The organism is Microbacterium suaedae, assembly GCF_003254645.1.
Lineage (GTDB): Bacteria > Actinomycetota > Actinomycetes > Actinomycetales > Microbacteriaceae > Microbacterium > Microbacterium suaedae.
This window is the reverse complement of the sequence record NZ_PNFD01000001.1, coordinates 974,152-1,031,822: the sequence shown is the minus strand read 5'-3', so window position 1 is coordinate 1,031,822 and position 57,671 is coordinate 974,152. Positions and strand designations below refer to the sequence as shown.

General features: G+C 69.0%; 38 protein-coding genes (2 of these 38 only partly in view). 28 read left to right on the top strand and 10 right to left on the bottom strand.

Features of this window, described 5'->3' with window-relative positions; genetic code table 11:
* From C0012_RS04615 to C0012_RS04550, 14 genes are all read left to right on the top strand, one after another.
* Window positions 1-2,688 carry the 3' portion of an immunoglobulin-like domain-containing protein gene (locus C0012_RS04615; protein WP_110589542.1) on the top strand. 966 nt of this gene lie to the left of the window's left edge, so 2,688 of the gene's 3,654 nt are visible here — the last part of the coding sequence; the start codon falls outside the window, past its left edge; the stop codon is at window positions 2,686-2,688.
* A 113-nt stretch (window positions 2,689-2,801) separates the two neighbouring features.
* Entirely contained in the window at window positions 2,802-3,830 is a 1,029-nt protein-coding gene (locus tag C0012_RS04610) for a LacI family DNA-binding transcriptional regulator (protein ID WP_110589543.1), read from the top strand.
* On the top strand, window positions 3,827-5,371 hold the full coding sequence (locus C0012_RS04605) for a sugar ABC transporter ATP-binding protein (protein WP_110589544.1): 1,545 nt from the start codon (window positions 3,827-3,829) through the stop codon (window positions 5,369-5,371). Before C0012_RS04610 ends, C0012_RS04605 begins: the two co-directional genes overlap by 4 nt.
* 156 nt (window positions 5,372-5,527) lie before the next feature.
* The gene (locus C0012_RS04600; RefSeq protein ID WP_110589756.1) at window positions 5,528-6,517 is read left to right on the top strand and encodes an ABC transporter substrate-binding protein; all 990 of its coding nucleotides are present in this window, start codon (window positions 5,528-5,530) and stop codon (window positions 6,515-6,517) included.
* Window positions 6,518-6,765: 248 nt separating this feature from the next.
* Window positions 6,766-8,331 carry a sugar ABC transporter ATP-binding protein gene (locus C0012_RS04595; RefSeq protein ID WP_110589545.1) on the top strand — a complete coding sequence of 522 codons (1,566 nt, stop codon included), beginning with the start codon at window positions 6,766-6,768 and terminating at the stop codon, window positions 8,329-8,331.
* The gene (locus C0012_RS04590) at window positions 8,328-9,401 is read left to right on the top strand and encodes an ABC transporter permease (RefSeq protein ID WP_110589546.1); all 1,074 of its coding nucleotides are present in this window, start codon (window positions 8,328-8,330) and stop codon (window positions 9,399-9,401) included. Before C0012_RS04595 ends, C0012_RS04590 begins: the two co-directional genes overlap by 4 nt.
* Window positions 9,398-10,435 (top strand): ABC transporter permease, encoded by a 1,038-nt coding sequence (locus tag C0012_RS04585; protein ID WP_110589547.1) that lies wholly within the window; start codon window positions 9,398-9,400, stop codon window positions 10,433-10,435. Before C0012_RS04590 ends, C0012_RS04585 begins: the two co-directional genes overlap by 4 nt.
* A gap of 92 nt (window positions 10,436-10,527) precedes the next feature.
* The gene (locus tag C0012_RS04580) at window positions 10,528-13,410 is read left to right on the top strand and encodes a LamG-like jellyroll fold domain-containing protein (RefSeq protein ID WP_162621882.1); all 2,883 of its coding nucleotides are present in this window, start codon (window positions 10,528-10,530) and stop codon (window positions 13,408-13,410) included.
* Window positions 13,403-16,903: a family 43 glycosylhydrolase gene (locus tag C0012_RS04575; protein WP_162621883.1), complete on the top strand. Its 3,501-nt coding sequence runs from the start codon at window positions 13,403-13,405 to the stop codon at window positions 16,901-16,903. The genes C0012_RS04580 and C0012_RS04575 overlap by 8 nt, the downstream gene beginning before the upstream one ends.
* 125 nt (window positions 16,904-17,028) lie before the next feature.
* A complete protein-coding gene (locus tag C0012_RS04570; RefSeq protein ID WP_110589550.1) occupies window positions 17,029-20,517 on the top strand; it encodes a family 43 glycosylhydrolase in 3,489 nt (1,162 codons plus the stop codon).
* A gap of 221 nt (window positions 20,518-20,738) precedes the next feature.
* On the top strand, window positions 20,739-21,371 hold the full coding sequence (locus C0012_RS04565; RefSeq protein WP_232527772.1) for a hypothetical protein: 633 nt from the start codon (window positions 20,739-20,741) through the stop codon (window positions 21,369-21,371).
* Window positions 21,372-21,468: 97 nt separating this feature from the next.
* A complete protein-coding gene (locus C0012_RS04560; protein WP_110589551.1) occupies window positions 21,469-22,506 on the top strand; it encodes a WxL protein peptidoglycan domain-containing protein in 1,038 nt (345 codons plus the stop codon).
* A 473-nt stretch (window positions 22,507-22,979) separates the two neighbouring features.
* On the top strand, window positions 22,980-23,132 hold the full coding sequence (locus C0012_RS15380) for a hypothetical protein (RefSeq protein WP_162621884.1): 153 nt from the start codon (window positions 22,980-22,982) through the stop codon (window positions 23,130-23,132).
* A gap of 165 nt (window positions 23,133-23,297) precedes the next feature.
* Entirely contained in the window at window positions 23,298-25,658 is a 2,361-nt protein-coding gene (locus C0012_RS04550; protein ID WP_232527771.1) for a family 43 glycosylhydrolase, read from the top strand.
* Window positions 25,659-25,835: 177 nt separating this feature from the next.
* On the opposite strand, the gene C0012_RS04545 is transcribed toward C0012_RS04550, so the two are convergent.
* A complete protein-coding gene (locus tag C0012_RS04545; protein WP_110589552.1) occupies window positions 25,836-27,542 on the bottom strand; it encodes a thiamine pyrophosphate-dependent enzyme in 1,707 nt (568 codons plus the stop codon).
* Between the two features lie 153 nt (window positions 27,543-27,695).
* Here C0012_RS04545 and C0012_RS04540 point away from each other — a divergent pair, with 153 nt between their 5' ends.
* From C0012_RS04540 to C0012_RS04530, 3 genes are read left to right on the top strand one after another with little or no spacing between them, the layout of a single operon-like run.
* Window positions 27,696-28,103 carry an arsenate reductase ArsC gene (locus C0012_RS04540; RefSeq protein WP_110589553.1) on the top strand — a complete coding sequence of 136 codons (408 nt, stop codon included), beginning with the start codon at window positions 27,696-27,698 and terminating at the stop codon, window positions 28,101-28,103.
* A 13-nt stretch (window positions 28,104-28,116) separates the two neighbouring features.
* Window positions 28,117-28,758: an arsenate reductase/protein-tyrosine-phosphatase family protein gene (locus tag C0012_RS04535; protein WP_110589554.1), complete on the top strand. Its 642-nt coding sequence runs from the start codon at window positions 28,117-28,119 to the stop codon at window positions 28,756-28,758.
* Window positions 28,759-28,785: 27 nt separating this feature from the next.
* A complete protein-coding gene (locus C0012_RS04530) occupies window positions 28,786-29,652 on the top strand; it encodes a metalloregulator ArsR/SmtB family transcription factor (RefSeq protein WP_110589555.1) in 867 nt (288 codons plus the stop codon).
* Between the two features lie 126 nt (window positions 29,653-29,778).
* Here C0012_RS04530 and C0012_RS04525 read toward each other — a convergent pair whose 3' ends face one another.
* Both C0012_RS04525 and C0012_RS04520 read right to left on the bottom strand, forming a co-directional pair.
* On the bottom strand, window positions 29,779-30,987 hold the full coding sequence (locus C0012_RS04525; RefSeq protein ID WP_110589556.1) for an MFS transporter: 1,209 nt from the start codon (window positions 30,985-30,987) through the stop codon (window positions 29,779-29,781).
* 1 nt (window position 30,988) lies between these two features.
* Window positions 30,989-32,281: an FAD-dependent oxidoreductase gene (locus C0012_RS04520; protein WP_110589557.1), complete on the bottom strand. Its 1,293-nt coding sequence runs from the start codon at window positions 32,279-32,281 to the stop codon at window positions 30,989-30,991.
* A gap of 81 nt (window positions 32,282-32,362) precedes the next feature.
* Between C0012_RS04520 and C0012_RS04515 the strand changes: the two genes are divergently transcribed.
* Both C0012_RS04515 and C0012_RS04510 read left to right on the top strand, forming a co-directional pair.
* Window positions 32,363-32,713: an ArsR/SmtB family transcription factor gene (locus C0012_RS04515; RefSeq protein ID WP_110589558.1), complete on the top strand. Its 351-nt coding sequence runs from the start codon at window positions 32,363-32,365 to the stop codon at window positions 32,711-32,713.
* Window positions 32,714-32,819: 106 nt separating this feature from the next.
* Window positions 32,820-33,479: an aquaporin gene (locus tag C0012_RS04510; RefSeq protein ID WP_110589759.1), complete on the top strand. Its 660-nt coding sequence runs from the start codon at window positions 32,820-32,822 to the stop codon at window positions 33,477-33,479.
* 186 nt (window positions 33,480-33,665) lie between these two features.
* Here the strand turns inward: C0012_RS04510 and katG are convergent, their stop codons facing one another.
* Window positions 33,666-35,891 carry a catalase/peroxidase HPI gene (katG, locus tag C0012_RS04505; RefSeq protein ID WP_110589559.1) on the bottom strand — a complete coding sequence of 742 codons (2,226 nt, stop codon included), beginning with the start codon at window positions 35,889-35,891 and terminating at the stop codon, window positions 33,666-33,668.
* Between the two features lie 191 nt (window positions 35,892-36,082).
* Here katG and C0012_RS04500 point away from each other — a divergent pair, with 191 nt between their 5' ends.
* From C0012_RS04500 to C0012_RS04485, 4 genes are all read left to right on the top strand, one after another.
* Window positions 36,083-37,192, top strand: a complete 1,110-nt coding sequence (locus C0012_RS04500; protein ID WP_110589560.1) for a 5-methyltetrahydropteroyltriglutamate--homocysteine S-methyltransferase — start codon at window positions 36,083-36,085, stop codon at window positions 37,190-37,192.
* 119 nt (window positions 37,193-37,311) lie between these two features.
* Entirely contained in the window at window positions 37,312-37,785 is a 474-nt protein-coding gene (locus C0012_RS04495; protein WP_110589561.1) for a glutaminase, read from the top strand.
* A 138-nt stretch (window positions 37,786-37,923) separates the two neighbouring features.
* Window positions 37,924-39,492, top strand: coding sequence for a sodium-dependent transporter (locus C0012_RS04490; RefSeq protein ID WP_110589562.1), 1,569 nt, complete (start codon window positions 37,924-37,926; stop codon window positions 39,490-39,492).
* Window positions 39,489-39,629, top strand: coding sequence for a methionine/alanine import family NSS transporter small subunit (locus C0012_RS04485; RefSeq protein ID WP_110589563.1), 141 nt, complete (start codon window positions 39,489-39,491; stop codon window positions 39,627-39,629). Before C0012_RS04490 ends, C0012_RS04485 begins: the two co-directional genes overlap by 4 nt.
* A 20-nt stretch (window positions 39,630-39,649) precedes the next feature.
* On the opposite strand, the gene C0012_RS04480 is transcribed toward C0012_RS04485, so the two are convergent.
* A complete protein-coding gene (locus C0012_RS04480; RefSeq protein WP_110589564.1) occupies window positions 39,650-40,360 on the bottom strand; it encodes a LysR family substrate-binding domain-containing protein in 711 nt (236 codons plus the stop codon).
* Window positions 40,361-40,574: 214 nt separating this feature from the next.
* On the opposite strand from C0012_RS04480, the gene C0012_RS04475 reads away from it, so the two are divergent.
* Window positions 40,575-41,534 (top strand): acetylxylan esterase, encoded by a 960-nt coding sequence (locus tag C0012_RS04475; RefSeq protein ID WP_110589565.1) that lies wholly within the window; start codon window positions 40,575-40,577, stop codon window positions 41,532-41,534.
* Between the two features lie 153 nt (window positions 41,535-41,687).
* On the opposite strand, the gene C0012_RS04470 is transcribed toward C0012_RS04475, so the two are convergent.
* Window positions 41,688-42,095 carry a transferase gene (locus C0012_RS04470; protein ID WP_110589566.1) on the bottom strand — a complete coding sequence of 136 codons (408 nt, stop codon included), beginning with the start codon at window positions 42,093-42,095 and terminating at the stop codon, window positions 41,688-41,690.
* Between the two features lie 190 nt (window positions 42,096-42,285).
* Between C0012_RS04470 and C0012_RS04465 the strand changes: the two genes are divergently transcribed.
* Together C0012_RS04465 and C0012_RS04460 are read left to right on the top strand one after the other, a co-directional pair.
* Window positions 42,286-43,551, top strand: a complete 1,266-nt coding sequence (locus C0012_RS04465; protein WP_198411055.1) for a winged helix-turn-helix domain-containing protein — start codon at window positions 42,286-42,288, stop codon at window positions 43,549-43,551.
* Window positions 43,548-44,312, top strand: coding sequence for a phosphotransferase (locus C0012_RS04460; protein ID WP_232527770.1), 765 nt, complete (start codon window positions 43,548-43,550; stop codon window positions 44,310-44,312). Before C0012_RS04465 ends, C0012_RS04460 begins: the two co-directional genes overlap by 4 nt.
* A gap of 61 nt (window positions 44,313-44,373) precedes the next feature.
* Here C0012_RS04460 and C0012_RS04455 read toward each other — a convergent pair whose 3' ends face one another.
* From C0012_RS04455 to C0012_RS04445, 3 genes are all read right to left on the bottom strand, one after another.
* Window positions 44,374-45,345: a helix-turn-helix transcriptional regulator gene (locus C0012_RS04455; RefSeq protein WP_162621885.1), complete on the bottom strand. Its 972-nt coding sequence runs from the start codon at window positions 45,343-45,345 to the stop codon at window positions 44,374-44,376.
* Window positions 45,346-45,374: 29 nt separating this feature from the next.
* Entirely contained in the window at window positions 45,375-47,180 is a 1,806-nt protein-coding gene (locus C0012_RS04450) for an acetolactate synthase large subunit (protein WP_232527805.1), read from the bottom strand.
* Between the two features lie 703 nt (window positions 47,181-47,883).
* Entirely contained in the window at window positions 47,884-50,385 is a 2,502-nt protein-coding gene (locus C0012_RS04445; protein ID WP_110589569.1) for a helix-turn-helix transcriptional regulator, read from the bottom strand.
* Between the two features lie 305 nt (window positions 50,386-50,690).
* On the opposite strand from C0012_RS04445, the gene C0012_RS04440 reads away from it, so the two are divergent.
* Window positions 50,691-56,669 carry a DUF7507 domain-containing protein gene (locus C0012_RS04440; RefSeq protein ID WP_110589570.1) on the top strand — a complete coding sequence of 1,993 codons (5,979 nt, stop codon included), beginning with the start codon at window positions 50,691-50,693 and terminating at the stop codon, window positions 56,667-56,669.
* 217 nt (window positions 56,670-56,886) lie between these two features.
* Here C0012_RS04440 and C0012_RS04435 read toward each other — a convergent pair whose 3' ends face one another.
* Window positions 56,887-57,291 (bottom strand): rhodanese-like domain-containing protein, encoded by a 405-nt coding sequence (locus C0012_RS04435; RefSeq protein WP_110589571.1) that lies wholly within the window; start codon window positions 57,289-57,291, stop codon window positions 56,887-56,889.
* A gap of 123 nt (window positions 57,292-57,414) precedes the next feature.
* Between C0012_RS04435 and C0012_RS04430 the strand changes: the two genes are divergently transcribed.
* Window positions 57,415-57,671, top strand: the beginning of a protein-coding gene (locus tag C0012_RS04430; protein ID WP_198411054.1) for a PadR family transcriptional regulator. The gene runs 304 nt beyond the window's last position; only the first 257 of its 561 coding nucleotides appear in the window; its start codon is at window positions 57,415-57,417; its stop codon lies beyond the right edge, outside the window.

Below are 57,671 nucleotides of genomic sequence, written 5' to 3'. Positions count from 1 at the left end.
GTTCGCGGAGAGACCGCGACGCGCACGTTCGAGGTCACCGTGGCGGCGGCGCCTACCGACGTCGAGCAGGCGCGGCGCGACCTCGACGCGATCCGGATCTCGAACGCCGACGACCTGCGCAGCAGCATCAGCCTGCCCGAAACCGGCGCGCGGTACGGATCCGAGCTGATCTGGACGTCCGATGCGCCCGGCGTCATCGACGTCGATGGCTCAGACGGCGTCGCTCCTGGCCTCGTGACGCGGCCCGCCGACGGCGATCGGACGGTCGTGCTCACCGCCGCGGCGCGCGCCGGCGACGCGACTGCGACGCGCGAGATCGAGGTCGTCGTGCGCGCGGCATACGAGATGCCCGAGACGACCGACTACTTGTTCGCCCACTTCACGGGCACCGAGGGCGCGGAGAGCGACGAGCAGATCTACTTCGCCACGAGCCGCGACGCCACGACGTTCACCGACACGCGCCCCGACGGGGATCCGGCGCTCTCCGTCGACCGGACTCAAGGCGACGGCGGCGTGCGCGACCCCTTCCTCGTGCGCTCCCCCGAGGGCGACCGCTTCTACCTCATCGCGACCGACCTCAGCATCTACCATCGCGGCGGCTGGGGGAACGCGGACGCGACGAACTCGGGATCGACGAGGATGGCCGTCTGGGAGTCGACGGACCTCGTGAACTGGAGTGAGCCCCGTTTCCCCGACATCGCCGGTCTCATCCCCGACGCAGGCATGATGTGGGCGCCTGAGGCGATCTGGGACGAGGCGTCGCAGCAGTACTACGTGTTCTGGGCGACGAGGTCGGAAGCGCAGAACGAGATCGGCGACCCGGTCAACATGTACATTGCGACGACGCGCGACTTCGTGACGTTCTCGGATCCTGTGAAGTGGATCGACCGCGAGCACTCGATCATCGACACGACCGTGTTCCAGGTCGGCGACTGGTTCTACCGCGCCTCGGGAGATGGCCAGATCACGATCGAGAAGTCGAAGGCGATCGCCTCGCCGACCGTCTCGGCCCTGCCGCGCGAGACCGGCTCCGAGGACGAGTGGGTGCTCGTCGGCACGCTGCAGTCGATCATGGACGGCACGAACGAGTCGTGCGCGACGGGGACCAATTACTCGGGCGGCTGCCTCGAGGGGCCGGAGTTCTTCCAGTACAACGACGACGACGCGGGCGCGGACGAGGCGCTCTACGGTCTCATGGCAGACCAGTACGGTGCGGGGCTCGGGTACCTGCCGTTCCGCACGGGAGACATCGGCTCCACGTCGGCCGACGACTGGAGCAAGGCGACCGACGTCGACTACGGCGCCCTCAAGAAGCGCCACGGCACGATCCTGCCGATCACGAGCGAGGAGTACGACCGCGTGATGCGGCACTACGCCGGCGTCGGTGATTCTCCCGACGACGGCTACGGGTACCTGATGGCGCACTTCGTCGAGGATCCCGACGGCTACGCGGAGAAGATCTACTTCGACCTCAGCCGCGGTGACGATCCGACGAAGTGGGATCGTCTGAACGGCGGTGAGGCGATCCTCGCGTCCGATCTCGGTTCGACGGGCGTGAGGGACCCCTACCTCGTGCGGAATCCGAACACGGGCACGTACTACCTCATGGCGACGGACCTGCGGGTGTTCGGCTGCCAGCCCTACGAGACGGGCGGGTACTCGTACGACTGCGCCGATCACGACACGTGGTGGCATGGCGCGAATCTGAGCCGCGAGCTCGTGTTCTGGGAGTCGGACGACCTCGTGAACTGGTCGGATCCGTGGACCCTCACGGTCGCGCAGCCCGACCAAGGTATGGCGTGGGCGCCCGAGGCGACGTGGGATCCGGTCTCGGAGCGGTTCGTCATGTACTGGTCGTCGAAGACGTATCCGACGACCCGGTTCCCGAACCAGGATGCGGCGGAGCCTGGCGCGTACGCAAAGGTGCACTACGGCTTCACGACCGACTTCCGCACGGACTACGCCTACGGCGGAGTGATGATCGACGCCGGTCACGATGTCATCGACACGACCGTCTACCAGCACGACGGACGCACCTATCGCATCTCGAAAGACAACGGCGACGCGGCGAAGGCCGTCTACATGGAAGTGGCCGACGCGACGGAATGGTGGTTGCCGGGCACGGAGTGGGAGACCGTCGAGACGGCGATCGGCCAGGCCGACTACGGCGCGGTCGAGGGGCCGCTGATGTTCAAGGACACGACCGCCGACGTCTGGTACGTCTACGTCGACGAGTACGGTGGATCCGAGCAGGGGTATCGCCCGTACCGTGTGACCGGCATCGAGACGGGGAACACGACGGACATCGCGTTCGAGCGGATGTCGCCCGACGAGTTCGAGATGTTCGACGCCACCAAACACGGCGTCGTGCGTCCGCTCGCGCGCGCCGAGTACGACAGGCTGCGGGAAGCCGACGCAGCGCCGCCAGTCTCCGTCGAGGCATCGACGCGGTGCATCGCGGGGAGCGCCTACGTCGTCGCGCGATCGACGAATGAGGGAACCGCGTCCGCCGACATCGAGGTGACGACGGCCTTCGGCTCCCGCGTCTTCGAGGCTGTGGATCCGGGTGCCCGCGTCTCGGTGAGCTTCAACGCCCGCCAGGCGAGCGTCGACGCGGGCGAGGTCCGCGCGGACTCCGGATCACTGGTCGACGCCCGCGCCGTCTACGACGTGATCTCCTGCGGCTGACGATGCGCCCTGCCTCTTCATTTCTGGCACATCCCGTCGCGGACTCCGCCGACGGGATGTGCCAGAAATGACGGGTTGGGGGCGGGATAGGCTGAGCCCGTGGGAGGACCGAGGTGACGGACACGGGGGCGGCGAAGCCGAACATCAGGCAGGTCGCGGCGATCGCGGGTGTGTCGCACATGACGGTCTCGCGCGTTCTCAACGACTACCCCCATATCAAGGAGGCCACGCGCCGCCGGGTCCTCGACGTCATCGAGGAGATGGGGTACCGGCCGAACATGGCCGCGCGCGCCCTCGCGACGCAGCGCACGCAGCGCATCGGCGTGCTCGTCGAGAGCGCGATCGAGTTCGGCCCCACGAGCACGCTGCGGGCCGTCGAATCGGCCGCCCGCGCCGCGGGATACGCCGTCAGCTCGATCGCGGTGGGGGACGAGGACGAGATCAGTCCGCAGGACGCGATCGACAATCTCACGGGGCAGGGGGTCGACGCGCTCTGTATCGTGGCCCCGCGGTCGTCATCGGTCGCGGCGCTGCGCAAGACCTCGATGAGCGTCCCCGTGCTCGTGGTCAAGCCCGACGACGACCCGACCTTCCTCACCGTGTCGGTCGACCAGCATCAGGGCACGACGCTCGCCGTCGACCACCTGGTCTCGCTCGGCCATCGCGATATCCTCCACCTCTCCGGCCCGCTCGACTGGCTCGACGCCCGTGCCCGCGAACGCGCGTTCCACGCGCGGGCGAAGGAATGGGGGATCCGGGAGCGCCCGATCGTCGTGGGCGATTGGTCGGCCGACTTCGCGTACGACTTCGCGAAGGGGCTGCGCGGGCTGCCGGACTACACGGCCGTCTTCGTCGGAAACGACTCGATGGCCGTGGGGCTCATGCACGGGCTGCACGATCGGGGATTCCACGTGCCGGAGGACCTCAGCGTCGTCGGATTCGACGACGTCCCGCTTGCAGGCCACGTCGTGCCGCCCCTGACGACTGTGACGCAGAACTTCCGCGCGCTCGGGACGTCGGTCGTCGACATCCTGCGCGCGGCGATCGAGCGCCGCGAGATCCCGAAGACCACCCGCATCCCGGCGGAGCTCGTCGTGCGCGCCTCGAGCGCCGCGCCACGGCACGGGGCGAGCACCCGATGATGCGTCCGGTCGTCGAGATGGCGGGGATCGTCGTCGAGTTCGCGGGGAGGCGCGCGCTCGACGGCGTCGACCTCACGCTGTTCCCGGGCGAGATCCACGCGCTCATGGGCGAGAACGGCGCGGGGAAGTCGACGCTCATCGGCGCACTGACCGGGACGCACCCGATCCGTTCGGGCACGCTGCGCATGGACGGCGAGACGCGCACCCCCACGGGCGTCGCGGATGCGCGGGCCGACGGCATCGCGACGGTCTTCCAGGAATCGCATCTCAGCCCGAATCTCACGGTCACCGAGAACGTGATGCTCGGCAACGAGATACGCGGCAGGTTCGGCATCGACTGGAAGGCGAATCGGGAGCGCACCAGCGAGGTCCTCGCACACCTCGGCCTGTCGGATCTCGACCCTCGCACGCGCCTGTCGGCGCTGTCGCCCGCCGTCGGGCAGCTCGTCGCCGTGGCGCGTGCACTCGTGCTGCGCCCGCGCGTACTCATCCTGGACGAGCCGACGTCGAGCCTCGATGCCGAGGAGGCGCGGACGCTGCTGCGCGTGGTGCGCCGCCTCCGCGACGAGGGCACGGCGATCCTGTTCGTCTCGCACTTCCTCGAGCATGTGCTCGCAGTCGCCGACCGGCTCACCGTCCTGCGTGCGGGCCGTGTCGTGGCGGAATACGACGCCGAGGACGTCGAGCGCGCCGAGCTGATCTCCAAGATGATCGGCGAGGACATCGGCGCCCTCCGCGAGCTGCGCTCGCAGCGGCTCGCGCACCACTACGCACCGGGCGGCCCCGCGACGCTGCGCGCCGAGGATCTGGGGCGCCGCGGCGCGCTGGATCCGACCGATCTCGAGCTCTCCCGCGGCGAGGTCGTCGGGTTCGCGGGTCTGCGCGGATCCGGGCGCACGGAGCTCGCGCGGCTCGTCGGTGGCGCCGACCGCGCCGACACGGGGGAGCTCTGGGTCGACGGCGAGCGTGTGCGGCTGCGCAGCCCCGGCGCTGCGCTGCGTCACCGCGTCGCTCTGTCGACCGAGAATCTGCGCGAAGAGGGTGTGATCGGCGGCCTCACCGCGCGCGAGAACATCATCCTGGCGCTGCAGGCGATGCGCGGCTGGTCCCGTCCCCTCGCCCGCGGCGAGCAGGATGCGCTCATCGACACGTATCTCGACGCGCTGCACCTGTCTCCCGACGACCTCGACCGCCCCGTCGAGACCCTCTCGGGCGGCACACAGCAGAAGGTCCTGCTCGCGCGCCTGCTGGCGACGCGCCCGCACGTGCTCATCCTCGACGAGCCGACGCGCGGCATCGACATCGGGGCGAAGGTCGAGATCCAGCGCCGGATCGCCAAGCTTGCGGGGGAGGGCGTCGCAGTCGTGTTCATCTCGTCGGAGCTCGAGGAGGTCGTGCGCCTCAGCGATCGGATCGTCGTGTTGAAAGACCGGGAGAAGATCGGCGAGCTCTCGAACGGCCCGGGCGTCACGGTCGACACCATCGTCGAGATGATCGCCGCGGATCTCGCGGGCGAGGGCTTCGGCGACATCGACGCGTAGGGGCGACGTCACGATCGCATCTCGGGCTTGTGCGGAACATTTTGTTCCCGGTAACATCCTGGGAACGACGTACTCGTCGTCACAGCAACCGACAGCGGATCCATGACGGATCCGCATGGCCGGGCACCCGGTGCCCGGCATCTCGAGGAGGAGAACATGTCCGCACGCAACCGCATCGTCCAGGTGGCTGGAGCCGCCGCAGCCGGAGCCCTCGTCTTCGGGCTGGCGTCCTGCTCGAACGACGCCGGATCCGCTTCCGGCGACGAGCTCACCACCGTCGGCTTCGTCGCCGTCGGCCCGGAGGGCGACTGGCGCGCCGCCAACGAGCAGAACATCCAGGACACCTTCTCGGAGGACGCCGGATACGAGCTCAAGTACGCGCCCGCCGCGAACCTCGACCAGAAGTCGCAGATCGACGCGTTCACGTCGTTCGTCGACGAGGGCGTCGACGTGATCCTCCTCTCGGCCACCGAGGGTTCGGGCTGGGAGGACTCGCTCGAGCGTGCGCAGGAGGCCGAGATCCCGGTCATCCTCATCGACCGCGGCATCGAGCCCGACAACACCGATCTCTACGTCACGCGCATCGCGCCCGACAACCAGCAGGTTGCGGCGGGCGTCGCCGAGTGGGCCGTGAGCGAGTTCCCCGACGGTGCGAACTACTTCGTGCTCGAGGGCCCCGCCGGTGTGTCGGTCGTCAACGAGCGCAACGAGGGCTGGGACTCGGTCATCAGCGAGAACGCGGCGTTCGAGAAGCTGGGCGCGCAGACCGCCAACTGGTCGACGGAAGAGGGCAAGAGCGTCTTCGAGACGGTGCTCAAGTCGAACGACAACGACGTGCAGCTCCTGTTCGCGCAGAACGACGAGATGGGCCTCGGCGCCGTCCAGGCCGTCGAGGAAGCCGGCCTCACCCCGGGCGAGGACGTCAAGATCGCGACGATCGACGGCACGAAGGGCGCCATGGAGGCGCTCGCGGCCGGCGAGCTGAGTTTTGTGGCCGAGTACAACCCGCTCTTCGGCGAGACCGCGGTCGACGTGGTCGAGAAGGCTCTCGAGGGCGAGAGCGTCGAGCCGTACATCATCGTCCCGAGCGAGACGTTCGACTCGTCCGAGGCGGCCGAGGCCGCTCTTCCCGACCGTCAGTACTGATCGGTACGTCCGACAGCATCGATATCCGAGGCCACGGCCTCATGAGGTGGGGGGGCCGCGGGCCCCCCCCCCCCCGCACCCACCCCGGCCGCCCCCCCCGGGGGCCCCCGGGGGTGGGAGTTGTGACGGGTCCCCCCCCCCCACTCTCTCTCCGCCCCCCCGGCCCCTGGGGGGGGGGGGCCCGCGGCCCCCCCACCCCTCGAACCCTCCGCGGCGGCGCGCCGCGGTGACCAGATGTGGAGGATGGGATGACCCATTCCAGGCCGATCGTCGAGATGACCGGCATCTCGATCACCTTCCCGGGTGTCAAGGCGCTCGACGGCGTGGACTTCCGGCTCTTTCCCGGCGAGGTGCACACCCTCATGGGCGAGAACGGCGCCGGAAAATCGACGACGATCAAGGCGCTGACCGGCGTCTACCGGATCGACGAGGGCGAGATCCGCATCGACGGCGAGACACGCCGTCTGTCCGGAACCGCCGACGCGCAGGCCGCGGGCATCTCGACGGTGTACCAGGAGGTCAATCTCTGCACCAACCTCACGATCGGCGAGAACGTGATGCTCGGGCAGGAGATCCGGGGCCCGTTCGGCATCGACTGGCGCGCGACGCACCGTGCCGCGCGCGAAGCGCTCGAGAAGCTCGGGCTCGGCCACTTGAACCCGCGGCAGGGCCTGTCGACGCTGCCGCTCGCCCTGCAGCAGCTCGTCGCGATCAGCCGCTCCGTCGTCGCCGACTGCAAGGTGCTCATCCTCGACGAACCCACCTCGAGCCTCGACGCGGCCGAGGTCGAGCAGCTGTTCGGCGTCATCCGGCGGCTGCGCGATGAGGGCGTGGCGATCCTGTTCGTGTCGCACTTCCTCGACCAGGTCTACGCGATCAGCGACCGGCTCACGGTCCTCCGCAACGGACGTTTCATCGCCGAGCACCTCACCCAGGACATCGCCCGCGCCGACCTCATCTCCGAGATGATCGGCCGCGACTCCGCCGCGCTCGCGGGCGTCGGCGCCCGGGGCGACCGCCGCGTGCGCGCCGAGGAGGAGGCCCTCTACTCCGCCGAGGGCATCGCGCGGAAGGGGTCCCTCGATGCCGTGGATCTCGACCTGCATCGCGGGGAGGTCGTCGGCTTCGCCGGCCTGCTCGGATCCGGTCGCACCGAGCTCGCGCGCCTCGTCTACGGCGCCGACAAGCCCGATGCCGGATCCGTGCGGCTCCGCGGGCAGAAGGCCGAGATCTCGAAGCCCGCCGCCGCGCTCGCGCAGGGCATCGCGTTCTCGAGCGAGAACCGGCGCGACGAGGGCATCATCCGCGACCTGAGCGTGCGCGAGAACATCATCCTCGCCGTCCAGGCCAAGCGCGGCTGGGCGCGCCCCCTCCCGCGACGCGAGCAGGACGAGATGGTCCAGAAGTACATCACCGCGCTCGGCGTGCGTCCGGCCGATCCCGAGCGACCCATCCGCAATCTGTCGGGCGGCAATCAGCAGAAGGCCCTGCTCGGCCGCTGGCTCGCGACCAAACCCGACATCCTGATCCTCGACGAGCCGACGCGCGGCATCGATGTCGGCGCGAAGGCCGAGATCCAGGACTACGTCGCGCGTCTCGCCGACGAGGGCGTCTCGGTCGTGTTCATCTCGTCCGAGCTCGAGGAGGTCGTGCGCCTGAGCGACCGCATCATCGTGATGAAGGACCACAGGAAGATTGCGGAGATCGACGGCGGGCCCGACGTGTCGGCCGACTCCATCATCAAGATCATCGCCGAGGACACCTCCGGCATCGAAGACGCGCGGAACGACGCGCGCGAGGAGGTCGCGTCATGAACGACACCGCACCCGGTCCGCTCGGCGCCCTCGTGAGCGTGGTGAAGAACCAGTACATCTGGGGAATCGCCGCGATCGCGCTGCTGCTCATCATCAACCTCATCGGGGATCCGAGCTATCTCGCGATCACCGTCAGCGACTCCGGCGACCTCGTCGGCAACGTCATTGACATCCTGCGCGCGGCCGCCCCGATCATGATGATCGCGGTCGGCATGTGCCTGGTGGTCGCGACGAAGGGGATCGACCTGTCAGTCGGATCCGTCATGGTCGTCGCGGGCGCGGTCGCGATGGAGTACCTCTCGTCGGTCGGATCTCCCGACTCGATCGGGGCCGCGCTCGTCGCCGTCGTCCTCGTCGTCGTGGTGAGCGGCGCGCTCGGCGCCGTCAACGCCATCCTCGTGTCGGTCGTCGGGCTGCAGCCGTTCATCAGCACGCTGGTGCTCATGCTCGCGGGGCGCGGCCTCGCGAAGGTCATCACGAGCGGGCAGAACACCTCGGCGCAGAACGAGGCCTTCTCGTGGATCGCCAATGGGCGCGTTTTCGGATTCCCCGCGATCTTCCTCATTGCGCTGGCGATCGTGATCCTCGTCGGCCTGCTCGTGCGTCGCAGCGCGCTCGGCCTCATGCTCGAGGCGATCGGCATGGACGCGCAGGCGGCCCGCCTCGCCGGCGTCAACCGCCGCGCACTCCTCTTCGCCGTCTACATCTTGAGCGGCGTCCTTGCGGGCATCGCGGGCATCTTCGCGACGGCGACCGTGATGACGGTCGACGTCTCGCGCACCGGTTACCAGCTCGAGCTCGACGCGATCCTCGCCGTCGTCATCGGCGGCACGTCGCTCGCCGGCGGGAAGTTCAATATCACCGGCGCGACGATCGGCGCGATCCTCATCGCGACGCTCGACAAGACGGTCGTCTTCCTCGGCATCTCGTCGTCCGCGACGCCCGCCTTCAAGGCCGTCATCATCATCGCGCTCGTTCTGCTGCAGTCCGAGCGGGTGCGCAGCGCTTTCCGCACGCGTCGGGTCGCGAGACCCCGCGCCGAGAAGAAGAAGGAGGAGGTCGCCGCATGAGCTCGCTCGCCGCGCCCCCTGCCCCGCCCGAGACGGCCGAGCGGCCGTCGCTCGCGAAACGCCTGTCTCTTCACCTTGACGCGCTTCCGACGGTCGCCTCGATCGTCATCTTCGTCGGCATGATCGTGTTCGGGGAGCTGGCCTACGGCCGCATCCTGCAGTTCAACACGATGTCGAACCTCTTCATCAACAACGCGCACCTCATCATCCTGGCCGTCGCGCTGACCTTCGTGATCCTCACGGGTGGCATCGACCTCTCGGTCGGATCCGTCATCGCCGTCAGCAGCGTCGCGGGCGTCATGCTGCTGAACGCCGGGTGGAATCCGTGGGTCGTCGTCGTGCTGATGATCCTCATCGGCTCGGCCTCCGGCGCGATCGCGGGTGTTCTCGTGCAGTACTTCAACGTGCAGCCGTTCATCGCGACATTGGCGATGATGTTCCTCGGACGCGGCCTCGCCTCGATGCTGAGCACCGTGCCCGAGCGCGTCCCGGACGATTCGGCGATGTTGCTGCTCGGCGAGAAGTTCAAGCTCTACGACGGGCCGAAGGTGAACGACATCGTCATCACGCCCGGCGTGATCATCGCCGCCCTCGTCGTGATCGGCGCGTTCTTCGTCCTGCACCGCACGCGGATGGGACGCACCGTGTATGCGATCGGCGGATCCGAGCAGTCGGCCGCGCTCATGGGTCTGCCGGTCGCGGCGACGAAGCTCTGGGTGTACATCATCAGCGGAAGCCTCTCCGGAGTCGCGGCGGTCGTCTACACGTCCCGCCTCGGCAGCGCGCAGAACATCACGGGCATCGGCTGGGAGCTTGACGCGATCGCCGCGGCCGTCATCGGCGGCACGTTGCTCACGGGCGGCGCGGGCTTCGTGCTCGGATCCGTCGTCGGCGCGCTCGTGCTCGGTCTGATGATCGTGCTCATCACCCGCGACGGCTCGGTACCGCCCGAGGCGACGACCATTATCACGGGCGGGATCCTGCTCGTGTTCGTGCTCCTGCAGCGGGCCGTGACGGCCCGCAGACGGGAGTAGCAACAGACGGCCGGCGCGGGTGAACCCCGCGCCGGCCGTCTGCAAGACGCAGCCGGATGGCCTGCTGCACCGACACCGAATCGAGGATGATCATGTCGAAACACTCCCATCGAGCGCGCAGAAGCGTCGCCGCCGGAGCGGCGGGCGCCCTGCTTGTTGCGGCGGCCGTGCCCTTCGGGGCCGCCGCCTCCGCCGCCGAGCTGCCGGAGCCGATTGCGCAGTTCGACTTCGACCAGGCGCCCACGGGCGGCGCCTTCACGTCCGGGGGCGCCACCGCCACCGTGAACGGTACGGCCTCGCTCGTGCCTTCCCGCGACGGGAACGGCACGGCCGCCGAGATCAGCAGCGACTTCTGGCTCGATGTCACGGGCGGCGATGGCGGCTCGCTGCTCGCCGGCCTCGAGCAGGCGACCATCTCGTACGACTCGCTCCCCGCCGAATCGGGGAACGTCGGCTGGACCGTGTTTGCCGCGGCCTCCGCGGATGCGCCCGTCTACCAGCAGGAGCGTTACCTGGGGGTGCTCGACACCTCCGGCGGTATCGATGTCGAACGCTACGACAACGCCGGCGCGCGTGACACCTCCGGCAACCTCTCTGGCCCCGGCGCTGCGGGGGAGTGGAAGCACGTCGACCTCGTGCTCGACGGTCCGGAAGCGAAGCTCTACGTCGACCAGCAGCTCGTCGACACGGCCGCGTCCGGTCCGACGCTCGCCGAGATGCTCGGCGACGCGGGGATCCTGCAGATCGGCAAGGCGAACTGGGGCGGCGGAGAGTACTTCTCGGGTCTGCTCGACAACGTCACGATCTACGACGAGGCGCTCACCTCGGCGCAGCTGGGGCTTCCCGCGCCCGAATCGGTCTCGATCACGGGCGGCGACGTCGCGGACGGCGCCGTGGAGCTCGAGGAAGGCCAGCAGACGGAGCTCACCGCAACCGTCTCGCCGGAGGGCGCGGAGAGCACGGTCACGTGGTCGAGCGCCGATGAGCAGGTCGCCACGGTCTCCGGCGGCACGGTGACCGCCGCCGGACCCGGGACGACCACGATCGTCGCGACGGCCGACGGCGACCAGGCGGTGACCGGGGAGGTCGTGGTGACGGTGACCGAGGTGACGGACGAGCTCCGCGCGCAGCGCGACGCCGACAGTATCGCGACCCCGAACCTCGACGACATCCGCAGCGACATCTCGCTGCCGAGCGTCGGCGCGCACGGCTCCGACATCTCGTGGCAGATCGCCTCCGGGGGCGAGCACGCGACGATCGCGGCCGGCGTGAACGACACGAGCGTCTCGGTGGATGTGAACCGCCCGGCCTCGGGAGACGCCGTCGCGGTGGAGCTCGTCGCGACCGTCACCGCGGGAGAGGCCTCGCGGACGCGCGCGTTCACCGCACGGGTGCAGCCGATGCCCGCAGACGTCGGAGAGGACGAAGCATACGTCTGGGCCTTCTTCACGGGAGAGGGCGTCGGCGGCGAGAAGATCAGCCTCGCGGCCTCGAAGGGCAACGACGCGCTCGACTGGAACACCCTGAATGACGGCGAGCCGCTGTTCACCTCCACGCTCGGCGAGGAGGGGCTGCGCGATCCGTTCATTCTGCGCTCGCCGGACGGCGATCGGTTCTACATGATCGCCACCGATCTGAAGATCGACGGCCGCGAGGGCGGCTTCGCTGGCGCGCAGACGCACGGCTCGCTCTCTGTCGAGGTGTGGGAGTCGAACGACCTCGTGAACTGGTCGGATCAGCGACACATCCAGGTCAGCACGGAGTACGCGGGCAACACCTGGGCGCCGGAGGCGTACTGGGACGAGGAACGGGACACGTTCGTTCTCTACTGGGCGTCGAACCTCTACGACACGACGGACACTGCCGACCGTACGTCGCCGAACTACAACCGAATGATGTACGCCACGACGAAGGACTTCGTGACCTTCTCCGAGCCGCAGGTTTGGATCGACGTGGACCGCCGCGGACAGGCGGGCGCCGGGTCGATCGACGTCACCGTCGCCCAGCACGACGGCGACTACTACCGCGTCTACAAGGACGAGAACAGCATGACGCTCCGCCAGGAGCGCTCCTCGGATCTTCTCGCGACGATCACGGGCAGCTACCCGGGAACGACTGGCGCCGCCGACGAGTGGGTCGAGATGGGCGAGCGCATCGGTGTCGGCCAGGACAACGGCTACGGCGGGACCTTTACGCAGAGCGAGGGCCCCTCGCTGTTCCCCGCGAACCCCGGTGACGTGAACGGCTACGACTACTACCTGTTCGCCGATCAGCCCGACTACCACGGCGGTCCGAACCACTACGTGCCGATGGCGACCCACGACATCACGGACGCGTCCGCGTGGCAGATCATCGGCAACGAGATGCCGCAGTCGCAGTTCCCGCAGAACGCCGATGGCGGTATGCCTCGTCACGGCACCATCGTCCCCGTCACGCGCGAGCAGTACCAGCGCGTGCTCGAGGCCTACGCTCCTGAACTGGCGGTCGCCTCGGTCGACGCGATCGCCGTCGAAACGGCGGCGGGATCCGCTCCGGAGCTGCCGGAGACGGCGCGTCTGAACAAGGAGAGCGGTGCGGCGGAATCGGCGACGGTCGTCTGGGACGAGGTTCCGGAGTCGGCGTACGCCGAGCCGGGCACGTTCACGGTGTCGGGGGTCGCGCAGGACGCCTCGCGTCAGCCCGTCGAGGCGACCGTGACGGTCGTGGAGGCCGCGCCGATCGCGGCGGCGGCGTCCACGCGCTGCATCGCCGGCTCGGCCTACGTCGTCGCGAAGGCGACGAACGCGTCGGCGGATCCGATCGATGCGGAGATCCGGACGAGTTTCGGCACGCGCACCGTGCGCGATCTCGCGCCGGGGAAGAGCGCAACGGCCGCATTCTCGGCACGTTCGGCGGAGATCCCCGCCGGCGATATCGAGGTCATCTCCGGCGACGTCGCCGAGTCCGCCGCCTACGAGGCGGTGTCCTGTGGCTGAGCTCCGAGATGACGACGCCCACACGAACGCGAAGGGAACCATGAGAACGCTCACGCCTCGCCGTGCCGCGACCGCCGTCGCCGTGGTCGGCGCGATGGTCCTCGGCCCCGCGGCGGTCGCCCAGGCCGATGCCCCGACGGACGGGCTCGTCGCCGAGTACCTGTTCGGCCAGGCCGCGGGCGCCGAGGTGCCCAACACCGCCGCCGGATCCGCGCTCGGCGCCGCGACGGTGACGAACGCGGACGACGCCGACTGGACCGGAAGCGCCCTCACGCTGCGCGGAGGGGCGAAGGAGTCCGGCGGCAACTGGGTCGAGCTGCCGGGCGACATCCTCGCCGGCGCCGAGCAGGCGACGGTCGTGGCCGAGGTGCAGGCGTCGCCTGCCATGCTCGACGGCTTCCACTTCCTTTGGAACATCGGCAACGACTCGTCCGACACCGAGTACTTCTTCGCCTCGCTCAACTGCGCGAACGACCGGACTCCGCTCATCGGACTGAAGTCGGGCGGCACCGAGAATCTCGTGGCGTCGGACTCGTGCGGCGTCACGGCCGATCGCTGGGTCAACGTCGCGTCGGTCGTCGACGCCGACGGATCCGCCGAGCTCTACATCGACGGCGCGCTCGCCGCCGAGGGATCGGTCGGGTTCACCCCCGGCGATGTCGTCGACCAGTCACTCAACGCGATCGGCCGCTCACCGTGGCCGGACCCGCTGTTCGAGGGCGCCGTCTCGGCGTTCCGCGTCTACGACCGGGCCCTCGGTGCGGAGGAGGTCGCGGCGATCAGCGCCGACGACGCCGAACGCAATCACGACGAGATCCTCGCCTCGGCGCAGGCCGTGCTCGACGGTCTCGCGCCGTTGCCGGAGAGTGTTGAGGACGACTATCTGGCGCTGCCGACGTCGGGCGGTCAGGTGACCTGGGCGAGCAGCGACGAGTCGATCATCGCGGTCGACGGGCGCGTCACGCAGCCCGAGCTCGGTGCGGATCCTGTGAACGTCACGCTCACGGCGAGCGCATCGATCCGCGGCATCTCCCAGACCGCGAGCTTCGACGTGCAGGTGTCTCCGTCGAGCGCGACGGCGGAGGAACGCGTCGCGCAGGCAGCCGAGCAGTATGTCGTGCCGACGGTGCTCGCCGACGGTGCAGGGCTGCCGGAAGCCCCCGACGGCGTCACGGTGACGCCCGTTGAGGCGACGGGCGTGAGCATCGACGGCGACGCCCTCTCGCTGAACGGTGAAGAGGCGGCAGAGGCGACGGTGACCGTCGAGATCGCACGCGAGAGCGCGCCAGATGTTCCGCTCGCGAAGACCTTCGACGTCACGGTGCTGCCGGAGGGCGAAGCCGCGCGGCTGGCGGCCTACCACCGCACGCCGACGAGCGAACAGGAGGCGAACAACGCCGACGTCGCGTACAGCATGCACCTCGCGCTCGAGGAGACCGAGGGCTGGTCGCCGCTGAACGAGAACTACGGGATCTTCTTCCCGAAGACTTCCGAACCGCTTCCGGCGATGGGGCCGAGCTCGGCCCTCATCCGCAGCCTCAAGGATCCGGCGGTCTTCACGATGCCGGGCGGCGGCTACGGCATCGTCGCGACGCGCATCGCGCGCGGCGGCGGATCCGACGGCACGCAGTCCGATTCCGTGCTGCTCGCGACGTCCGACGATCTGCGCAGCTACGACGAGATCGGCCTGCTCTCGCTCGACGAGGCCGGCGGAGTGAACCGTCCGGCCGCCGTGTACGACTCGGCCGACGAGCAGTTCCGCGTCTCGTGGACGACCGATTCGGGCGCCGAGCGGCACCAGTCGTTCGACGATCTCGTCGCCGCCGTCCAGCAGGGCGAGGAGGGCCAGTCGGCGAGCGGCCGGGCCACCGGCACGACGACGGTGAGCGGCACCGGGATCTCCGACATCGCTTCCGGCGTCGAGCTGACCGTGCCACAGAGCACCGCTGACGGGCTGCTGCAGCGATTCGGCCGCGTCTGGAACACGGGGCACGAGGCGCTGGACGAGGTGAGCGTGTCGGAGGGAACAGGCATCGACACCACGTCGCTGCCGTCGTCGGTGGCACTCGACTACTCCGATGGTTCGACGCGGGAGCTTCCCCTCCACGAGTGGGACCTCTCGGGCGTGGACACGTCGACGCCCGGCACCTATGAGGCGACGGCGACCATCAAGCGCGCCGAGTACCCGACGCCGTTCGCCGACGAGCGGGCGGATCCGTCGGCGTACAAGTACGTCTCGGGCGGCGAGACGCGGTATCTCATGGTGGCGACGAACGATCCGAACCTGGACGTGGTGAATCAGGGCGGCGCGGCATTCCTGCCGATCCGTTCGGCCGACACGCTCGCAGGCCTCGCTGATGCGGCGAACCCGACCGAGGTGCACCTGCTCGACCGTGGTGATGTCGACGCGCACGGCGGCGTGATGACAGGGTGCTTCTGGGCCCCAGAGCTGCACCGGATCGACGGCAAGCTGTCGATCCTGTTCATGCCGTGCTACAACTCCTCGCCTGACTACATGACCGGCCGCGCGTCGATCATGCAGCTGCAGCAGGACGCGAACGGCGACGACTTGGATCCGATGGTTCCTGAGAACTGGTCGACGCCCGAGCACGTGACCCGCGCCGACGGAACTGATCTCAATGCCGTCTCCGGTATCTCCCTCGACATGACGTTCTTCTCGGACGCCGACGGTCAGGCGTATTACGCCTGGCAGCAGGTGTGCGCGACGTGGATCGCCACGGTCGACCCGAGCGATCCGACCCGCGTCACGAGCGAGCCGGTCATGATCATCGAACCGGAATACGCCTGGGACAACGTCTGCGCGGAGGGACCGAACGTCCACACGCGCGACGGGGAGCTCCTCATGCTCTACTCGGGATCCAGCGTGGGCAACACCTACACGACGGGTCTGGCCACGGCGCCGGCGAGCGGCGCCGATCTGACGGATCCGGCGACGTGGCAGAAGCTCAACTACCCGCTGCAGAAGTCGGGCATGTACGACGGCGAGTGGCAGCTCGGCACCGGTCACGGGATGTGGTCGGAGGACGAGGACGGCAATCTGATCTACGTCTTCCACGCCCGCACCGATCACCTCGGGCTCACGGGGCGCGACATGTTCGTGCGCCGCGTCCACTTCGACGCCGAGGGCATGCCCGTGCTCGACATGGAGGCGGACGAGGAGCTCGCCGAGGAGACCGTGAACCTCACGGTCACGGTCACCGCCTCCGACGCGCCGGTCTCGCTCGAGGCATCGACGCGGTGTATCGCCGGGACGGCATACGTCGTCGCGCGGGCGACGAACGACGGCGACGAGCCGGTCGACGTCGACATCGCGACGCCGTACGGATCCCGCACTCTCGCGGATCTCGCGCCGGGCGAGGCTTCGTCGTCGGCGTTCAGCTCGCGGCAGCCGTCTGTCGAGGACGGCGTCGCGACGGGGTCGGCGGGCGGTGCCTCCATCGAGGCGCCCTTCGCTGCCGCCGCCTGCGGCTGAGGCAACCGCGCGGTCCCGCTCTGCGGGGCCGCGCGGCGCTTCCGCGCTTGCGCGATCGGGTCCCGAATCCCTAGGCTTTGATACCGGTAACAATGACTGTCACCACGACCCCTCGAAGGAGAGACATGGTCGCTGCATTCCCCACGACTCGCCTCGCGCAGCGTGCGATCATCGCCGGAGCGGCGACGTTCGGCATCCTCGCGGCCGGCCTCGCGCCCGCGCATGCCGCCGCGGCCGCGCCCACGAGCATCCACGCGGCCGCCGTCACCGAAGCGGATCCCGCCGCGCAGGCGGATCTCGACGCCATCGAGATCCCGAACGCCGACGACATCCGCGGCAACATCACCCTTCCAGCGGTCGGCAGCGTGAACGGCGGCGCGATCTCCTGGTCCGCGTCTCCCGCAGGCGTCATCTCGACGGCGGCCGACGGCGAGGTCGCGCCCGGCGTCGTGACGCGCGGCGCGAGCGACCAGGAGGTCGTGCTCACGGCGGCCTCGGGTGGCGCGACGCGCGAGATCTCCGTCACCGTGCGCGCCGAGCACGAGCTCGACGAGCTCGAGGGCTACGCCTTCTCGTACTTCACCGCGAACACGATCGCGGGCGAGAACATCCACTTCGCCGCGAGCAACGGCAACGACGCGCTCTCCTGGCACGAGGTCAACGGCGGTGAGCCCGTCCTGAGCTCCGAGTACGGCGAGATGGGGCTCCGCGACCCGTTCCTCATCCGCTCGCCCGAGGGCGACACGTTCTACCTCATCGCGACCGATCTCTCGATCGGGCGCGACGGCGACTGGGGCCGCGCGCAGCGGCACGGCAGCCAGCACATCGAGATCTGGGAGTCGCACGATCTCGTGAACTGGTCGGAGCAGCGCCATGTGAAGGTCGCGCCCGACAACGCGGGCAACACCTGGGCGCCCGAGGCCTACTACGACGAGACGCTCGGCGCGTACATCGTGTTCTGGGCGTCGAAGCTCTACGCCGAGGACGACCCCGACCACACGGGCAGCACGTACAACCGCATGATGTACGCGACGACGCGCGACTTCGTCACCTTCAGCGAACCGCAGATCTGGCAGGACGGCATCTCGCGCATTGATTCGACCGTGATCGAGGAGGACGGCGTCTTCCACCGCTTCACGAAGGACGAGGGTGCGGGGACGACGGGCTGCTCCGACATCATTCAGGAGACCTCCGCCGAGCTCCGCGCGCCGCTCGACGAGTGGACGATGGTGGGCTCGTGCATCGGCCGCGACGCCGGCACGAGCGCCGTCGAGGGGCCGACGATCTTCGAGTCGAACCCCAGCGACGTGAACGGCGGCGGGATCCACTACCTCTTCGTCGACGAGTACGGCGGGCGCGGCTACATCCCGCTCGTGACCGACGACATCGCGACCGGAGACTGGGCGGTCGCCGACAGCTACGACCTGCCCGCGAGCCCGCGGCACGGCACCGTCATTCCCGTGACGGCCGCCGAACTCGAGGCACTCTCGGACGCGCCCGACCCCGTGACGTCGAATGAGGACGGCGAGGTGCTGCGCTACGACTTCACCGCCGGTGGGGGCGAGACGCTCGCCGACGTCTCGGGCAATGGGCGGGACGCCTCGATCGTCGGGGCCACCTGGGAGGAGGGCGCTCTCGCCTTCGACGGCGCCGACGACTACGTCGACCTGCCCGACGACGTCCTAGCCGGTGTCGAGGACGTCTCGATCGAGGCGGACGTGCGCGTGGACTCGAGCCAGAGCGGCAACTACTTCATCTGGGGGCTGGGGAACACCGATGCGGACGGCGTCGGCAACGGTTACCTCTTCACGACCGGCGACAGCGCCTATCGCACGAGCATCGCGACGGGCAACTGGTCGACGGAGCAGACGGTGCGAGCCGGATCCGCCCTCCCGCGCGACGAGTGGGTGCACCTCGTCTACACCCTCGAGGGCGAGACAGCCCGGCTGTACCTCGATGGCGCGCTCGTCGCGACGCAGGACGGGGTGACGATCGATCCCGGCGACATCGGGGGCGGGCGCACGAGTGAGAACTATCTCGGACGCTCCCTCTACGCCGCGGACGGGCTCTTCTCCGGCGGTTTCCGCGAGTTCGCGCTCTACGACCGCGCGCTCGCGCCCGCCGAGGTGCTCGACGCCGCCGGTCAGACGGGCGCCGTCACCGATGTGTCCCTCGCGGATCCCGCGAAGCTCGCCGTGGATCCGATCGTCGACGTGGACGCGCGCACGGTGCTGTTCCCCGTCGTCAAGGGGACCGACGTCTCGGCCCTCTCGCCGACGTTCACGATCGCTTCGGGGGCGACCGCGTCGCCCGGATCGGGCGAGGTCGTCGACATGACGGAACCCGTCTCGTACACCGTCACCTCGGGCGAGCAGCAGGCAGAGTGGACGTTCACCGCTCAGGAGGTGACGACGCCCGTGCTCGACGGCTACTACGCCGACCCGAACATCGCGGTGTTCGGCGACACCTATTACATCTACGCGACGAGCGACGGATACGACGGGTGGGGCGGTCAGGACTTCTTCGTCTGGTCGTCGAAGAACCTCGTCGACTGGACCCGCTCGGACGAGCCCTTCCTCACGCTCGACGGCGAGAACGGCGATGTGCCGTGGGCCACGGGCAACGCGTGGGCGCCGACGATCATCGAGCGTGACGGGAAGTACTACTTCTACTTCTCGGGCCATAACCCGAGCGTGAACCGCAAGACGATCGGTGTCGCCGTGGCAGACAGTCCCGAGGGGCCGTTCGTCGCAGAGCCCGAGGCGATGATCCTGAACGACGAAGAGGTCACCTCTGGTCAGGCGATCGACCCCGCCGCATTCCACGACCCGGTGAGCGGGAAGTACTTCCTCGCCTGGGGGAACGGCGGACCGTCGAACGGCCCCGTGCTCGCCGAGCTGAGTGACGACATGCTGTCGGTGAAGACCGGGAGCTTCCAGCGGATGGAGGGGCTCACCGGTTTCCGTGAGGGGCTGTTCCTGAACTATCGCGACGGTCTCTACCACCTGACCTACTCGATCGACGACACCGGGTCGGAGAACTACCGCGTCGGCTACGCGACCTCGACCAGCCTCGACGGCCCGTGGACGTACCGCGGGGTGATCCTCGAGAAGGATCCCGCGCAGGGGATCCTCGGCACGGGGCACAGCTCGATTCTCAATGTGCCGGGCACGGACGACTGGTACATCGTCTATCACCGCCACGCCCTGGACGGCGGCGACGGAACCCATCGTGAGACGACGATCGATCGCCTCGAGATCGGCGAGGACGGGCTGTTCCAGCCCGTGACGCCGACGCTCACGGGTGTGGATCCGCAGCCGGTTCCCGAGATCGGGCCCGAGATCACGACGGACGTCGGATCGCGGTGCATCGCGGGGCGCGTGTTCCTCACCGTGTCGGTGACGAACGCGGGGGACTCGGAGGCATCGGTCGCCGTGTCGACGGCGTTCGGCGAGAAGACGTTCCCGTCGCTCGGATCCGGTGACACGCGTTCGGCGGCGTTCCAGACGCGCCAGGGCGACATCCCGGCGGGCACCGTCGAGGTGGTCGCGACGGACGCGGATGGCGTGACGCAGACCACCGCTGTCGAGTACGAGGGGGTGCCCTGCGGATAGGTGACCGGGGGTGGCGCGGCCGATCGGCCGCGCCGCCCAGCCGTCGTCCGGCGTGAGGCGGGCGATGGCCGATGATGATCGAATCCGACCGAACGGGTTCGATCTGGTGCGATGCCGTTTCATGTGAGACGGCGCCGCGCTTCAATACTCGACGCGGCAGGACGACGGTCGTCCTGTCGACAGGAACCCGGTGGGAGACCACCGAGTGAGGGAGATGCGAAGTGAAGAGCACAGCGATGTGGAAGCGCGTTTCGGCCGGAGTGGCGGGCGGTGCGCTGCTCGCGGGAGTCGCCGGGGCGGCATTCGCGGAGGAGCAGGTCGGCGACGACAACAGCGTCGACGTGTCGGTGTCGATCGAGGACACGGGCGAGGGAACTCTTGCGATGAGCGTGGCGGGCACGTCGACCTCGCTGGCGGAGGCCGAGTCCGGCGATGCGGCCGTGCGCCAGTTCGATGGTGCGCTGCCGACCGTGACCGTGACCGACACCCGCACGGCCGAGGAGATCCCGGAAGGCGCGTTCTGGTACGTGCTGGGCTCGGCCTCGAGCTTCGTCGGCGACGCGGGACAGCCCGAGATCACCTCGGACCACCTGGGGTGGAGCCCCGTGCTGCAGAACGACGACGGATCCGGCAACGTCGCGACGGGCGGCGACGTGGACACCGTGATGGACGAAGGTGACGGCACGCCGAACGACAACGTCGGGCTCGCGGGCCAGGAGCTGCTGGCGATGGCGCTCACGTCGGAGTCGGCGATCGGCTCGTGGGAGGCTTCGGCCGACCTCACGCTGAAGGTTCCGGCGGAGACGGCCCCGGGCGCGTACTCCTCGACGCTGACCCTCTCGCTCTTCGAGTGACCTCTCTCGCGAGTGGCGCGGATGAGCGCCGGCGGCGCGGGGCCACCCGCGCCGCCGGGCGCGATCCGCGCCGTTCGCGAACCATAGTCTGGACAGCATGATGCGCCGATTCGCGTGGATCCTCCTCTTCGGGATCCTGTTCGCCTCCGCCCCGTCGCTTGCCGCGGCGGACACAGAGGATTCGTCGGGGAACGACACGATCACGTGGTCGGTGCGCCCCGCGAACGACGAGGCAGCGGACGGACGCTCGTGGGTCGAGCAGACGCTGGAGCCCGGGGAGAGCGCGACCGAGCGCATGGAGGTGCAGAACTTCGGAGATCAGGACGTCACGTTCACGATCTCGGCCGCAGACGGGTACTTCCGCGACAACGGACGCTTCGCGATGCTCGAGACGGGCGAGCAGTCCGTCGACGCGGGCACGTGGATCGACGTGCAGGACGAGGTGACGGTCGCCGCCGGCGACTCCGAGATCGTCGAGTTCACGACGACGGTTCCCGACAACGCGACGCCGGGCGATCACGCCGCAGGCATCGCCGCGTCGGTCCTGTCGCAGGGCGTCGACGAGTCGGGCGCGGCGGTGGGCGTCGAGAGCCGCATCGGATTCCGGGTGATGACGCGTGTGACGGGCGAGATGGATCCCGCTGCCGTCATCGAATCGGTGACGATGAACTACGAGATGTCGTGGAATCCGCTGTCACCGGGTGACGCCGAGGTGAGCTTCGACGTCGAGAACGCGGGCAATACGCGGCTCATGGTCACGGGATCCGTCGACGCGGGCGGCGCGACCGTCTCGTTCCCGGGCGCCGATCAGATCGACCAGGAGCTGCTCCCGGGCGATCGTCGCGCCATCACAGTGCGCGTCGAGAACGTGTGGCCGCTCTTCTTCGTCCCCGCGGAGGTCGAGATCACGCCGGCCGTCGTGGGTGACGGCGAGGGCACGCCCGTCGACGCCGTGCGCGTCGACGCAGGCACGTGGGCCATTCCGATCCCGCAGCTCATCGTTCTTGCCGGGCTCGTCTTGATCGTCGGCTCGATCGCATGGGGGCGGATCCGCGCGAAGCGACGGCTCGCCGCCCTTCTCGCGGCGGCACGGGATGAGGGCCGCCGTGAAGTGGCCGAGGGAGGTGGCGCGTGAGCGCACACAGCGAGCAGGGCGATCCGCAGGATCCCGGCGGCGTCGAGGTCTCGGTGACCATCGCCCCTCTCGAAGACGGGCCGGGGAATGGGAACGGGAACGGTCCGGGGAACGGGAACGGTCCTGGGAACGGGAACGGGAACGGCCCGGGGAACGGGAACGGGAACGGCCCGGGGAACGGGAACGGGCATGGTCCCGGGAATGGAAACGGGCATGGTCCCGGAAACGGGAACGGGCATGGTCCCGGGAATGGGAACGGCCCCGGGAATGGAAACGGGCCCGGAAACGGGAACGGGAACGGGCATGGTCCCGGAAACGGGAACGGCCCCGGAAACGGACCCGGGAACGGGAACGGACCCGGGAACGGGAACGGAAACGGACCCGGGAACGGCAACGGCAAGAAGCACGGGGGACCTCCCTCGAAGGCGTTCGACGGATCGCAGGCAGCCGCGGGATCCGAGGACGGCGCCGCGATGGTCACGGGCACGACGGCCGATGCCGCGGTGCCGCAGGCGCCCGAAGACGCGAGCTTCCCCTCGGGAATGGGCGACCCGCTGCTCGGCGGCGCCCTGGCGGCGGCGACCGTGTTCACGGCCGTGAAGTGGTGGATTCGCCTCACACGATGAGGTGAACGCCTGCGTCCGCGCGCCGGTGACAAGCGGCGAAGGGACCGGGGGTGATCGAGTGCGATCGTTTCGTTGCGATCGCTCGTCCGGAGCTGGTCTGCTCGTGGTTGCGCAAACATTATCCGCCGGATCATCGTCGATCCGGCCATCACGAAGGAGTGACGTGTGAACAGGAAGACGAAGCTGGCGACCGGAGGGATCCTCGCGGCCGCGCTGACAGCCTCGGCTCTCGCGCCAGCGGCCGCAGAGGTCCCGACGGGGGAACCCGTCACCTACGACGGGTTTCCCGCGATCGTGGATCCGGGAAGCTCCGATCCCGACTACTTCCAGCCGTACTGGTTCGACGACACCGGCTCGCACATCCAGGCCCACGGCGGGCAGATCGTCGAGGCGGAGGAGAACGGGCAGACGGTCTACTACTGGTACGGCGAAGACCGCTCGAACGACTACTACGGCAGCCCCGGGGTGCACGTGTACCGTTCGACCGACGCGATGAACTGGACCGACGAGGGCGTCGCGCTGCGATCGGTACAGAACGCGTCGGACCTCGAGAGCGACTACTTCGACGCCCTCTACGACACCGTCGACGACGCTGGGCAGCCGCGCACCGCGAAGATCGACGAGCTGAACTATCACCTGAACACCAACGAGGCCGCCGAGTACACGACGATCTTCGAGCGGCCCAAGGTGCTGTTCAACGAGCAGACCGACCAGTGGGTCATGTGGTGGCACTCCGATGGGCAGACGACCCCAGGCGGCAGCATGTACGCCCGGTCGATGGCGGGCGTCGCGGTCGCGGACAGCCCGACGGGGCCCTTCACGATGACGGGCGTCTATCGCATGCCGAATCGCGATGACTATCAGGCATGCACATCGTCGGCCGTGCCCGGGCAGGCGCGCGACATGACGGTGCATCAGGACGACGACGGATCGGCCTACATCGTCTACTCGTCGGAAGAGAACTACACGCTCTACATCGCCGAGCTCGACGACACGTACACGAATGTGACGCACACGACGGACGTCGACATGGCCGACGCCGGGCAGTACTCGGCCGACGGGCGATACCCGTATCTCTTCGCCGACGGGACCGCCGCCGCCCCCGTGCGCGGCGACGACTTCCAGATCGTGAAGGAGTGTGGTCACCTCGAGGCTCCCGCCCTCTTCGAGCACGCCGGCACGTACTACGCGCTCGCGTCGGGCGCCACGGGCTGGGCGCCGAACCCGCAGACCTACTACACCTCGAACGACCTGCTCGGTGAGTGGATCCGCGGGGTCGAGGCCGACGACGCGTACGAGAACGTGCGATACGACACCATCCCCGAGGGCGGCGATGGCTTCACCGCGATCGGAGACACGCGGCGTACGACGTTCGGCTCGCAGTCCACGAACGTGTTCGATCTCGGCGACGGCCGCTTCGTCTACATGGGCGATCGCTGGAACTCCGGCGCGGCCGATTCGACCTATGTGTGGCTGCCGCTCACCTTCGGGGAGAACGGCGCCGCGCAGCTGCGCAATCCGGCGACGGAGGATCCGGCGCGCTGGGGTGAGAGCTGGGACGCGAGCTACTGGGACGACAAGGGCCTGGGCGAGGGGATCTGGAGCGTCGTCGACGACCGGCTCCCCGAGCAGGTCGCGACGGGCGAGGACTTTGGCGACCGGCTGCCCGCGACCGTCCCCGTGGACGTGAACGGCGAGGTGACGGAGGTCGCGGTCAGCTGGGACACGACGCGCTTCGACGCGATCGGGCCGCAGACGCTCACGGGAACCCTCGCGGCCGACGAGACCTTCAGCGAGGGGCGCATCTTCCTGCGCGAGATCGACGTGCAGCTCGCGGGCGGCGATCTGTGCCGCGCCGACGGCACGACCGTCTCGGCATCGTTCCACCAGACCGAATGGGAGACGATGCCCGCGGAGTTCGCGTGCGACGGCGACGGATCGACCGCGTGGTCGACCTGGGACGGCGACGCGAAGCAGGACCGGGTGACGTTCACGATCGAACCGGCCGAGACGCACACCGTCGACCTCGTGGCCTTCACGAACATCGAGGGCACGATCGAGGACGTGAGCGTCGACTACCGCGACGCATCCGGCACCTGGCGGGAGACGACGGCACAGGGCGTCGTGCCGAGCACGAACGGCCAGCTCACCTCGATTCCGTTCGATGCGGTCGACGCCTCGGCTGTGCGCCTGACGTTCGATACGCCGGGCTCGTATCTCAAGATCTCGGTGCTGGGTCTCGCGGGCGCCGGTGAGTCGGAGTCGGCGGTGGCCGCGTCGGCCGAGTCTCGCTGCGTCGGATCCCGTGCGCACGTCGTCGTGACGGCCGCGAACGCGGGAAGTCAGGCGGCGGATCTCCTCGTCGAGACGCCCTACGGTGCGCGAACCCTGCGGGATGTCGCACCGGGCGACGCGTCGTCCGTGTCGTTCAACACCCGCGAGGGGCAGATCGCCGCGGGCGAGGCGACCGTGAGCTCGTCGGGCGAGGTCGTGACCGCCGCGTACGATGCGGCCACGTGCCGCTGAGGCGACGTGCCGCGGGCCGTCGGGCTGCTCGCCCGGCGGCCCGCGCGGCTCAGATGTCGTCGCCCTCGGCCTGCGACGGGTGCTTCTCGAACCAGAGGGGGCGCCCGGCGAAGAGGTCGGCGTCGCTGTCGTAGATGTTCTCGTTCATGATGATCTCCTTCATTGGAAACGCATGGATCAGTACGCCTGAGCGCGCTGCTCCACGATCAGGTGGATGAGGGCGAATCTGCCCTCGCGGGTGGCCGCGAGCGCGTCTGCGACGGCTTGCGGGATCTGAGAGTCGTCGTCGACCCGCACGCCATGCCCGCCGAAAGCTTCGGCCATGGCGGCGAAATCGGGATTGAGGAGCTGCGTTCCGGAGACCCGCTCGGGGTGGCGCCGCTCCTGGTGGGTGCGGATCGTGCCGTACTCCGCGTTGTCCATGACGATCACGAGCGGCGTCGCGCCGTATTGACGGGCGGTCGCGAGCTCCTGACCGTTCATGAGGAACTCGCCGTCGCCGGCGATCGTCACGACCTGGCGGCCGGGGAAGTCGAGGCACGCGGCGACGGCCGACGGGATCGAGTAGCCCATGGATCCGTTGCCCGCGCTCACCATCGCGGGGTGTTCGCGGACGGGCATGTATCGGTGTGCCCAGTTGGTGTGCTCGCCCGCGCCGAGCGTGACGAGCGCGTCGCGATCGAGCTGCGGCACGAGATGCGCCATGAGCGAGTCCATGCGGGCGGGGCCGGCGGATCCGGGCGCCGGGAGCGCCGCGAATCGCTCCTGCTCCTGGCGCATCTTCGCCGTCCACGCGCTCCACGCGGGATCGGGCTCGATGTCGAGGGCGACGAGATCGCGCACGAACGCGGCGGGCTTCGCGACGATCTGATGCGACACCGCGCCCGAGCGTCCGCGGAGGAGCGCGTCCATCGAGACGATGAAGTTCCGACTGTCCCAGCCCTGCCGCGCGATGTAGCTCGTGAGCACGTCGCCCGGCAGCGTGCCGATGAAGACGACGAGATCGGTCTCCGCGAACAGGTCGTAGGTCGGCTTCGGGCGTCCGTACCCGATCGGTCCGACGTATGCGGGGGAGTCGCTTCCGACGACGCCCTGCGTGCGCCACTCGGCGGCGGCGGCGATCCCCATGCGCTCCAGCCACCCGGTGAGGAGGCGCGAGGACTCGGGCGTCCAGTCGCTGCCGCCCGTGACGACGAGCGGCTTGCGCGCGACCGCGAGGGCGTCGCGGAGGGCGGTCTGGTCGGCGCGCGAGATGCCGCCCGTGGCGACGGGGATCGGCGGGTGGGGGACGACCGACACTTCCTCGCGGATGATGTCCTCGGGCAGACCCACGACGACGGGGCCGGGGCGCCCCGAGCGTGCCGCGAAGAGGGCCTCGGCGGTGACCTCGCTCGCGCGCTCGGCCGAGTCGAGCACGAACACGCGCTTCGCGCCGCGCTCGAACCATCCGTGGACGTCGAACTCCTGGAATGCCTCGCGCTGGCGGTGGTCCTTGGGGATGAGGCCGATGAACAGCACGAGCGGCGTCGAGTCCTGCCATGCCGTGTGGATGCCGACGAGCGCGTTCGCCGCGCCCGGGCCGCGCGTGACCATGACGATGCCGGGCAGATCGGTGAGTTTGCCCTCCGCGTCCGCCATATAGGCCGCGCCGCCCTCCTGTCGGGTGACGATCGTCTCGATCGACGAGGCGTGCAGCCCGTCGAGCACCTCGAGGTAGCTCTCGCCCGGTACGACGTACGCTCGCGGGATCCCGTGCTCTTCGAGCGTGCGGACGATCGCGTGGCCCGCCGTCTCGGTCGCGCGGGCGACCTCGGTGGTGAGGGGGGCATCGAGCAGATCGGTCACGGTGACTCCGTCGTCGAGAAGTGGCGTTTCTCCGATCATGGCGCCCGGGCCCGACCGTTTGTCGATCAAATTGGGTCAAAGATCCGCATTTCTTTCGATTACGGAATGCCCGACGCGCGTCGGAGCTCGTTCATCTCACGTTCTTGCCGTATTCATAGATCACCATCTATGCTTGGAGAAAAGGAGGCCACCATGACCGACAAGCCCACCGTTCTCTTCGTTTGCGTGCACAACGCGGGCCGCTCGCAGATGGCCGCCGGCTGGCTGCAGCACCTTGCGGGAGACCGCGTCGAGGTGCTCTCGGCCGGAAGCGCGCCGAAGGATCAGATCAACCCCATCGCCGTCGAGGCGATGGCGGAAGTCGGTGTCGACATCGCCGGTCGCGCCCCGAAGGTGCTGACGACGGACGCGGTCCGGGAGTCCGATGTCGTCATCACGATGGGGTGCGGCGACGCGTGCCCCATCTTCCCCGGCAAGCGCTACGAGGATTGGGAGCTCCAGGATCCCGCAGGGCAGGGCATCGACACCGTGCGCCCGATTCGCGACGAGATCCGCGTCCGGATCGAGAAGCTCGTCGACGAGATCGCGCCTCAGGCGTAGGGAAGAGCAGATCATGTCGAGCTTCGAACACGGCCTCGCCGACGTCACGCCCGTCCTCACTCGAGCATCTGAGCGGCTCGCGGCGCGCTTCGACGGCGTCGTGAACGCCGAGACGGTCGAGCGCGTCGTGTTCGAGTCGTACGCGACGCTCGCGCGCACCGCGAAGATCACGGAACACCTGCCGGCGCTCGCCGAGCACTTCGCCGGCGACCGCCTGACGGCGCTCGGGCAGTCGCGGGGAATGATCGCCAAGCCGCATCCCGAGATCCTGTTCGTGTGCGTACAGAACTCGGGGCGCTCGCAGATGGCGGCCGCGCTCACCACGCTCGTCGCGGGGGAGCGCGTGAACGTCCGTTCCGCGGGATCGCAGCCGGGCGAGTTCATCCTGCCCGCCGTGCGCGAGGTGCTGACGGAGATCGGGGCCGACCTCGAGCATCAGTATCCGAAACCCCTCACCGATGACGTGGTGCGTGCCGCCGACGTCGTCGTCACGATGGGTTGCGGCGACGCCTGCCCGCTCTATCCCGGCAAGCGCTACGAGGACTGGGATCTCGACGATCCGGCTGATCTCGACGTCGACGGCGTGCGCCGCGTCCGTGACGAGATCCGCGCTCGGGTCGAGAAGCTTGCGGGGGAGATCGCGCCGAGCGATTGAGGCCCCTCGTTGCATAGAGTGGGATCTATGGATCAGGATCGCGCCCTCGCCGTGCTCGCGGATCCCACCCGCGCGCGGATCCTGCGTCTGATCCGTGGTGCAGACGATGGTCGCCAGTGCGTCACACCGCTGGCCGACGCGCTCGGTCTGCGCCAGCCCACCGTGAGCCACCACCTGCGGGCGCTGCTCGATGCCGGGCTCGTCGAGCGGGCGCAGGACGGGAGGCGCGCCTGGTTCTCGGTCGCCGACGGCGCGGCCGCGCTCGTCGACAGCACCGTGGGGCGCTCCCTGTCGCGAGAGCCCGATCTCGCGCGGGTCTGGCGCGACCTCAGCGAGCGATACCGCGGTGACCACACGCCGGGCACGGTCGCGCACGTCGTCGACGAGAGCGCCGAGATGTTGCGGGCGAGTTCGGCGGATGCGCCGCTGCTCGCCTCGCGGGTCGCGGCGTTCGCGGCCCAGCGTCTCGACGCGCTGCGCGACGTCGGCGCCGAGTCGCGGGCCCCGTCGGTCCTCTTCGTCTGCGTGAAGAACGCGGGCCGCTCGCAGATGGCAGCGGCGATCCTCCGCCACCTCGCGGGCGACGCGGTCGCGGTGCGCACGGCGGGATCCGAGCCCGCCAACGGCATCGCCCCCGCCATCATCGAGGCGCTCGACGAGATCGGCGTGCCCCTGGGGGCCGAGTTCCCCAAGCCGCTGACGGACGAATCGGTGCGCGCGGCCGACGTCGTCGTCACCATGGGCTGCGGCGACGCATGCCCGATCTATCCGGGGATCCGCTACGAAGACTGGGAACTCGAGGATCCGGCGGCCATGCCACTGTCGCGCGTGCGGGAGGTGCGCGACGACATCGACGCCCGCGTCCGCTCGCTCCTCGCCGATCTGCGGGCCTGACCGGGTCCGCTCCTGCACAACGACGCCAATTCTGGCCTGCGGTGGCCGGAGCACCGGCGTGTTGTACGTCTCGGCCAGAAATTGGCGTCGTTGTGTATCGGGGGCGGCCGGGCCGGGCGGCGTGGGTCAGGCGCGGACGGGAGTCGGAGCGGCCGTGGGGCGCGGCGAACGGCGGCGCACGAGGGGGATGAGGAGGGCCGAGCTCGCGAGGGTCGCGGCGCCCAGGATCGTGAACGAGGTGCCGTAGCTCCCCGTCCACTCTGCGGTGAGGGATCCGATCCACGGCGCGACGGCGCCCGCGACCGCGACGGGCGTCGACAGATATCCGGCCAGCACCGCGTAGTGGCGCGGACCCCACAGCTCGCTGATCCCGCTCGCCATGATGAGCGTCGTGACGCCTCGCGCCGCGCCGATGAGCCCGGCGAGCAGCAGCAGGAGCCAGGCGGGGCTCGGCAGCAGCGCGAGCCCGAGCACGGCGAGACCCGAGAACAGCAGCGAGGCGAGAAGGCGCGGCATAACGGGGATCCGGGCGGCGATGACGGGGTATCCGATCCGCCCGAGAATCTGGCCGGCACCGCAGACGCCGATCGCGACGGCTCCGAGGGCGTGCGAGAGCCCGCGCTCCTGGGCGAAGGGAATGAGATTGAGGTTCGCCGCCGCGACGCCGAGCATCCCGAGCGAGACGGCGGCGGTCAGTGCGAGGAACGGCAGCGAGCGCAGCGTGCCGCGCACCTCGGCGCGGTCCGCGGAGCGGGTGTCGCCGCTCTGGGCGCGGGCGCGGTGCGGGAGGAGCGCGAATGCGTGCAGAGGAAGAACCGTCACGGCGAGCGTGACCGCCAGCACGACATACGTCGCGCGCCAGCCAAGCGGATCCGCGAGCGCGCTCACGATGGGCGCGAACACCGTGCTGGCGAGCGCCCCGAAGATCGTCACGGTCGTGAGGGCGCCGACGGGCCTCGGGGAGAACCACGCGGTCGCCGCCGTGAACGCGGCCTGGTAGAGCGTCATCGACATCGCCGCACCGGCGACGAGCCACGACGCGAAGAACAGCGCGAATGTGGGCGACCCTGAGGCCGCGAGCAGCGCCGCGACGGCGATCGCCGTGCCGAGTGTCATGACGCGTCGCGCACCCCAGCGGGACATCGCGTGCCCGACGGGGACGGCGACCGCCGCCTGCACGAGCATCGACGCGGTCAGCGTGCCCATGATCGCCGACGCGCTCCAGCCCTCCTCGCGCGTGATCGCCTCCGCGGCGACCGGCAGCGAGTAGTAGAGGATCCCCCAGCTGATCAGCTGGGACGCGCAGAGGGCGCCGAGCGCGACGGCGCGTCGCACGTCAGCAGCACCCGCCGCCGTCGACGTCGCACACCCCGGTGGCGGGCAGCGCCAGCTCGACGCGCCCCGCTGCCTCGGTGTCGCCGGCGATCCACGCGACGACCGATCGCACCTGCTCGTATCCCGTGCGCAGGAGGAACGTCGGCGCACGGCCGTAGCTCTTCATCCCGACGATGAAGAAGCCCGCCTCGGGGTGAGAAAGCTCGCGGTATCCGTGCGGCTCGACGGTGCCGCACGAGTGCAGATTCGGGTCGATCATCGGCGCAAGCCGGCGCGGGGCCTCGACGATGTCGTCGAGCTCGAGGCGCAGCTCCCGCAGCATGTCGAGGTCGGGCCGGAAACCGGTGTTCGCGACGACGAGGTCGGCGTCGTGGTGGCGTCCGTCTGTCGAGTGCAGGCGCACCTGGCCCTCTTCGTCCGAGAGCGCCGAGATCTCGAAGCTGTCGACGAGCGCCACGCGGCCCGAGTCGACGAGCCGCTCGACACGGGATCCGAGTGCCCCGCGCCCTTCCAGCTCGTCGTCTGCGGTCGTGACCCGCTTCGCGTTCGAGGTGCGGATCAGCCAGGTGACGCTCGTGCCGGGCTCGAGCTTCGCGAGGGTGGCGAGCGCGATGAGCGTGTTCGCCGCGGAGTGTCCGGCACCGACGACCGTCGTGTGCCGCCCCGCGAACCTCGCGCGGTCGCGTCCGAGGACGTCGGGCAGCGGTGGGAGGATGCGGTCCGAGACGTCCTCGAGTCCCAGTGGGGGCAATCCGCTCGAGCCGAGCGGGCTCGGGTGCGACCAGGTGCCCGACGCGTCGACGACGGCCCGGGCCGCGATGTCCTCCGCGGATCCGTCGGGGTGCGTGAGTCGCAGGGCGAACGGCACCTGGCTGCGGCCGGTCGTGCGGGTGCGATCCATGCCCTCGCGCGAGACGGCGGCGACCTCCGTGCGCAGGCGGATGTGCGGGGCGATCGCGGGGTGCGCCGCGAGCGGCTCGAGATAGTCGGCGACGAGCGCGGCGCCCGTCGGGGCGACGGCCGCGGGCGGATCCTCCCAGCCGGTGTCGGCGAGCAGGGTGCGCGCGGCGTCGTCGACGAGGTGCTCCCACGGCGTGAATAGGCGCGTGTGGCCCCAGGCGCGCACGGCGTCGCCGATCGCGGATCCCTTCTCGAAGATCGTGAATGCGATGCCGCGCTGCGCGAGGTGGGCCGCGGTCGCGAGGCCGACGGGGCCGGCGCCGATGATCGCGACGGGCAGCGTGTCGAGGCGCGACGAGGCCTGGACGCGCGGGGTGAGGTCGAGCAGGGTCATGGGATCCTCTCCATCGAAAGGTGTCGATGCTTCATCGTGCTCGCTCTATCGATACTTGTCAATATCGAATACCATCGATGCATGCCCACGGAACTGCCGGTCCTGAACCAGCCTGACAGCGACGCCTGCTGCGCGCCCCTCGTGCGCGAGCCGCTCGGCGCCGACGATGCCGCGAGCCTTGCGATCCGCATGAAGGCGCTCGCGGATCCGACCCGCCTGCGCCTGCTGTCGATCGTCTCGGCCTCGGAGGGCCACGAGGCGTGCGTGTGCGATCTCACCGATCCCGTCGGCCTCAGCCAGCCGACCGTGTCGCACCACCTGAAGATCCTCGCCGACGCCGGCTTCCTGTCGCGCACGAAGCGCGGCACGTGGGCGTACTACGCGCTCGTTCCAGGAGCGCTCGAGTCGATCGCCGAGGTTCTCGCGCCGTGACCTCGGCGCGCTCGCTCGTTTCCGCTCGACCCCAGGAGACCTCCGCATGACCGAGGCGACGCCCGCCCCCGTCACCCCCGACGCCCCAGCGATCCTGCCCGACCGCATGACCCTGCCGCGCGAGCTGACGGCCGAATTCACGGGATCCGCGTTGCTCGCGACCGTCGTCATCGGATCCGGGATCATGGCGCAGCGACTGTCCGATGATGTGGGGCTGCAGCTGCTCGAGAACGCGATCGCGACGGCATTCGGACTCGCGGTGCTCATCGCGATGTTCGCGCCGATCTCGGGCGCCCATTTCAATCCCGTGGTGACGCTCGCCGACACGATCCTGGGAGGCAAGACGCGGCGCCAGGCGCTCACGTACATTCCGGTGCAGATCGTCGGATGCATCGCGGGCGCCGTGCTCGCGAATCTGATGTTCGCCGAGGCGGCCGTGAGCTGGTCGACGACCGAGCGGGCGACGCCGTCGAACCTGTTGAGCGAGGTCGTCGCGACGGCCGGACTCGTCGCCGTCATCTTCCTGCTCGTTCGCACGGGCCGCGGCGCGCTCGCCGCCCCCGCCGTGGGGGCGTACATCGGCGGCGCCTACTGGTTCACGGCGTCGACGAGCTTCGCGAACCCCGCGATCACCGTGGGCCGCATGTTCAGCGACACCTTCGCGGGCATCGCCCCCACCTCGGCTCTGCCCTTCATCGGCGCCCAGCTCGCCGGCGGAGCGCTCGGCCTCGCCCTCGCCGTGTGGCTGACCCCGCGACGGGGGTGAGTGGCTGGCCGGGATGAGTGCTCCGGCCAGCCACCCAACACAACGCAGTCAATGTGTCGCCGGCCCGTGCGGCACGCCGCGGTTCGGGCGCACAGCCAGCGAATTGACTGCGTTGTGTTGTCGGGGGATGGCAACGGAAAGGGCCGCCCCGCGGAATGCGGGGCGGCCCTTTCGGTGCGCTGAGGCTCAGCTCAGGTCGAAGCGGTCGTTCTCCATGACCTGGACCCAGGCGGCGACGAAGTCGTTCACGAACTTCTCCTTCGCGTCGGCCGAGGCGTAGACCTCGGCGATGGCGCGCAGCTCGCTGTTCGAGCCGAAGACGAGGTCGACGCGGGATCCGGTGAGGCCCGAGTCGCTCGTGTACGTCTTCTCGTCGGCGTCGGGCGTCCACGAGACGCCGTTGACGAGCAGGTTCACGAAGAAGTCGTTCGTGAGCGCGCCCGGCGTCTCGGTGAACACACCGAGCTCGGATCCGTCCCAGTTGTTCCCGAGCACGCGCAGTCCGCCGACGAGCGCCGTCATCTGCGGGGCGCTGACCCCGAGGTGGTTGGCGCGGTCGAGCAGCAGGTACTCGCTGGGCAGGTCGATGAAGCCGCTGTCGTAGTTGCGGAACCCGTCGGCGACCGGCTCGAGCCAGGCGAACTGCTCGGGGTCGGTCTGCTCCTGCGTCGCGTCGACGCGTCCCGGGGTGAACGGAACCTGCACGCCGAAGCCGGCTGCCTCGGCGGCCTGCTCGACACCCACGCCGCCCGCGAGGACGACGACGTCGGCGAAGGACACGCCCGACGCCTCCGCGATCTCCTCGAGCTTCGCGATGACGGGCTTCAGCTGCTCGGGCTGGTTCACCTTCCAGCTCACCTGCGGCTCGAGGCGGATCCGGCCGCCGTTCGGGCCGCCGCGCTTGTCGGACGAGCGGAACGTCGCCGCTGCCTTCCACGCCGTCGACACGAGCTGCTGCACCGTGAGGCCCGACTCTGCGACGAGCTGCTTCGCCTTCGCGATCGCCGCGTCGTCGGTCGCCGCGGTCTGCTCGGGCAGCGGGTCCTGCCAGATGAGGTCCTCAGCAGGCACCTCGGGGCCGAGGTAACGCGCCTTCGGGCCCATGTCGCGGTGGGTCAGCTTGAACCATGCGCGGGCGAAGGCGTCGGTGAACGCGGTCTGGTCCTCGCGGAAGCGGCGCGAGATCTCATCGAAACCAGGGTCCATGCGCAGCGAGAGATCGGTCGTGAGCATGCGCGGCTCGCGGTGGCCCTCACCGTGCGCCATGGGCGTCAGGTCGGCGCCGCCGCCGTCCTTCGGACGCCACTGCTTCGCGCCCGCGGCCGACTCGAAGAGCTCCCACTCGTACGCGTAGAGGATGTGGAAGAACTCGTTGTCCCAGCGCGCCGGGTGGTAGGTCCACGTGACCTCGAGGCCGGATCCGACCGTGTCGTTGCCTCCGCGGCCATCGCCGTAGCCCTGCTTCCAGCCGAGGCCCTGCTGCTCGAGCGGGGCTGCTTCGGGGTCGGGGCCCTGCTTGTCGTCGGGGTGCGCGCCGTGGGTCTTGCCGAAGGTGTGGCCACCCGCGATGAGCGCCACGGTCTCCTCGTCGTTCATGCCCATGCGGCCGAACGTGTCGCGAATGTCCTTCGCCGCGAGAAGCGGATCCGGGTTTCCGCCCGGGCCCTCGGGGTTGACGTAGATGAGGCCCATCTGCGTTGCGGCGAAGGGCGCGTCGAGCTCGCGGTCGCCCTTGTAGCGCTCGGCATCGAGCCACACCTTCTCGGGGCCCCAGTAGACGTCGTCGTCGGCCTCCCACACGTCGGGACGGCCGCCGGCGAAGCCGAACGTCGGGAAGCCCATGGTCTCGAGCGCGACGTTGCCGGCGAGGATCATGAGGTCGGCCCACGAGATGGACTGGCCGTACTTCTGCTTGACGGGCCACAGCAGGCGGCGCGCGCGATCGAGCAGCACGTTGTCGGGCCACGAGTTCAGCGGGGCGAAGCGCTGCATGCCGGATCCGCCGCCACCGCGTCCGTCGTGCGAGCGGTAGGTGCCGGCCGAGTGCCACGCCATGCGGATCATGAACGGGCCGTAGTGGCCGAAGTCAGCGGGCCACCAGTCCTGCGAGGTCGTGATGGCCTCGGCGAGGTCGGCCTTGACGGCCGCCAGGTCGAGGTTCTCGAAGGCTTCCTTGTAGTCGAAGTCGCCGCCGAGCGGGTTCGAGACCGTCGGGTTCTTCGCGAGGATCCGGAGGTTGAGCTTGTTCGGCCACCACTCGCTGTTCGCGCTGCCTTGGGTCGGGTGGACGAGCCCACCGTGGCCGGAGGGGGAGCCGTCGTGGGTGTGATCGCCCGCGACGGTCGGGTTCTCCTGCGCGTCGGGGTCGCCGGAGCCGTATCCGAACGGACAGGTGCCGCTGCTCTCAGTCATGATCGCCTTTCGAAGAGGTCGGAAGCGGTGGGTGAGGATCGTTCAACGCGACGGGTTGTCCCGCGAAGATTTGAATGACTCAAATGTAGCGCACGGAGCCAGCGAGCGCGACCGTCTTGGCAGTCGCATCAGATTTCCGCGCGTGTCGCACAGGCACTGTTCACAGACGCCGCGCGGATAACGTGTACGCCATGAGTGTGAACCCTCCGTATCGCGCCGACATCGTCGGATCCTTCCTCCGTCCCGCCGAGATCAAGACGGCCCGCGCGCAGGCCGCGAGCGGCGAGATCGACGCCGCCGCCCTGCGCGCCGTCGAGGACGAGCACATCGCCGCGCTCGTGACGCATCAGGCACAGTCCGGTCTGTCGCTTGCGACCGATGGCGAGTTCCGCCGATCCTGGTGGCACTTCGATTTCTTCGGCGGGCTCGACGGCGTGGACATCGTCGAGACGGACCACGGGCTGCCCTTCCAGGGAGCGCAGACGAAGCAGAAGGCCGTTCAGATCAACGGCCGGATCGCGTTCGGCGATCACCCGATGCTCGAGCACTGGCGCGCGCTCAAGCCGCTTGCGGAGGCGGCGGGCGTCACGCCGAAGCAGTCGATTCCGGCGCCGACCGTGCTCGACTTCCGCGTCGAGCCCGACAATCTCGTCGCCAACGAGTACGCCACGCGCGACGACTACGTCGATGACCTCGTGCAGGCGTACCGCGACGCGATCGCCGCGTTCTACGCGGAGGGATGCCGCTATCTGCAGTTCGACGACACCGCGTGGGCTTACCTCTGCAGCGAGACCGAGCTTGAGCGTGCGAAGACCGAGCGTGGAATCGAGACCGATGGGCTCGGCGAGCGGTACCGCGACATTCTCAATCGTGTGCTTGATGGCAAGCCCGACGATCTCGTCGTCACGACGCACATCTGTCGCGGCAACTTCCGCTCGACGTGGATCTCTTCGGGCGGCTACGAGCCCATCGCCGAGCACCTTTTCGCCACGAACTACGACGGCTTCTTCCTCGAGTACGACAGCGACCGCGCGGGAGGCTTCGAACCGCTGCGCTTCCTGAAGCCGGGCACGCAGACGGTCGTGCTGGGTCTCGTCACGACGAAGTCCGGCGAGCTCGAGGAACCGGCCGAGATCGAGCAGCGCATCCGCGAGGCAGCCGAGCACGCACCGCTCGAACAGCTCGCGCTCTCACCGCAGTGCGGATTCGCCTCGACCGAGGAAGGGAACGTGCTCAGCGAGGACGAACAGTGGGCGAAGATCCGCCACGTCGTCGACATCGCCGGGCGCGTCTGGGGCTAACCGCGCTGCCTGCCAACACAACGCAGTCGATCTGAGCCTCAAGGACGGGTAGGCCCGCGTGCCGGTGCGCGCGATGCCGGAATTGACTGCGTTGTGTTGGGGGTTCGTAGGCTGGTGGGGTGACAGACCCGACCGCGCTGATCGATGACGCCCGCGCGCGGCTCGCCGAGGTGCCGCGCGTGCGGCTCGGCGCCGTGCGGGAACCGGGGCGGATCCGTCGCGTACTCGGCGGACGCCCCGTCCTCGCACCCGTCGCCGAGGCGTGGCATCTCGGCGTTCTCCTCGTCGGGGACGACACCGTCTGGGGCACCGGCGACATCCTGCGTTCTGCCGCTGAGGTTCGCCGCGGGTACACGGCCGAGTCGCAGCGAGAGCGGGCGGCGCTCGCCGCCATGGCCTTCCGTGGTGGCTTCGCAGAGGGCGAGACGTGCCACATCGCGTGGGCGCCGCTCGACCTCGAAGCCGCAGATTCAGGTCCCCTCGTGCGCCGCGATGGGCGGGTGATGGTGCGCTGGTCGCCCGCGGGATTCCTCGCTCCGCTCGACGAATACCTGGACGAGCGGATCCGTCTCGTGCGGGGTCGCGCCGACTGAACCTCGCTCTCCGGGATCGGAGGAACACGCGGGATCGCGCGGGGATCTGTTGGAACGTCGGGGGTTCGTCGTACTCTTTCTGGCACGGCACCGGCGCCGGGGCGGACCCGGACGCCGCCAGACCTTCCAAGGAGCGCAATGTCGCGATCTCAGCACACGAACACCGCTGCCGTCCCCGAGCGTGAGCAATGGACGGGCCAGGTGGGCTTCATCCTGTCCGCGATCGGCTCCGCCGTGGGCCTCGGAAACATCTGGCGCTTCCCCGGAGTTGCATACGAGTCGGGCGGCGGCGCCTTCCTCATCCCGTACCTCGTGGCGCTCATCACGGCGGGAATCCCGATCCTGTTCCTCGACTACGCGATCGGCCACCGATTCCGCGGCTCGGCTCCGCTCGCGCTGCGGCGCCTCGGCGGGAAGCTGGGCGAGAGCGTCGGGTGGTTCCAGGTCGCCATCGCGGCTCTCATCGCGATCTACTACACGGGCGTGCTCGCGTGGGCGGCGAGCTACTTCGTCTTCGCGTTCGACGAGCGGTGGGGATCCGATACGACGACCTTCTTCGTCGCCGACTATCTGCAGGTCGCCGGCGAACCCGCGACCTTCGACTTCGTGCCGGGCGTGCTGATCCCGCTCGTGCTGATGTGGATCATCGCGCTCGTGATCATGGGTGCGGGCGTTGTGAAGGGCGTTCAGCGGGCGAACATCGTCATCATCCCGCTGCTCATCGTCACCTTCCTCGTGCTCGTGATCCGCGCGCTGTTCCTGCCCGGGGCGCTCGAGGGGCTCAACGAGTTCTTCTCGCCCGACTTCGCCGCGCTCACGGATCCGGGCGTGTGGATCGCCGCGTACGGCCAGGTGTTCTTCTCGTTGTCGATCGCCTTCGGCATCATGATCACCTACGCCTCGTACCGTCGTCGTCGGTCGAACATGACGGGCGCAGGATTCGTGGTCGCCTTCGGAAACTCTTCCTTCGAGATCCTCGCCGGCATCGGTGTGTTCTCCACTCTCGGCTTCTTCGCGTACCAGCAGGGCGTCACCGTCGGTGATCTCGACGGGCTCGCCGGCGTCGGGCTCGCGTTCATGACCTTCCCCGCGATCGTCAGCGAGATCCCGGGCGGTGCCTGGGTCGGTGTGCTGTTCTTCGGCACGCTCACCCTCGCGGGGCTCACCTCGCTCATCTCGATCCTCGAGGTCGTCATCGCGGCGATCCGCGACAAGTTCGGTCTCACGCGCGGTCAGGCCGTCGGGGGCATCGCGATTCTCGCGCTGATCTCGATCCTGCTGCTCGGCACGACGTCGGGCCTCACAGCCCTCGACACGATCGACCAGTGGACGAACAACATCGGCATCGTCGCCTCGGCGATCGTCATGACCGTCATCGTCATCTGGGTGAAGGGGCGCGGCGGCGAACTGGCGAAGCATCTCAACGCGGTGTCGACGTTCCGCGTCGGCAAGCTCTGGATCTTCTTCGCCGGTCTGCTCGCGCCGGCCGTGCTCACCTACATCCTCGTGGCGAAGATCGTCGAGCTCGTCACCAACGGATACGAGGGGTACGACGCCTGGTACCTCGGCGTCGCCGGGTGGGGCAGCATCGTCGTCGCCCTCGCCGCCGCCATCATCCTGCCGCTCATCACGTGGCGCCATGACCCCGACAAGTTCGAGGCGTGGCCCACGAACGAGCAGCTCCGTGTGAAGGGAGGCGCCCGATGAGCGCCGTCGCCATCCTGTTCCTCGTCATCGCGGCCGTGGTCATCTGGGGCGGCCTGCTCGGGAGCATCGGCTTCCTCGTCGCCCGCCCCGAGACGACCTCCTATCCCGAGGGCGGCGAGGATCCGGCGACCGACTGACCCGGGCGCGCTCGTCGCGCTCAGCGCGACGAGCGCGCCGTACGGCCCCGGGTGATGCCGACGAGAGCCTGCACGTCCTCGTCGTCGCGCCGCCGCAGCCACGCGAGCACGACCCGGGAGGCGGGGGCGCCCGCGAGCGGCCGGAAGGTCACATCGCGACGATGATGCAGGCGGGCGAGTGACATCGGCACGACGACGATGCCGACGCCCGACGCCACCGTAGCGATCGCGTCCTCGGTCGTCGCGACGGGGTCGAAGGCCGGTGCCTCGGTCGGCAGATCGAGCGGCCCGAGCACGTCGTCGCGGGGCGTGATCAGGACCTCGCCCGCGAGGTCGCCGGGTTCGAGCTCTTCCACCACCGTGAGGTGGGAGTCTGCGGCGATCACGACGACCACGATCTCGTCGTACAGCCCCACGATGTGCAGATCGTCGTCGGCCATCGGGAGACGGCAGATCGCCGCGTCGACCAGGCCGTCGCGGAGGGCATCGAGCTGCGTGGCGACATCGAGCTGCTCGAGTTCGATTCGCTGGTAGGGGCGCTGCGTCCGCCAGCGCTCGATCCACTTTCCCGGCGTCGCGCCGGGAATCGTGCCGAGGCGGAACACCGGCAGCCGGGCGGGAGCTTCGCGCGGCGCGGGCTGGTTCTGTGGGGGACGCCCGCGTCGCGGGGCGGATCCCTTCGTAGATCCCGCCCGCGGCCTGCCGCCGCGGGGTGCCTTCTTCTGCGCCATGCGCCCAGCCTATTCGGCGCCGCTTCGCCGCCTCGCGCGGGGCGGCGCAGGCCGCTGGTTCGGAACGACGGAGAATCTCCGAACCCACGGATCCGCACGGCCGATCACCTCCGCAGAATCGGCGATTCTCCGAGGAATCCTGCGCCGACGCCGCCGGGTCCGCGCCTCACGTCGCCGCGCGGGCGATACGCTCGCCGTGACGAGAGGAACCCAGGTGGCACATTTCGATCTCCCGCTTGCAGAGTTGCGCGGGCGTCATTCCGACCAGGTCGTCCCCGACGACTTCGACGAGTTCTGGGCGAGCACGCTCGAGGGCAGCCGCGCGGCGCACGGTGAGACCTACGCGCGCGAGGTCGACAACGGGCTCACTCTCGTCGACACGAGCGATGTGACATTCTCGGGCTTCGCGGGGGATCCGATATCGGCGTGGTACCACCGCCCCGCGCACGCGGATCCGACGGCGATCGTGGTCGAGTTCATCGGATATTCGGGCGGGCGCGGCTTCGCGCACCAGCAGTCTGAGTGGGCGCTCGCCGGCTACGGGCACCTCAAGGTCGACACCCGCGGGCAGGGGTACGGGCAGTGGTCGCCCGGTGACACGGCCGACCCGCACGGATCCGATCCGGCAGCACCCGGCAGCATGACGCGCGGCGTTCGTTCTCCCGAGACGTACTTCTACCGTCGCGTATTCACCGACGCGGCGCTCGCGATCGACGTCGCGCGCGAGCTCGCGCCGGGGGTTCCCGTCTTCACCGCGGGCGGAAGCCAGGGCGGCGGGATCGGCATCGCGGCGACGGCGCTCGGCGAAGGTGTTGCCGGCGCGATCATCGATGTGCCGTTCCTCTGCGATTTTCCGCGCGCGACGTCGGTCACCGACGCAGCGCCGTATTCCGAGATCGTCTCGTACCTCACGGCGCACAGGGACCGCGTCGACGAGACCTTCCGCACGCTGCAGTACTTCGACGGCGTGAATCTCGCGACCCGCGCGACGGCGCCGACGATCTTCTCGGTCGCTCTCATGGACCAGGTCTGCCCGCCGTCGACGGTGTTCGGCGCCTTCAACGCGTGGGCGTCCGACGACCGGCAGATCGAGGTGTACCCGTACAACGGGCATGAAGGCGGCGGGGCGCTCCAGCGGAGGATCCAGCTCGACTGGCTGCGCGAGCGCGTCTGACCAACACAACGCAGTCGATTCGCGGCCGATTCAGCCGTGCGGCCGGGAACCGAAACCTCGCAGCCCGTATTGACTGCGTTGTGTTCGGGCGATGTGCGAAGGGCCGCTCACTCTGACGAGTGAGCGGCCCTTCGTGGTCGGGGGATCGCCGTGTCAGGCCGCGAGATGAAAGCCTCGGCGGTCGGTGGCGACCTTCGCGCCGTCGCGGATCGTCTCGTCGTCGCCGATGAGGGAGCCACCGGCGACCTGAGCGCCACGTCCGATCTGGCTGCGAACGCCGATCTTCGCCTTCGCGCCGACGGCGGCCTCGGGGCCGATGTGCGCATTTGCGTCGATCACTGCGCCCGGTCCGATGACCGCGCCCGGTTCGATCCAGGCGCCTGCGGCGATCTGCGCGCCTTCGAGCACGCGCGCGTGCGGCTCGATGTACGCGCCGGCTTCGACGCGGGCCGTCGCGGCGACCTTCGCGCCATGCGCGACAAGGCCTCGGCCATTGGCGTGCTTGCGATAGCGCAGGACGCCGCCCTGGTCGTCTTCGATGTCTACGTAGTTCTTGCCCACAGTGTCCTTCCGCAGGTTGACGGTTCTGGTCGGACATTCGGGATAACGACCGTCGTGGGGGCGTTATTCCCGCGTTGGATGTGGCTATCGTGCGTCCGGCCGCCATGTGAGCGCTGGAGGCCCCCTATGGGTCGGCTGAGAGCAGCGCCTCCTTCGTTTGTCGGAGGATCCGGATAGCGTCGTGCGTGTGGTGAGGACGACGCTTTCGAAGGCAGAGGCGCGGCGCACGGCGCTTGCGGCACAGGGGATGGGCGGGGCACGCCCGGGGGCGACGACCACCCGGTCGCTGTCTGCGGCGATCGCGCGCATGGGCGTACTGCAGATCGACTCGGTGAACGTGTTCGCGCGGTCGCACTACATGCCTCTGTTCTCGCGGATCGGGCCGTACGACCCCGCGCTCCTCGATCGTCTCGTCTTCCGGAAGGGGCGCGCCGAGCGGCCGGCGCCCTACGTCGAGTACCTCGCGCACGAGGCAGCGTTCATGCCCACCGACGACTGGCCTCTGTGGGGGTTTCGCCGCGCCGACGTCGTGGCACGATCCGGGCGCTGGGGCGCGTGGGCGGCCGACAACGCCGACGTCATCGGGCGGGTGCGCGCCGAGCTCGCCGACCGCGGCCCGCTGCGGCCCGCCGATATCGAGTCGGTCGTGCGCACATCGCGCGGCGGCCCCTGGTGGGACTGGGATCATGCGAAGCGCGCTCTCGAGTATCTGTGGGCGGGTGGCGAGGTTGCGATCGCGGGGCGCGAGGGCTTCGAACGCGTGTACGGGCTCGCCGAGCACATCGTGCCGGCACACCTGCTCGGCGTGGATGCTCCTCGGCAGGATGCCGTGCGCGAGCTCGTTCGGCGGGCGGCGAAGGCCTCCGGCGTCGCCTCGCTGTCCGATCTGAACGACTACTACCGCCTGCGAGACCAGCGCGCCGTGCGTGAGGCCGTCGATGATCTCGTCGAGGCAGGCGAGCTCTCTCCGGTGCGCGTCGAGGGGTGGACTGATGCGGCAGGGCGCGCGCTTCCCGCGTGGATCCACCGCGATGCACGCGTGCCGCGCGGCATCGAGCAGACGGCGCTGCTCACGCCGTTCGATCCGGTCGTCTGGTTCCGCGATCGCGCTGAGCGCCTCTTCGACTTCCACTATCGGATCGAGATCTACGTGCCGCAGCCGAAGCGTCGCTTCGGCTACTACTCGCTGCCCGTCGTCGTCGACGATCGTGTGGTGGGGCGCATCGACCTCAAGGCCGACAGGGGTTCGTCCGCCCTGCGGGTCCAGTCTGCGTGGTGGGAGGAGCACGCGTCGACCGGCCACGCGTCGGAACGGATCGCGGCAGAGCTCGCGCGTGCCGCGGAATGGCAGGGCCTCGACCGCATCACGGTGTCGCGCTGGGGCGACGCGACCGAACACCTCGCCGCGGTCCTCGACGCCGAGCGCCACGACCATCCGAACGCGAGAGGGATGTGAGCGGCGTGCGAATCCCGAGCGACCTTGCGCACGTGCCGACGAACGTCGAGACCCCGGGGCTCGTCGCGGCACTGCCCGGTGGCGATCGTGCTGAGGCCGTGTGGCGCAACGGCGACGGAGGCCTGACGTTCCGTCTGCCCGCCGTCGGGACGCATGCGCCGCGGCACGTGAAATGGCAGCCGGTGGGCTCGCCGCCCGATCTCGATGCCGAGGCGGAGCGGCTCCGATGGGCCTCCGCACACGCGACCGTCCCGCCCGTCGTTGCGCTGCTGGGCGATGGCGAGGGGAGGGCGCTCATCACGGAGACGATCCCGGGCACGTCCGCCGTGCTCGCTCCCTGGACCGAGACGCCGACGCAGACAGCCCGTGCGCTCGGGGCGGGTCTGCGCGCTCTGCACGAGGCGCTGCCCGTCGACGAATGCCCCTGGACGTGGTCGAATGAGGATCGCCTCGCGCGCATCGCCGATGCCGACGAGCGCGCGCGCCTGACGGCGGCGGAGCCGGATCCCGCGCGCCTCGTCGTCTGCCACGGCGACGCGTGCGCCCCGAACACGCTTCTCGACGCCGACGGCCGCGCGGTCGCTTATGTCGATCTGGGCGCCCTCGGCGTCGCGGACTTCTGGGCCGATCTCGCCGTCCTGGCGATGAGCACGGTCTGGAACTACGGCGAGGGTGTCGATGATGAGGTGTATGCGGGGTATGGCGTCGACGCCGATCCCGGCCGGATCGCGTTCTTCCGCGCGCTGTGGAACACGGAGTGATGTGCGCATGGCGCCCGCCCATGTCGGTTACGAGGGATCGTCCACGCGCGGGAGTGCGGCCCTACCGAGCGCGCGTTCGGGAGCGTGCCGAGTCCGAGCGCGAGCCGTGCGGTTCCGTCTCCGGAGGAGCAGTTCGTCGGCTCATCGCCTCGCGGTAGTCCGATGGCGTGAGGCCGAACCGATCTCGAAAGCGTCGAGAGGCGTGGCCGCGGTTCGTCCAGCCGACGTGGCGGATCGCTGCTGTCACGGGCATCTCGGTGTCGCGCAGGATGTCCGCGAGCAGCGTGAGCCGGGTATCCGCGAGATAGGCGCGCGGAGTCTGCCCGTAGGTGTCCGCGAAGACGCGACATAGCTGCGATGTTGACAGGCTGACGGCAGCCGCCAGCTCGTCGAGAGTCCAGCGCCGGGAGGGGGCGTTGCGCAGGAGCGCGGACGCGAGGCGCGCTTCGGGCCGCGTTCCGTGGGGCTCCAGGACCGCGGTTGGCGCGTCGAAGGGGAGTATCTCCTCGGGATCGCCGGGAGGGGCGAGAACGGGAGGAAGCGACGTCACCAGCACGCTCATGACCTCGTGGAAATGTGCGTTGATGAGGTAGTTACACGTTCGTGTCAACGGGGCCGCGCAGAGTTCAGCGATCCGGTCGATCCGAGGCTCAATGACCTCTCGTTGCGATGCGTGCAACTGAGCGAACAGCACACCTGGGGCATAGGCCCGATTCAGGATCTTCGCGGCCTCGATGCGGTCCTCGACGAAACCGAAACTCTGCCAGTAGACCTGGTCTACTGCATACTGCCAGTCGAGAAAGAGCGTCGTGGTGGTCGCTTCCGCGCGATCCGAGATCGTCGCTGATGCACGCGGCCCGATGAGGGCGACGTCGCCGCTGTAAACGGTGCGGGAGCCGTGAGCCCAGGAGATCTTGGCGTTCCCGCGCCGGACGAAGACGACTCGGATCCAGGCATCGCTCTGCTGTTCCCGCGACGCTTCGCCGTCTTCGGTGACAGCCCCGATGGGGCCGTGACGGCGTGGGAGAGACACGCGCCCCGAATCCTGCGGCGGAGTGCACGTCACGTGATCTCCCTCTCCTCGTCCACAGACTGCTGAAGACCATTCTGGCGGCGCAGGCCGTTTCGCGGGAGTTCCTCCTCTCCGCTGAAAGCGAGGTCATAGTCGCGCCGATACTGGATCGCGCTGTTCCCCACGCCCTGGGGGACCATCGGCCAGACCATGGAGTCGGCGCTGACGACGAAGTCGATGACGACGGGCCTGTCGTCGATGGCCAGCGCCGCGGTGATCGCGGCATCCACATCGCTCTCCCGCTCGACGCGAAGCGCCGCGCATCCGTGCGCCTCGGCGAGCTTCACGAAGTCGGGGATCCGGGATCTCCGCGGTCCGTCATCCAGGTTGCTGTGCGAATAGCGCTCGGAATAGAAGAGCTTCTGCCATTGCCTGATCATTCCGAGAGACGAGTTGTTGATCACCGCCACCTTGATCGGAATGTCATTGATCGCGCACGTTGCGAGCTCCTGGTGGGTCATCTGGAATGACCCGTCGCCATCGATCGCCCAGACGACTCGTTCTGGGTCTGCCACTTTGGCTCCCATAGCCGCCGGAACCGAGTAGCCCATGGTGCCCGCGCCCCCGGAATTGAGCCAGGAGTTCGGACGCTCGAACGAGATGAACTGCGCGGCCCACATCTGATGCTGCCCGACGCCCGAGGTATAGATCGCTTCCGGGCCCGTGATCGCGCTGATCCGGCTGAGGACGTGCTGCGGTGCGATCAAGCCGTCGGAGGTCGCCGTGTATCCCAAGGGATACTCGCGGGCGAGCCCGTCAAGAAACCGCCACCATTCGTCCAGTCGCCGTGGCGAGGAGCTGGTCTCCCGGATCGCAGCGGTCAGACCTGCGATTCCTGCGCGGGCGTCCGCGACGATCGGGACATCCGCTTGCCGAAGCTTCGAGATCTCGGCCGGATCGATGTCGATGTGGATGACGCGCGCTTGCGGAGCGAAAAGGGCGCGTTCTCCCGTCACGCGCTCGTCGAAACGAGCGCCGATGGCGATGAGCAGGTCTGACTTCTGCAACCCGATCACGGCGGGGATGCTGCCGTGCATCCCCGGCATCCCGAGATTCATGCGATGCGAGTCGGGGAATGCTCCGCGCGCCATCAGGGTCGTCACAACGGGTATTCCCGTGAGCTCAGCGAGCTCGCGGAGCTCTTCTGCGGCCCGTGCCCGCACGACACCGCCGCCGACGTACAGCACGGGCCGGCGGGAGCGTGCGATCTCTGACGCGGCCTTCGCGAGCTGCCCGCGATGAGGTTGGGGTGTCTGAGGGAGATGCTCGATTCCTTCTTGCGGCCAGTGGAAGGGCGCCCGATTCAGCTGGGCGTCCTTCGGGATGTCGACGAGGACGGGGCCCGGTCGTCCGCTGAGCGCAAGACGATGCGCCTTGCTGATCGTTCCGGGGATCTCGGATACGTCCGTGACAAGGAACGAGTGCTTCGTGATCGGCGCCGTGATCCCGACGATGTCCGCCTCTTGGAAGGCGTCGGTGCCGATGAGGTGCGACGGGACCTGGCCGGTGATCACCAGCAGGGGCACCGAGTCGGACTTCGCGTCCATCATCGCGGTCACGAGGTTCGTTGCTCCCGGACCGCTCGTCGCGATGGCGACGCCGAGCCGACCGGAAGCCGACGCGTAGCCTTCCGCCGCGTGACCGGCGCCTTGCTCATGGCGGACGAGCACGTGCCGGATCCGGTCGGAGTCGAGAAGGGCGTCGTACACCGGGAGGATGCTCCCTCCCGGGATCCCGAACACGTCGGTGACTCCGAGGAGCTCGAGCGACCGCACGACGGCCTCGGCGCCGGTCATCGAGGCATCGGCGGTGAGCGTCGGAAGCGGGGGTGTCGATGATGGGCGCAGGGCGGGGCCGGACGATCCAGTGCTGGGCGAGGACGGGATGACGTTCGTGGGCAAGAGGAGTCTCCTCATGGTCGAACCGGAAGAGCGCGGAAGGCTGCGCGTCACCGGAAGATGGTGCACGGCGGAGGGCCGGAGGATCCGGGTTCGAATTGCCCGAATCGAGTCGTCACCGCGACAGGTGTCGTCGTGTCGTGGCTGCGTGACCCGGAGGTGCCGGCGAAGCATCGGTGATGCACCCGAATGGGTGAGAGGTGCATCTGCAGTGGATCGACCATAGCGCGGTCGCGAGCGACGCTTTGTCGCAGGGACGTTCGGTCTTCTGGCCGACGCAGGGCCTGTCCATCGGTGCGCGTGGGCCGCTCAGGATGAGCGCTTTCTCCCAGCCGTCCGCTGTGTTCTCGCGCAGGCGAGGGGAAGAATCGTCGGGTCGCTCGTGCAGTGAGCGGTCGGAAGGGATCCTGCGCGCCCCCGCTTCCGTGCCCCGGCGGGGATGCGGGGACATGCGCAGGGGCGGACCAGGGATGCGGATTCTCGGATCACGCCATCGTCCGAGGCGCAGCGACGGCCAGGCATAGCCGCCGCCGCGCCTCCTCCCGTACGAGGGGCGTCGGCTGGATCCCTGAGCGGGGCGCGGACGGCGTTCGTCGTCGGCTCAGAAGACGTGCCGACGACGCGCTTCGTCGAGAGCTGCGGCGCTGCTGCTGACACCGAGCTTGCGGTAGAGCGAACGGCGCTGCGCTTTCACGGTGTTGGCCGACACCGAGAGCTCTGCGGCGGTCTCGGCGACGGAGCGGCCCTCGGCGATCGCGTCGAGGACGACTCGTTCGCGGGGAGTCAGATCGACATGGACCGGAGCCCCCATGGCATATCCCGGGAACAGCGGGATGTCGATGCGGAGATCAGGTGCGTGTGCGAGCACCGCCTGCAGGTCGGCGCCGGGAATCGTGGTGAAAGGGGACGACAGGTTCTCGCGGTGCGCGATATCGACGCTCCGAGACACATGCCGGATCACCGTCTGTTCGTCGTCGGACAATCGGAGGCTTGCCGCTGCAGCAATCAGGCTGAAGGACATCTCCTGCAGAGGGGTGCCGGGAAGCCGGAGCGCACGCGCTGCGATCGATGCCGCGCTCGCGGCGTCTCCGTCGAACAGCCTGACGCGAGCCCGCGCGAGATCCGAGAGGCGCGATCGCCGGTGCGGTGATTCGGCGAGGCAGAGCCGGGCGTCGACGATGCGCTGCTGGGCCAGAAGCAGGTCGATCCGCAATGTGGTCAGCATCGCAGACGTCGTGACGCTGGCGCGCAGGTGAGTGAGGACGCCCGCCAGCTGCTGGTCCAGGAACGCCAGCGTCTCCGCGGGGCCGACTCGCAGGAGGCGCGCCCGAACGGCGCACTCCAGCAGATACGGCCAGAACTCGGAGGCCCGCCGATACGCTTCCGCCGGGCGGAGATGCTCTTCCGCCGCCTCACCGCGGCCCTGTTCGATGAGGGCGCGCGCGTTTGCGATCGTTGACGGGACCGTCGTGCACGCGGCGCCGTAGCCGGGCGGAAGAGGAAGATCCCCGAGCTCGTCGAGCAACTGCGTCGTCGTCGCGATCTCGCCGCGCTGCGACGTCACGAGCGAGCGCATCGAGAAGATGCGAGCGCGTTCGACGACGGGACGATCCGGGAGCACGTCGATCCCGGCTTCGTCGAGCGCTGTCAGCGCTCGCTCGCTCCGGTCGGCCATCAAGAGCGATACCGCGGCCTGGCTGAGGAACATCGAAGCGGCCTCGTCCAGTTCTCGCGTCGGATCGTCGACCTGCTCGAGGATCCCCATCAGCCGGATCGTGGCAGATGCCGCCTTGTCGTGACGCCCTAGGAGTCGGAGAGTCAACGTGACGAAGCACTGGATCCATGCCGTGTCGACGGAGGGGCGTGCGCTGTATCGCCCCAGCTCAGCTGCCGTGGTGAGAAAGCGCTCGAAGCCGCGGAAGGCCGCTGCATGACGCCCCATGATGAAGTCGTCGTGGGCGACGGCGAACATCAGGAGGGGATGCTCCCGTTGCGCCGACGGCGGGATGCGACGAAGGATCTCGGAGTGGGCGGTCTCGCGTACCGCGAGCCCGCTCATCCGACGGCGATAGAGCCGCGAGGCTCGGGCCCAGTCTTCCGCGTCGATCGACGCGGCGAATGCGGCGAGTCGTTCGTCGCGCTCCTCGAGCTCGGCGGCGAGAGCCGCCAGAGAACGGCGGGCGGTCTGCGGGTGAGCTGCTGTGAGCTCCTGCCGCAGCGCCTTCCGTAGCACGGGCTGAAATCGGAACCGCCTCCGCTGCCCATCGTCTTCCCACGATCCGAGGCCCCGAATCGCGCAGTCGTCCATCATGCGGAGGGTGTCGTCGGACGCGCCGAGGGCCCGCGCGAGGGGCTCGTCGAGCACTTCCGCGACGGACAGCGGCAGAAGTGACGGGAAGCTCGGATCCGTGCGCAGTTCGTCGACCAGGCGGGCGCCGATCTGCTGGGTGGCGGATCCCACCGTGCGGTGGGCGGGAGACGTCGCGCGATCGTCGAGTTCCGCGCGCACGGCAAGCGGCCATCCGCCCGTCGCCGCGTGGAGGACTTCGATGTCGTGGTCTGTGTGGGACCGGTTTGAGAACGCCGCCAGCGCCGAGGTCTCCTCACGGTCGAAGACCAGCAGCTCGGGAGGGCTCGCGGCGAACCGGTGCCGCGTGCGCTCGTCGTCCGGGATCGCGTCGGGGCTCCGACGTGTCGTGAACACGATCCGCAGGGAGGAGCCCTGCGTCGACAGGGAGATGAGGTCGTCGGAGAGCGGCGTCTCAACGGCGAGATCGCCTCGATCGACCACGAGGGTGGCTCTCTCGCGATCGGGAGAGAACTGGGCCAGGAGCAGGGGGAGGAGCGCCCGGGTCATGGCGCCCGGCGGCTGCTGAAGCGCTCGGAGGAGATCGTCGTCGATGTCGGATCCCGCGGCGGCGAGTCGCTGCATCGCCGCGCTCCAGAAGACCTCGCGCTGCCGGAGCTCGGTGTCGAGGGTCACCCAGGCTATCCGCGAGCCGCGGGCGACTTCGTTCTGGGCCCACGCGACGAGCGCCGAGGTCTTTCCGCTTCCCGCGCCGCCGCACACCATGACGATCCCCTGCTCGCGGTGGAGCGCCATCCAGCGATCGAATCGGGCGCGTGAGATCAAGTCTCGTGGCGCGCGCGGCGCGCCAGGTGGTTGCAACGCCAACTCGTGCGGGGCTGTGCCGGTGACTCCGGAGGCGGGGGTGGACCTGGTTTCGCTGGATGTTCCTCGCACGATCGCGATCTTAGAGCCCGAGAGGTGCCGGGGAAGAAGGGCGGGTGAATCGCCGGGTGAATTCGACGACGACGATGGAACGCCGAGCGTGACGACCGATCGACTGGGAGTCACGTGCATGTTGCCTGCGCGCCACGTGTGACCGACGCATCGAAGGAGCTCTCGTGAAGGACAAGCCCCAGTGGGATCCGCGTGGCTGGATGAGATGGGACGCGCTGGCGAAGCGCACCCGCATGGTTGCCGCCGCGACGGCGGTCATTCTCGTCGCAGGTCTCATCTCGGCGCCCCAGCTCGCGACGGCCGCAGGTGAGCCGACCCCTGCGTCGGGCGAGCCGGAGTACGAGATGACCGGCGCGTGGCTCGATCAGCCCGAAACGGTCGGCCGCGGCGAGCCCGTGGTGGCCGAGTGGCGCATCAACGTCAATGACTCCGGGACGCCCGCAGGCAACGACTTCGTCGAGAACGTGACCGCGAGTTTCGCGCTCGGCAGCGCCGTCTTCCACGATGTGCCCGATGTCTGCCTCACCGATGGCGTCGAGCCCGCGTCGGGGATCTCCGACGATGGCACGACGCTCACCTGCAATTTCGGCGCGGTGCGGATGGGCACCGCGCTCGTCCTGCAGACTCCCGTCGTGCCCACCGGCTCGACGGGTGAGGAGGTCACGCTCGAGGGGGCGGTCGGCGATCATTTCGTCGAGCTGCCGCCCGTCGAGATCCTGAACGACTTCGCGATGGACATGTACTTCGGGCAGAACACCAACTTCCAGGACTGGGACGAGCCGACGAACCCGAGCAGCGTCGTCGTGAACACGCAGTGGACGCTGCGTCTCGCGAAGGGTTCGGATGCGGGCCCCAATTCGGTGACGTATCCCCTGACGATCACGACGCAGGACGGTTCGTCGGTCTCCGTCGGAGCGGATGAGCGTGAGCAGTACGGCCAGCACGTCGGATGCGGACCGTTCAACGACTGGCAGAGTGCCGACGGGCACCCGTTCTCCGGGCGCCCGGATGTTCCCGCTCGGAACGCTCCTTTCGTCGACGACTGCACCCTGACGCAGACGGGGGCGAACACGTTCGATCTCACACTGTCCGGCATCGACTACTCCCTGCTGACCGTTCCGACGGAGGATTCCTCGGAGAACCCGCTTCCGCCGAATTGGGACGCGATCGCGTCGGGAACCCTCTGGTTCGAGGTGTCGACGGACGCGGCAGGGTCGATTTCGGTCGTGGCCGATCCGGTGACCTATGAGGCGCCGACGGGGCAGACCTTCGTCGACCCGGCGGGCAACAACACGACGAACAAGTCCTACACGCTTCCGGGGGCGTGGGCGGCGAGCTGGGGCCGCATCTACACGGGCTCTGGCGGGAACTACTGGGATGACTCCTATCGCGTGCCGACCGGGACCGAGGTGGAGCAGCGGACGACGAACCGCCCGGGACAGGGTCATGCCGACGACGAGACGTTCGGGAACTGCCTCGTCCTCGACTCCGATTACGTCACGTACACGAGCACGCAGGTCGCTGGATGGGATCCGAGCGACGGCTTTACCTTCGAGTACGGTCCGGGCGAGAGCGGTGACTATCTGTTCGAGTGGTTCACGGGGGATACGGGAGACCCGGATCAGTTTGATTGCGGGAGTGGAACCTGGGTGACCGAAGAGCCGGCGGATCTGTCGACGATCACGGCCGTGCGCGTCTCCTTCGACTGGGCGCGGTATGCGGAGACGGCGTCTGACCGGATCGTGCTCTACGCGTACTCGACGATCGACGCCGATGTGCAGGCGGGCCAGGACGTGTGGATGTTCGGGTCGGCGATGAAGGGCGACGACGTGTGGCGGGGGCCCGAGACCTCACGCGTGGTCACCCCGACTGCCGACGCGCGCTACCCGAACACGAACGGGCGACGCGACATCCTCCGCGTGGTCGCGGCCCTGCCCTACATCGAGAAGGAAGCGGCGGAGTCCTCCATCACCGTCGGTGTGCCCGCTGAGTTCACTCTCACCTACGCGGCAACGGGATCCGCTCTTCTGCCGCCGACGATGGACGGCTTCGAGATCCGTGACCGTCTGCCGCTCGGTATGACGTACGTCGCGGGCTCCGCGGATCCCGAGCCGACGATCACGACCGATGGCGAGGGGCGGCAGGTCCTGGACTGGCGGATCGACGGCGTTGCGACCAACGTCGAGCACCAGCTCACGTATCAGGCGATAGCCGACGCCAGCGTGGAGCCCGGCACGGCCCTCACCAACACCTCGTGGGCACGCATGGGCGCGACCGAGACGCGGCCGGATGCAGGCGACTGGAGCACCCCGGCCGAGTCGACGGTGACGACCACCACGAACGGGTACACGTCGATCCTCAAGACGAGCGATGTGGACTACATCCCGAACGAGGATGGCGACGGCAGCGGAACCGGGTCGTGGACCGTGCAGCTCGAGTCGTTCGACCCGACGCCGCAGGCGTACACGGACACGATCGATGTTCTCCCGTACAACGGGGATGACCGGGGGACGTCGTTCTCGGGCTCCTATGTGCTCGACGACGTCGTGCTCCAAGACGGCGGCACGGTGTACTACACGAACGCCGACGTCTCGACGGTGAGCGATGACCCCGCGGATCCGTCGAACGGCAGCGCGGGCGACGTCACCGGCAACACGGTCGGGTGGACGACGGATCCGCTCGCGGACGCGACCGCGATCCGCGTGATCGGAGGCGAGTTCGCCTCGGGGGACACGTTCACCTTCCAGATCGTGATCGCGGTCGACGGGGCCGTCGGCGAGGACGTGTTCTGGAACAGTGCTCAGGCGCGCGCCGAGCACACCGAACTCGTCATGCGAACCTCGGCGCCGTTGCTCGTCGCCAACCACTACGCCGCGGAACTGAAGAAGTACGTGCAGGACGCGGACGGCGAGTGGCGCGACGCGCAGGACGTCTCAGACTTCCCTCGGTACCGAGCGGGAGACGAGGTGCCGTATCGGATCGTCATCGAGAACACCGGCCAGGGCACTCTGACGAACGTGGAGATCTCGGACGACCAGCTCCCTGCGGAGGGACCGTTCTTCGTCGAAGAGCTGATCCCCGGCGATATCGAGACCTTCGAGTACACGATGACGCTGCCGGCCGACATCGGCGATGAGTTCGTCAACACGGCATGCGCCGTCACAGACACGCCGCCCGATGCGGAGGAGCCCCCGACGATCGACTGCGACCCCGCGGGGATCGAGGTCGTCGGCGACCCCAAGCATGCCAAGGAGATCCTCTCGGCGAAGCCGATCGGCGAGGGTGAGTGGGAGATCCTCTACGGCATCACGGTGTCGAACCCGACCGCTCAGTCGACGGCCTACACGCTGGAGGACGAGCTGCGGTTCACCGACGAGGCGACGATCACCTCGGCCGAGGTGACAGCGTCTCCCGACGGCGTATCGCTTGAAGAGCCTGCCTGGAACGGGCAGGACGAGCTCGTGATCGCCTCCGAGGTTCCCCTTGCAGGCAATGACGATGAGGGGTACACCGAGCACGTCTATGAGGTGGCGGTCGTCGCCTCGGTGCCGCTGTCGATCGAGGGCGCGGGAGGGGATCCGGATCCCACCGCGTGCGGCGAGGACGCGGCCGCGTCGCTGGACCGTGCGTTCACCAACACGACGAGCCTCACGGATCCGCTGGGCGGGGTGGACGAGGACTGGGCCTGCGCGCCGATCCCGTCGATCGACATCGCCAAGACGGTGTCGGAGGGCCCCGTGGCGAACGGCGACGGTACTTGGACGGTGCTGTACGACATCGTCGCGACAAACGACGGGGCCGCGGACGGCGTCTACAGTGTCACGGACAAGATGACGGCGGATGGTGACCTGGTCGTCGAGACCGGCGCCGTCGTGACGTCGCCCGAGGGGGTCACGCCCAGTGGGTCATGGACCGGCCTTGGTGCGGACCACGACGCACCGGAGAACGTCATCGCCACGGATGTGATGCTTGCCGCGGGAGAGGCGCACACCTACCAGGTGGAGGTCGTCTTCTCACTCGACACCGCCGACGGTGTGCCGGCCGTCACGTCATGCGATGCCGCCGATGACTCCGGTGGCGGGCTGTCGAACGCCGCTCAGATCGAGCACAACGATCTGACCGACGACGCGGAGGCCTGCGTCACGGTGGCGGACATCATCGTCGAGAAGTCGGTGTCCTCGGGCCCGACCGAGAATGGCGACGGGACATGGACGGTCGTCTACGACGTCGTCGCCACCAACAACGGGCCCGCAGCGGGGACGTACGACGTCTACGACCAGCTGCGCTACGGTGACGACGTCCAGCTCGAATCTGCCGAGGTCGTGAGCGGCCCCGACGGCGTCACGCTCTCCGAGGAGTGGACGGGATCCGGGGCCGAGCCCGACGCGGTCGAGAACCTCATCGCGGGCGAGGTCGCGATCGAGGCGGGGGCGTCTCACACCTACCGCGTGCAGACGATCGTGTCGCTCGACGAGGCAGAGGCCGAACCGCTGTCGCTCACCTGCCCCGAGCCCGGTTCGGGCGAGAACGGCGGGTTGGCGAACGGGGCGATGCTCGACCACAACGGCTACGTCGTTACCGACGAGGCATGTGCCGAGCTGCCGCTCATCGAGATCGCCAAGTCCCTCCAGGGCGCAGTCTTGCCGATCGACGGGGAGACGGGCGTCTACGACGCGACGTACGAGATCACGGTCACGAACCGCGGCCCCGGCGCGGGGTCGTACGACCTCGACGACAGCCTCACTGTGGGCGAAGGCGTCGCCGTCATCGGCGTGCAGGATGTGTCCACGGATGCGCCGGACAGCGTCGGCATCAACGACGCGTTCGGAACGAACGGTGAGGAGCGCATCGTCACCGGCCAGCCGATCGCAGGGGCGGACGGCGCATCCGTCGTTCACACCTACTCCGTGACGATCCGGTATGCGCTCGACCTGTCACAGGTCGAGGATCCGGGTGATGCGGCCTCGTGCACGACGGATGATGGTGCTGTCGCCGATGGATCCCTTCACAACGTCGCGACGGTGACGTGGAACGGTCAGCCCGAGGACGACGACGAGTGCGTCGTCGCGGGCAAGCCGGTGCTCGACAAGCAGCTTGTCTCGGCTGATCCGATCGGCGACGGTCGGTGGGAGGTCGTCTACGAGCTGACCGTCGGGAACACAGGCGCCGCCCGCACCGTGTACGACCTCGACGATGAGTTCCTCTTCGCGCCCGAGGTCGAGGTCGTCCGGACCGAGGCCGCGGGCCCAGAGGGCATCGAGATCGACGAGTCGTTCGATGGCGAGCAGAACCAGAGGCTTGCGACCGACGTCGAGCTCGCGGGGATCGACGACGAGGGCTACGCCCCGCATATCTACCGGGTGACGGTGCTCGCCGACGTGCCGCTCCGCTTCGCGGATGCTGCTCCGGACGGGACCGGATCCGCGGCGTGCACGGCGGCGCCGGGAGAGAACCGCTTGGAGCAGGCGCTCAACAACGCCGCCACGCTCACGGACGAGACGGGAGGCGAGCAGACCGACACGGACTGCGCTCCGCTGCCGTCGATCCTGATCGACAAGTCCGTCGTCGACGCGCCCACCTCGAACGAGGCCGGGGAGTGGACGATCGAGTACGAGCTCGTCGTCTCGAACGACGGTGCCGCTGTCGGTGAGTACGACCTCGTGGATCGGCTGCGCTTCGGAGCAGGCATCGATGTCTCCGAGGCCGAGATCGTCGGCGCCCCCGAAGGCGTGAACCTCGCGGGATCGTGGACGGGGCAGGGGGAGAACGGTGCGGACGACAACCTCGTCGCTGCCGGAGTCGTGCTTCCCGCGGGCGCCGCGCACACGTACCGCGTCGAGGTCACGGCAACGGTTGATGGCGACGCCGCGGACGCGACGACGTACGCATGTGCGGATCTCGGATCCGGCGAGGCCGCGGGCTTTGCGAACACGGCGGGGGTCGCGCACAACGATCTCGTCGACGACGCGGAGGCATGTGCGATCCCCGACGAGCCCGAATCGCCGAGCGATCTCTCGTCGACCGGCGGGACCGTCTCGATGGTGCTCCTCGCAGCGGGCGTCCTGACTCTGTTCGGCGGTGCGGTGGCGCTGATCGTGGCCCGCCGCCGGCGGAGCAGGGAGACGCTCGACGAGCTGATGTGACGAAACCGGTCGTGGCGCCGACCGCTCTGCGGCGGTGCCACGACCGGACTTCGCGGGCGGAACGACGGCTCGTCCGGCCTCGCCGCGCGATCCCGAGACGGAGCGGCTCCGATGGGCATCCGCGCACGACCGTCCCGCCCGTCGCGGGGCTGGTCGCCGGCGACGCGGGCGCGACTGAACCGGAGCCCGGTCGCCTCGCGGATCCTGGGGCGAGAGATCAGCGCACGACGCCTGTGAGCGGGTCGACTGGCGCGCGCGTCTCGCCGTCGTCCGTCACGACGGGGTAGCCCTCGCGAGCCCAGTACTCGAAGCCGCCGATCATCAGCTTCACCGGGTATCCGAGCTCGGCGAACGCGAGCGCGGCCTTGTCGCCGCCGTTGCAGCCGGGGCTCCAGCAATACACGACGACAGGCGTTCCGGCCGGGATCTCGTCGGTGGCGCGATCCGCGATCTCGCGTGTGGGCATGTGGACCGCGCCCTTCGCGTGCCCCTGCGCCCACGCCTCGGAGGACCGGGTGTCGACGAGGACGAACTCCTCTCCGGCCTTCTGCGCGGCGTAGGTGTCGGCGGCGTCGGTCTCGAACTGGAGCTTCGCGCGGTAGTGGCTGATGGCGTCGGTCATGGTGTCGAGCGTAGGGGTGGTGCGGCCTCGAACGTCGTTCAACCGCCTGTTGGCAATTGCCGTGGAGCCGGGTCATCGTGAGGGAGCCGCCGAACGAGGCTAGTTGACTTATCGACTAGCCGGATGCACACTGGCCGTGTGATCCTCGCGCGCATCATCCTCGGGTTCCTGTCTCTGCAGCCGATGACGGGATACGACCTCATGCGTGCCTTCCGGTCGTCAGCGAGCTACTTCTGGTCGGCCGATAAGGCACAGATCTACCGCACGCTGGCGCGGCTCGTCGCCGATGGGCACGCGCGCGTCGAGACCGTGCCGGGCACCGATGCGCCGGATCGGGTGGTGCATCACATCACACGAGCGGGACAGGAAGCGCTCGACGA

Bases quoted from the DNA above. Each gene is read 5' to 3' on its own strand.
- C0012_RS04605 (WP_110589544.1), top strand. From the start codon at position 3,827: ATGATGCGTCCGGTCGTCGAGATGGCGGGGATCGTCGTCGAGTTCGCG.
- C0012_RS04600 (WP_110589756.1), top strand. From the start codon at position 5,528: ATGTCCGCACGCAACCGCATCGTCCAGGTGGCTGGAGCCGCCGCAGCC.
- C0012_RS04595 (WP_110589545.1), top strand. From the start codon at position 6,766: ATGACCCATTCCAGGCCGATCGTCGAGATGACCGGCATCTCGATCACC.
- C0012_RS04590 (WP_110589546.1), top strand. From the start codon at position 8,328: ATGAACGACACCGCACCCGGTCCGCTCGGCGCCCTCGTGAGCGTGGTG.
- C0012_RS04585 (WP_110589547.1), top strand. From the start codon at position 9,398: ATGAGCTCGCTCGCCGCGCCCCCTGCCCCGCCCGAGACGGCCGAGCGG.
- C0012_RS04580 (WP_162621882.1), top strand. From the start codon at position 10,528: ATGTCGAAACACTCCCATCGAGCGCGCAGAAGCGTCGCCGCCGGAGCG.
- C0012_RS04570 (WP_110589550.1), top strand. From the start codon at position 17,029: ATGGTCGCTGCATTCCCCACGACTCGCCTCGCGCAGCGTGCGATCATC.
- C0012_RS04560 (WP_110589551.1), top strand. From the start codon at position 21,469: ATGATGCGCCGATTCGCGTGGATCCTCCTCTTCGGGATCCTGTTCGCC.
- C0012_RS15380 (WP_162621884.1), top strand. From the start codon at position 22,980: ATGGTCACGGGCACGACGGCCGATGCCGCGGTGCCGCAGGCGCCCGAA.
- C0012_RS04545 (WP_110589552.1), bottom strand. From the start codon at position 27,542: ATGATCGGAGAAACGCCACTTCTCGACGACGGAGTCACCGTGACCGAT.
- C0012_RS04540 (WP_110589553.1), top strand. From the start codon at position 27,696: ATGACCGACAAGCCCACCGTTCTCTTCGTTTGCGTGCACAACGCGGGC.
- C0012_RS04535 (WP_110589554.1), top strand. From the start codon at position 28,117: ATGTCGAGCTTCGAACACGGCCTCGCCGACGTCACGCCCGTCCTCACT.
- C0012_RS04530 (WP_110589555.1), top strand. From the start codon at position 28,786: ATGGATCAGGATCGCGCCCTCGCCGTGCTCGCGGATCCCACCCGCGCG.
- C0012_RS04520 (WP_110589557.1), bottom strand. From the start codon at position 32,281: ATGACCCTGCTCGACCTCACCCCGCGCGTCCAGGCCTCGTCGCGCCTC.
- C0012_RS04515 (WP_110589558.1), top strand. From the start codon at position 32,363: ATGCCCACGGAACTGCCGGTCCTGAACCAGCCTGACAGCGACGCCTGC.
- C0012_RS04510 (WP_110589759.1), top strand. From the start codon at position 32,820: ATGACCCTGCCGCGCGAGCTGACGGCCGAATTCACGGGATCCGCGTTG.
- katG (WP_110589559.1), bottom strand. From the start codon at position 35,891: ATGACTGAGAGCAGCGGCACCTGTCCGTTCGGATACGGCTCCGGCGAC.
- C0012_RS04500 (WP_110589560.1), top strand. From the start codon at position 36,083: ATGAGTGTGAACCCTCCGTATCGCGCCGACATCGTCGGATCCTTCCTC.
- C0012_RS04490 (WP_110589562.1), top strand. From the start codon at position 37,924: ATGTCGCGATCTCAGCACACGAACACCGCTGCCGTCCCCGAGCGTGAG.
- C0012_RS04485 (WP_110589563.1), top strand. From the start codon at position 39,489: ATGAGCGCCGTCGCCATCCTGTTCCTCGTCATCGCGGCCGTGGTCATC.
- C0012_RS04480 (WP_110589564.1), bottom strand. From the start codon at position 40,360: ATGGCGCAGAAGAAGGCACCCCGCGGCGGCAGGCCGCGGGCGGGATCT.
- C0012_RS04450 (WP_232527805.1), bottom strand. From the start codon at position 47,180: ATGACCGGCGCCGAGGCCGTCGTGCGGTCGCTCGAGCTCCTCGGAGTC.
- C0012_RS04445 (WP_110589569.1), bottom strand. From the start codon at position 50,385: ATGGCGCTCCACCGCGAGCAGGGGATCGTCATGGTGTGCGGCGGCGCG.
- C0012_RS04435 (WP_110589571.1), bottom strand. From the start codon at position 57,291: ATGACCGACGCCATCAGCCACTACCGCGCGAAGCTCCAGTTCGAGACC.